Here is a 57671-nt window from a genome sequence, read left to right as displayed (position 1 = left end):
TCAGAAATACCTTCGATCCGTTTCACCCAAGAATAATGCAAAAGTCTGACGTCCTCAACAAGGACCCGGATTATAGTTTTGAGCACCTCAAACTAAAAGACCTGGCTAAGTACACCGAAGATTTTAGACAGGTATACAATGTAGCCTGGGCCAATCACGATGGCGTAGCCGAAATGTCTAAGGAACAATCACGGGCGATCATGAAACAAATGAAGCCCATCATAGATGAAAAAATCATCTGGTTTGCCTACTACAAAGGAGAGCCAGTGGCATTCTATTTAAATCTTCCCGAAGTCAATCAGATCTTCAAATATGTGAATGGGAAACTGGATTGGTTAGGCAAACTCAAATTCGTCTGGCACAAGTGGCGCAAATCCAATAAAAAAATGCTAGGATTAGTGTTTGGGGTGGCTCCCGCACATCAGGGCAAAGGTCTTGACGGAGCGCTGGTCATGGCCACCGCGCAAATGGTGCAAAAAGATTATAAAAGATATCCGATTCTTGAAATGAACTGGATTGGTGATTTCAATAGAAAAATGATTCTTGTGGTTAAACAGGTAGGGGGTGAGGTCGGCAAAACTCATCATACCTATCGATATCTATTTGATAGGAATAAACCATTTGAGCGGATGCCAATTAAATAATAAAGATATCTGTAATAAAACCGAACTTTTACTAACCTATACACTTGAAATCAGTCGTATATGAAGTCAGACTTTCAGGGTTTCTTAGACAACAACCATCGTATCATCGCGAAGGTTTGCAGGATATACACAGATTCAACAGACGATTTCAACGATTACTATCAGGAGTGCATTGTACAGCTTTGGCGGTCGTTTGATTCCTTTAGAGGAGCATCTAAGCTTTCTACCTGGACCTATAGGGTTTGCTTAAACGTTTGCCTTTCTCAACTGCGCAGTAAAAAGCGTACAGTGCCCACAGAAAACAGGGAGATACCTGATGTGGTAGATGAGGATAGTGCGCTACAAGAAGAACAGATACAGCACCTATACAAGGCCATCAAACTACTCAGAGAATCAGACCGGGCGATCATTCTACTGTATTTGGAAGAAAAGAGCTATAAGGAAATGGCGGAAATATTGGGTATCACTGTTACCAATGTAGGTGCCAAAGTAAATAGAGTAAAAGCACAGCTTAAAAAAATCATCGATGAAAGATTTGGACATTAAGGATATTTGGAAAGGTGCTGATTCAATGGACGCCGATGCCTATGCTAAGCCAGAAATTGATAAAATGATCCAAAGTGGATCCCATAGCTTGATACACAAATTTGTGAGGACACTTGTATGGGAACAATGGATCAATCTCTTGGTACTGACATCGCTAGTCGTGGAACTGTTTTGGGCCGGCGAGTGGATTATTGGTACAGGATCGCTTGTGGTCAATGTTGCCTTTTATGTGTATTATCAAAAATTGAAAACCAATCTACGCAATGAAGAAATAGATACACATGTCCTAGCCTATTTGTATCGGGTGCAGGATATTATTAGACAGTTCATAAGACATTATAAAATTGCGGCCATAGTATTAGGCGTGCTGGCGATGATAGCTATTTACTATCTAAACGAACATAATTTTTATGAAGAAAGAATGGACAATGAATCAGTCATGTATGGTTTGATATTGGGAGTGATGGCCGCTCTTCCTATGACTTTTTATCTGATTCATCTGCTCTATGGTAAGAAAGCTATCAAGCTCAAGGCAATGATTCGTTCCCTGGAAGCCGAAGAAAGCGAATAAGTAGGCCTGAGAATTACCCTTCCATAACCATTTGATGAAAACCAGGGTCAGATTGCATCCGTGATTTCATCTCTGCTATGGTAAACTTCGGAGTAATGTGCTGAGGGCAATTCCAATCAAACGCTTTGACTCGAAAGATCATTAGCCTTTCTATTTTGGCCTGATAGTCAGGCAGCGCCAGTTGATGTCTAAGCTCAGGATGCTCTTCTGGGTCGAGTATCGAAGCTTCTGCCCAAATTTTTAGTCTTGTTTTGGTGGTATAATCTAAGAAGATCATGGCTGCTTTGTTACTCGCTGTCAGATTTCCGGTACTTATATATTGCTTGTTACCCCGAAAATCCGCATAGCCGATTGTTTCGTTGTCCAGTACCCTGACGAATCCTTTAGGGCCGCCTCTGAACTGCACGTATGGCCACCCGTTGTCACCCACTGTGGATAGATAGAATCCATCCATTTTTTCTATATGGGCAGTTTCTCGCTGGAAAAGCTGATATTGATCCGGCCCGTTGGTGTCCATTCGGGCATATAAATCTCTGGATCCATATTTCTCTTGTGCTTTTTTCACACTTTCAGTGAATGCGTAATTGGTGAAGTTCTGTCTCATGTCGATGTATTTTTTTGGAAATTAATTTTATGAGGAGAGAGGATTTTGAAGTTGAGCAAAAGGAATTCAACTTCCTTTTGCTCAAAACTCAACTCAATACTTTGAAGTCATATTGAATAAATAGAATTAGTGGTAGTGCATAGCCGAGATGTCTCACCATAGTAATGACTGGCATCGTCGGTGACATATCCAGGCCAGCCACGCCGGCACCTAGCAAAGGCAGCATAAAGAGCCAAACCAGAGCCACGGTTTCAGCTGATACAAAAAGCAGCGGTCTAAACCATTTCGGTCCCCATAGCGATGGAGCAATTCCAGCGAATAAGATCGCTAACAATACCCCATTTGAATAGTGTCCTATCACACCATAAGCCAGACCAAGGCCTGTTTTAGCTCCTAGCAAGGCTGGGATGTCCCACCAGGTACCCATAATAAGCAGTCCCAGTAGATCAAAAATCAAAGTACCCATCGCTCCAGCGATGATTGCGTTTTTCCAATTGATTGTTTTCATGATAATATTAATTTGATTGTTTTCTTAAAAATTTTCTGATGTTGTCAGGGATTGCCGACCTACTTCTCACAATACAATGTGGCCAATTTTGAGTCTGTGAATTTTCAGTTGCTTCAGATCGCACTTATCATTCACTAGGCTATTATTTGGTTCCTTATCCAGTGTTCTATTGGCACTGGCCTTTGCCAAAGCGAATGATGGTTTTGATTGTTGAGTCATAATTGTAAGTATTTTTATCCCGAACGATCGGTCGGTATTAGTATAAAAAAATATATTTTATTCGAATGTGCTTTGAATCTCTTTCAATGCATTTTTAAATACGTTCGTGTTTTTTTGGGCATTTGCCAATATTAAACTGCCCTGTATTTTTATGAGAACGCCTTCTGCTATTTTTTGGCTTTCCTTCTTACTGTAATCATAATCTCTGGCCAGCTTGGCAAAGCCCCTTATAATATCATCAAATATGGTGATGATCACATTAGAAAATAGGCCGAGCCCAGATTCCATAGAAAGAGTCCGAAGCACGCAGGCGTTTTTGCCACTGGCGTACAATTCATCAATATTTTTCAAGGCAGTTTTCAGGCGCTTGGATCGGTCAGTGTCTTGCATCAATACCTGTGTTACATTTTGTCTGATCAAACTCCCGATAAAATCCAATACCTCTTTTGCCATTTGCTGTTTTCCGCCAGGAAACCTATGGTATAAGCTGGATTTCTTTAGTCCGGAGGCCTGAGCCAGCTCGTTCATACTTGCGCCGTCATAGCCCATTTTCCTAAATACATTTAGGAATCCAATCATTAACTCTTCCTGACTTACTTTGACTTCTGCCATTTTATTTTATTTATTATACAGAACGTTCGTTCGGAATATTGGTTGACAAAAACGCATTTTTTTTCTAACCAGCAATTACGCAGCAGTCAGACTTTCAAAAACACGTTTGATTTCGTGGTATGCTATACCCATATGAGAATTGTGATAGATGCAAGCACCGTCAAAAATAATTAATACCTGAGGTGACTCATGCGGGATATTAAAAACCTGTGCGATGTGATCGGACAGTCCGCGATGCCGAATGAGGTCCAGATGATAGACATCCATAGAAGAAATCTCTTGCTCCACCCACGATCTCTCCAGCCTGTTTTCAGCCATGGCACTGATGCTGCATCTAGTACTATGTTTGAATATAAGTGCAGGTTTGTTTGCTGAGCCTGTTTTGATCTGATCTATCTGATCTTTTGAAGTTAAATGATTCCAGTTCATTATTAATTATTCCAAATTTCAATTTCGTCCTTGTCGAACTTAGCTTTTTTACTTTTTTTCTTAACAGCGTCAGGTTGAATTTTGTTCCCATGCATGCGTACCCATACCACATTGAACTTTCGTTTGACATCCCTGACCGTCCGACTTTTATAATATTTGGCAGACAAATAATTGGCACTTGGGTGCATATCGCGGCCCTTTCTCATTTTTTTTGTTTTGGATTGGTAGTTGGCCATTTGAGCGCTTGGAGAGAAGAGTACAGGCCTATTGGTGTATTTTTTATAACTCTTTATATTTTGGTTGTGATTTCCCACGTGAAATGGCTTTTGTACCTTCTTTTTCATATTGCCAGCATATTCAGAATTTGGTCCCGGTTTATGTTTGGGTGGTTTTCTGTATAGCTCTAGGCTGGGTAAGAATCCTTTTTTCCTATTTCCAGGAGGTTTGGTTTTACTATAAGTCGGAGGAGTAGAAAATCTTGGGTTGACCACCACCACTTTGCCGGCTTGTTTCCATTGAGAATACCGCGGATTTATACTTTTGCCTTTTACCTCGCCGGCATTCGTTTTTGTATAGCGCGGATTTACTTTCTTCACAGCGACATTGCCGGCATTATTTTGAGTGTAACGAGGATTTACTTTTTTTGAAGATACGTTGCCCGCGTTGTCTTTTGAGTAGCGTGGATTGATCTTTTTTGAGGCGACGTTGCCTGCGTTATTTTTAGTAAACCGTGGATTTATTTTTCTTCCTTTGACCTGACCAGCTGTGACCACAGAGAATTTTGGATTTACTCTTCGACTCGAGCCCACCTTAGACTGACTTTTGCTATATCTGACACTTCCAGCAGCTATAGTTTTATGTTTGCCACTAGGGCCTTTAATTTTGGCTTTCTTCTTAGACTGTAGAAACCCACTTGCTCTTCTAGCAGTCTTGAGTTTATTTCTATCCTGCAGAAGTTGGGCGTGCGAGGATTGGCTGGAGGCAATAATCACACCCGCTAATACCGAAAAAATAAGCAGCCACTTGTTTAACATAAATCCTCTCTACGGAATATAAACGGGAAGTTAACAAATATATTGAACTCAATAACCGAGCTTACAAAGTACGGATATTGTCATCACATTGCGCATGTCTATCTGGCAAAGATTTGAATAATAAGTTTCAACCTTGTGTTAAAATTCTAGCAGTGTCTTTAGTTTGGCCCTAAATCGTTCTTTGGGTAGAAAATTCTGCTCAAGATTCGCAGCGAATGGTATTGGCGTATCCAAACTGCCTTCTCGCATTACGGGAGCGTCTAAATCCTGAAAATGATGCTCGCTAATCCACGCTGCCAACTCAGCACCTATACCTCCGGTGAGACAATCTTCATGTAGAATGATGACCTTATTGGTTTTTCTTACGGTCGAGCTGACTGCCTCTTTATCCCAAGGCAATAGAGTTCTTAAATCCAGAATATCTGCGTTGATCCCTTCTTGTTCTATGATTGTTTTTGCCCAGTGCACCCCCATTCCATAGGTAATAATGGAGACATCATGACCTTCACTGACCAATTTGGCCTTTCCCACTTCTATGGTGTAGTGATCATCAGGAATTTCTTCGGCTATGGCACGATACAGTGCCTTGTGCTCAAAGAATAGATAAGGGTTTGGGTCTTCTATCGCAGCATTCAGTAATCCTTTAGCGTCATATGGATTGGAAGGATATACTATTTTTAATCCTGGTGTATGGAAAAACCAAGCCTCATTGGACTGTGAATGAAATGGTCCTGCAGCTACTCCCGCACCAGTTGGCATTCTTACTACAACGTCAGCATTCTGACCCCATCTCCAATGTATCTTAGCCAGATTATTTATGATTTGGTTGAATCCGCAAGTTACAAAGTCAGCAAACTGCATTTCTACCATTGACTTGATCCCTTGTATAGACAATCCTAAAGCACTACCTAAGATGGCAGATTCACACAAGGGTGTATTACGCACGCGTTCTTCACCAAATTGAGAAACAAAACCTTCGGTAATTTTAAATACTCCACCATAGTCCCCAATGTCCTGTCCCATCAGTACCATCTCAGGGTATTTTTCCATGCTCTGTCTCAGGCCGTCTGAGATGGCATCAATAAATCGTTTTTCTTTCTTCTTCGACGACTTCGGAGCAATTACTTTTTGCTCAAACGGCGAAAACAGATCGCTAAATTCCTTCTCTGTTGATACGGTGACTTGTTCTTCGGCACTGGCTATTTTGAGCCCTTCTTCTATTTCGGCCTTGATTTCATTATAAATACTTTCCTTATCCGATTTATTGAGCACTCTCTCTTTCAAAAGGTATTTTTCAAAATTCACTACCGGGTCTTTTTTAGCCCATTTGTCTTGCAGACCTTCTGGATAATATTTTGTTCCACTAGCCTCTTCATGCCCACGCATCCTAAAGGTCATGCACTCAATCAGAAAAGGTTCATTTTTTTTCTTTATTGAATTAGAAATATCATTTATTGCGTGATATACCTCCAGGATATTGTTGCCATCGATTTGTTTGGTTTTCATACCATACCCTGGTCCTTTTTGGGTGAAAGATTCGAAGTTGAATTGCTGACGGCTAGGCGTAGACAGTCCCCAGCAGTTGTTCTCCACGACAAAGATCACAGGCAGCTGCCATACAGAAGCGACATTTAATGCTTCATGAAAATCCCCTTCACTGGCTCCTCCGTCTCCTGAGAAGACGAGAGTGGTTTTTTTGTTTTTTCTTAGTTTGTGCCCTAAAGCAATACCATCCGCGATGCCTAGCTGTGGTCCCAGATGTGAGATCATTCCTACGAGATTGTGTTCCTTGGATCCAAAATGGAATGAGCGGTCTCGACCGTTGGTAAAGCCGCTTTCTTTGCCTTGAAACTGAGCAAATAACCGGTAGAGCGGAATCTCACGTGAGGTAAAAATGCCAAGGTTTCTGTGCATGGGTAGAATATACTCGTCCTTCTCCATAGCTATAGCAGCTCCGACAGAGATCGCTTCTTGTCCCATTCCGGAAAACCACTTGCTGATTTTCCCTTGCCGTAGGAGGATTAGCATTTTCTCTTCTATCAGCCGTGGCAACAATATTTTTCTGTATAAAGAAAGAAGTTCTTGGTCGGTTAGTTTCTTTCGGTCAAATTTCATTGGGTATGAATTGGGTTGCTTAATACTTGCATTTTGATGTGCTAGTCACAAAACTAACAGTTTGCACGAGTTGCGCGATGTGTCTGATGGAAATTTTATCTAATCTATCAATATAGTACAGATTGACACTATTGCATCCTATTTTTGTCATGTCTAAAAACCAATATGCAATACGAAAAATTTACCCTAGATAATGGACTACAGGTGGTAGTGCATGAAGATCATTCTACAAAGGTCGCTGTGCTCAACGTGCTCTACAACGTTGGCTCCAAAGATGAAGACGAGAACAAAACCGGATTCGCTCACCTGTTTGAGCATTTAATGTTTGGCGGTTCGGCCAACATCCCATCATATGATGAACCCTTGCAGAAGGTCGGTGGAGAAAACAATGCATTCACTACACCGGACTACACCAATTATTATATTTCAGTGCCATCCAATAATCTTGAAACTGCCTTCTGGCTTGAGTCAGACCGGATGTTGAGTTTGGCGTTCGACCCTGAGTCACTCGAAGTCCAGCGCAAAGTGGTTATCGAAGAATTTAAGCAACGCTACCTGGACCAGCCGTATGGTGATGCGTGGTTGCACATGAAGCCTTTGGCATATAAAACCCACCCCTATCGATGGAATACCATAGGCAAGGAAATTTCTCACATCGAGAATGCCACTATGGACGACGTAAAGGCTTTCTTTCGAAAGTTCTACTTGCCTAACAATGCTATTTTGGTTGTAGCAGGAGATGTTAAGGTTGCGGAAATAAAAGAACTGGCGAAAAAATGGTTCGGTGAGATTCCTGGTGGTGCAGATTATGTCAGAGACTTACCACAAGAGAAAGCCCAGCTAGAGTCACAAGAAAAAACAATTCAAGGCAAGGTTCCTATGGATGCTTTTTACAGAGCTTACCACATGCCTGATCGATTGGACCCAAACTACCACACCATAGATTTGCTAAGCGATATTTTCGGAAGAGGAAAGTCTTCCAGACTTTATTCATCACTTGTGAAAGACCAAAACCTGCTACAGTCAGTGAGTGCAAGTATCACCGGCTCCATAGACGCTGGATTGCTCGTAATATCTGGCAAACTCAAAGAGGGCACTTCTTTTGATCAGGTTGATCTTGCCTTAGATAAAGAGATCTCTCGCTTGCTCATCGATGGATTGGAAAAAGGAGAATTGGACAAAGTGAAAATGAAAGCTGAATCTTCTCATGTGTTCTCCGAAGTAGAACTTTTGAATCGGGCTATGAGTCTGGCCTATTATACACTTCTTGGAAATACTGACTTGGTCAATAAGGAGGTAGACGCGTTGCAGGTGGTAACCGAGACAGGGCTCATGGAACAGGCAAAAAAAATGTTGAACAAATCAAATTGCTCAACATTGTATTATCGTCGGACTGAATAGTCTTAGGCGTCTTTCCATTTAATGGTACATCCGATGGCTTTTGTAAAGGTGGTCTTCACTGGCTTGCCATCAATTAAATTATCCACCGCGGCTTCTACATATTTTTTGGTGACAGCTGCGGCATCTTTATGATTATCATCAATCGCCCCAATATACGAAACCACCAAGTCATCTGAATTTTTGGTTACCACATATACGTGAGGTGTTCTGGTAGCTCCGTAGGTAGTAGCGACCAATTGGCTTTCATCATATAAGTATGGAAATGAGAACGATTTATCTTTCGCTCGTTTTATCATTTCCTCATAAGAGTCTCCAGGTTGCTTAGTCTTATCGTTGGAGTTGATAGCGATCACTGGATAACCTTTCGATTGATATTTTTGATTGAGCAAGTCAATTCTTTTTTCATACATCTTCGAGAAAGGGCAAGTGTTGCAGGTGAAGACTACTATAAAGCCTTTTGCATCTTTATAATCTGCCATGGAGAGTGATTGACCATCGATATTCTTCAGTTTGAAATCTGTGACTTTGTCTCCGACGTCATAACCCACTTTAGGGTTCACAAGTTCTTCTTTGTTCTCGCTGGCGAATAGCACCACTGCGACAGCAACCAGTCCAATAGCTAAGAGTACATTTTTTCTCATTTCTTTGATGTTATTTAATAAAATTCAAATAGACTTTTTCTAATTCGTTTTCAGCAAATTCTTTTTCGACAAATAATCGTCTTTCATTTCCTTTTGACAGCATAAGTGTAGCTGGTATAGCTCCACTCCAGGTTGGATCCACTTTATCAATAAAGGCATTGTAATCAGTCTCATCCAGCAAGTAGATTTTGACCTTAATATTTTTCTTGTTTATAAATGGTTTGACCTTAGTCTCCAGGTCTTCGACAAAATCAAAACTGATCAGACTCAATTCCAATTGATCATTATTGTATTTTTCGTATAAATCGAGAAATTGTGGGAGTTCCTTGACACAAGGTCTGCACCAGGTAGCCCAGAAATTGATCACTTTGTTATTGTCAGATTTGTCCGAAATGATTTTAGCAAGTTCTGAATACTTTATCACTTCTACGCTCTGTGCTTTTGCACTTTCTGTCGAAAGTATCAGAAAGGAAACTAAACAAAAGGAAATGACATTTCTCATGCTTTATTGATCTTTGAGCATTAGTAAAAATATGATAACGTACTCAAAAATAGATAGTTGCAATTTTTTATCAAAGACCTGAAATTTTTCATAAAATAGTACTATTTTAAGAAATGAAAATACTTATCCACAAAATTCAGAGTTATCCACATCATTTAAATAAAAGCATGTAAACAGCACTATTACAGATGGTTATGAAAACTAGCAGTTCTTCTAATTGTGGAAAAACAAGATGTATGTCATGATATTGAGCCCAAAAATCAGGTAATAGTGCAAAGAAATAAAAAATGAAGATTATTCCTTATCCTGATTAATTAGCTTCTTCCGATAGGCATTAAAGATTCTGGACTTGGACAAAAAGCCAATATATTGACCCTGATCAATTACAGGCAGGTTCCAGGCCTGAGTCACCTCAAATTTATTCATGACCGTCTGCATGGAATCATCGGGATGCACTTCCGCTGGAGGCAGCTGCATGACCTCTTTCACAACAATATTTTTTCTGGCTTCTTCGTCAAACATTTTTTCACGGATATCATCCAGTGTAATAATGCCTTCGAGCCCGCCGTCATAATTCAGAACCGGAAAAATGTTTCTTTTTGACTTTTTCACCAGCTTGACCATATCGTCGAGTTTGGCGTCATACTTAATGGTCAGTAGATCGGATTCAATAATTTTGTTGAGCTTCATTAGACTAAGCACCTGGCGGTCCTTATCATGCTGGATCAAATCTCCTTTCTCGATCAGACTCTTGGTGTAGAGTGAATGCTTTTCAAAATAATTGATTGTGGTAAAAGAAATTGCGCTCACCAGCATAAGCGGGACGAAAAGCTCATAACCTCCTGTTATTTCTGCAATCAAAAAGATTGCGGTGAGAGGAGCATGTAGCACCCCACTCATCACTCCACACATCGCGACGAGAGTGAAGTTACTAGTACTGATTGTCACGGGAAGGGCAAAATTTACTGTCTTTGCAAAAAGGTATCCAGCTATACCTCCCATAAACAAAGATGGAGCAAAAATACCTCCGCTGCCACCTGAGCCGATAGTAAGGGCCGATGCGACAGGTTTGATGACCAGGATGGCAAATAACAAGAAAATGATGACCAGAGTCTTGTCAGTGCCTTCATAGATCAGACTGTTATTGAACAATATGTCATCCTTGCCGTCGAGGAGCTGTTTGATCGTATCATATCCTTCACCATAGATGGGAGGAAACGTAAGGACGATTAAGGCGACACCAATGCCGCCAACCACCGCCCGACTCCAGTCGTTCGTTACCTTCTTGATCAGCCGTTCTATCAGGTAGGTGAGCCGTGTAAAGTGTACCGACACTATACCACAGGCAATGCCCAGAAAAATAAAGTAATGGACATGTTCGGCCAGAAAAGGATCTTTCAATTTGAATGAGAAAAGCAAATCATCCCCTAAGAGCGATAGAGAAATCAGGGACCCCGTAACTGATGAGAGAAGTATAGGAATAAACTTGTTGATTGTGACGTCTGTCAGAATTACCTCAATGGCAAAAATTACACCAGCGATCGGCGAGTTAAAAATTGCTGAGATAGCCCCAGAAGCACCACACGCAATAAGTAATGTCCTTTTCTTGTAGTTGAGATGTGTCAGTTGGGCCAAATTCGATCCTATGGCAGATCCTGTCACCACAATCGGTGCCTCTAGTCCCACAGAACCGCCAAAGCCTACGGTGATGGCACTAGTGATCATTCTAGAATACATCATTGATCTTTTTACGATGCTTGATCTTTTAGAAATCACCAACAAAATCTGAGTAATGCCATGACCAAGCTTTTCCTTGAGTATATACCGGGCTACGACCATGGTAAGTACAATTCCCACCAGTGGGTAGAATAGATAAAGAAAATCGAAGCCAGAAGTGTATATATATTCATTAAGAATGGCCTGGATGAAGTGGACGGACTCTTTGAGTGTCACCGCTGCTATACCTGCTACCAGACCCACGATACCACTAAGTATCAGCGTGAAGTTGTTGTTGCTGATATGCTTAAGTCGCCATACCAGAAATTTGACTAGCCACGCATTTGCTTTCATTTCAGAGCTAATATTTTCGATAATCTCATAGGAGTAAGCAAAAGTAAGTTTTTAGGGTTGGCGCAAAAATTTATTCCCTATTAATTCCTAGCCAGTGAGACAAATTTTCTCGTTGGATAGCAGTGGTCTTAGGAGATAGGCTGATCTCATAACTATCATAGTAACGCTGCTCAACGGTTGCAATGTTCATCACTATTGATTTAGAGCCTCTTTTGATTTCAAACTCATTGTTGTTTTTCAATTTGACACCCAAATTGGAATAATTTTCGCCATTGATTTTTATTATGGAATCTCCTACAGAGAGATACTCCTCAGCAATACTTCCAGGAGCGATTTCAACAATTTCAGCCCCGTTAGCTTTAATACCGAGCTTACTGGTGCACTCCTCTGGATGACATATTTTGGAGAATTCACAACCTACATAGGCAAGCGCATCACCTAGAAGGGTGCTAAGACAAACTGTACTCTCGTATAGAGTGGCTAGGAGAGCATTGACTGATTCACCTCCAATCGTAGAGATTATGGCGTAAACCTGCTCCCGGCTATAGCCTCCTTTCTGATAAGTGTGATTTTCGTAGAGAGATTTTAAAACATCGATGAGCCTTGACTGATTGTTAGTGGCTTCACTTATTTTCAGGTCGAGTATCAAAGCGCATAAAGCCCCCTTTACATATATAGAAACTTTTTTTGACGGAAATAAATTTTTGTAGCCATCCACCCAAAGATTTGCACTAGCCTGAATCAATGAGCTTTCGTGCCTGCCATAATTTTCAAAATGCCTTTTAAATAGCGCGTTTAGCTCCTTAAAGTATCCGTTTTGCGTAAGCACTCCTGATTGAGCTAAAAACAAATCGCCGTAATAAGTGGTGAATCCTTCGGTGACAAATCCACTCTCTGTCATGGTCTCTTCATCGAATCGATAAGGCGACATTTCCATGGGTCTAATTCTGGTGACGTTCCAGGTATGAAAAAGCTCATGCGACGCCACTCCCATCAACTTATGGAAATATTCCGAACTACTGGATTCATCATTTGGACCCAGAACCAGAACTGTTGAATTTTGATGCTCCACTCCATGATAATGTGCGTAGTCAAGAGATTGGACTATAAAATCATAAATACGTGTAGGAAAGCCACCCATCGCAGCGATCTGACAGGCAGTAAACTTTTTGAAATCTTTCAGGATTTGGGATTCATCCAGTGGAAACTCACCGTTAAAAACGATATTGAATCGATACTTGTCAATGGAATAGGTTAGGGTTTTGAGATTGGGACTGGCAAGCAATGGTGAATCTGCGAGTTGTTGATAGTTTTCGGCTAGTAAGAGACCTTCATCTGTTTTGAGCATACTACAAGACGTTAGGTAGCCCTTCGGCAGGTCGACTTGAAGACTGATTTGTTGGTTGTCGTGCAGTGCTGTGTAGAATATGCAGTTTATAAAATTGATGTACACTTGACTGTCGTCCAAGACAGAGTTGCCGGCATCCATTTTATTGGCATAATACTGATATCGAACCACCAATAGATCGATACCCGCGGTATCAATCAGCCACTTGTTAGGTCTTGATTTTCTCCAGGTCAATGCTGAGCCATTGCGATCTGTGGCAGAAAAACGCTGAATATTCTCTGCAAACGGGGCAAGCTCGTAGCGCCCAGGCCTCCAGGTAGGCAGGATCAATTCCAGAGTCGGTAAGCTTTTCACCTTGAGTTTGAGCTCTATGTGAAGCAGATGTGTCAATGGGTTTGGTGAAGAGATGTGACAATTTATCATGAACAAGGCTTTATTTTTGTACAAATATTGGCGATTTAGAGCGTATTAATAATAATCAAAAGGTATTATTCTGGATTCTTCATTAAACTATCTGATTTAGACTTTGTTATTGTTTAAAAGCTCTCTATTTTTGCACTCCATTTTTTCAAGCTGCGTCAGGATAGTAGTTAGGGGCAATTGGAAATCTAGAGATAAAAAATAAGACATAAGATGAAAAGAACATTTCAACCTTCTCAGAGAAAAAGAAGAAATAAGCACGGGTTTAGAGCCAGAATGGAAGATCAAGGAGGCAAAGCAGTGCTTAAAAGAAGAAGAGCCAAGGGTAGAAAAAAACTAACGGTATCTGACGAAAGAAAGCATAAGAAATAAGATTCTTGCTTAGCTTTATTCCTTCTTACAATCTTGATGGAAGGAAACGAACCTACATATAGAAAATACACCTTCCCTAAGCAGGAAAGGCTGAATAGTAAAAAACTAATTGATGCTCTTTTTACCGAAGGAGCATCTTTTTATTTTTATCCCTTCTCCGTACGTTTTCTTCAGCTCCCGGACGCAGAGACAAACCATCAGTTCATGGTGTCGGTGTCCAAAAGAAACTTCAAACGAGCTGTCGACAGAAATCGTATCAAAAGATTGGTACGCGAATCATATCGCTTACACAAGCATGAATTATGTGCATCTGGCACGCAGCACAAATATTTTGCGATTGCTTATATTTACACAGCCAAAGAAATTCATCCATTTGATTTTGTCGAATCCAAACTAATGGACTCTTTCGGACGTTTAAAAAAGTCACTTAAAATAGAATTAGAGGGGAATTAATCAGGTCAGTTGAATATGAAAAGAACAATAATAGGAATTGCCGGCACTGTCTTATTAATAGGCCTGTTTTCTTTTACCTGGTTAGGTGGAGACAACAGCTTCGAAATCTCTCGAAATCTCAATATTTTCACTACCCTCTATCGCGAGCTGAATACACACTATGTAGATGAGTTATCCAGTGATAAAGTCATAGGAGATGGAATAGAAGCTATGCTGAGATCTCTCGATCCATATGCTGCCTACATTTCAGAGAATCAAATAGAAGAATACAGGACGTCTACTACAGGTGAATATGGAGGCATAGGCGCTATAGTAGGTAAGAGGAATAAGCTCAACACGGTCATAATGCCTTATGTCGGATACCCGGCGCATAAAGCTGGATTGCTAATCGGCGATGCCATACTGGAGATAGATGGCAATGATCTGGCTGATAAGTCATCTACGGAAATCAGCGAACTTCTAAAAGGTCAGCCTGGATCGAATATCATATTAAAAATCAAAAGGTATGGAAACGACAATCCATTTGACGTGACCCTGACCAGATCTAAAATCACGATCAACAATGTCATGTACTACGGTATGTACAATGAAACCACTGGTTTTATTAAGCTAAGTGATTTCACCACCAATGCGGGCAGCGAGGTGAAAAATGCATTGGATAGCCTAAAGCGTGTAGGAGCCACAAAGATTATTCTAGACCTCAGAGACAATCCAGGCGGACTATTGGGAGAAGCGGTCAATGTGGCTAACGTGTTTATAGGACAAGGGAAAGAAGTGGTAAGCACAAAAGGCAAAATGTCTTCGTGGAATAAAACCTACTCGACACCCTATGCCACATCAGATGGAGACATTCCATTAGCCGTACTCACAAGTAGAGCTACCGCATCGGCAGCGGAGATTGTTTCAGGTGTGGTTCAGGACTACGACAGAGGCGTCCTGGTTGGTGCCAGAACATTTGGCAAGGGGCTCGTTCAAGCCACAAGACCGTTGCCATATAATGCTCAGCTAAAAATCACGACGGCCAAATATTACATTCCCAGTGGGAGATGCATCCAGGCCATCGACTATTCTAATAAAAACGAAGATGGAAGTGTGGGTAAAATCCCTGACTCACTCAAGGTGGCATTCAAAACCAGTAAAGGAAGAGTGGTCTACGACGGCGGCGGGATCGAGCCAGATATAAATGTAGAACCCAAAACTATTTCGAACTTGCTCTATAATATGGTCAGTCAAAATCTGATTTTTGACTACGCCACAGCCTATGCATTTTTAAATAAAGAGATTTCAGCTCCAAGAGAGTTTGAATTGTCAGATGAAGAGTATTTAGAATTTGTAAACTGGGTTGATGATAAAGAATTTAACCTTTCTTCTCAAATGGATGAGGCTATCACGGCTCTGGAAGAAATGGCAAAAAAGGAAAAATATTATGAGGGCATGGAGGCCACTATAGAAAACCTTAAGATCAAGGTAGAGGCCTTGAAAAAAGATTATATGATGACCTTCAAAGCAGATATCAAATACATGCTTGAAGAAGAAATTGTGAGTAGATATTACTTTCACCATGGCATGATGGAGTCTAGCCTGGATCATGACCCAACCGTGCTGGAAGCAGCCAATATTCTGAACGACTCAGAAGCCTATTCTAAAATATTGAACAAATAATTTTTTCTGTGTCACTAATACTTGCACTTGATACCTCTACATCTAGCGGCTCTGTGGCTTTGGTCAAAGACGGTAAATTGATTGCCTCACATATTTATTCTATAGATAAATCTCACTCTTCTCTACTTCATGTCATGATCGAGCAGATGATGGCGAATGCCTCATTTGCAATGAGCGAATTGAAAGGCATAGCTGTAGCCGAAGGCCCTGGATCTTATACCGGTCTCAGAATCGGTGTCTCAGCAGCCAAGGGGCTTTGTCTAGCGCTAGATATTCCATTGATGGCGATTAATACATTAGAAGCCATGGCTTATCAGTTGGCAAGACGCTCCTCTGACAACTGCATGTATTGCCCGATGATAGACGCTCGGCGGATGGAGGTATATGCCGCGTTGTATCTTCATGACATGAAAGAAGTAAAACCAACAGCACCAGTTCTACTCGAGGAATATGCCTACGAAGATGTCTTGCCGACATCGAAAATATTATTTTTTGGAGATGGGTCTCAAAAGGCCAGTGAGGTGGTCAAACATGAAAACGCTTATTTCGCAAGCGATATAGTCCCTTCCGCAGAGGAGGTGGCACTATTGGCAGTCAAAAAGTTCGAAAACAAGAATTTTGAAAACGTTGTGGCTTTCGAGCCGTTTTATTTAAAGGAATTTAGAACAGCATCCTCATTTAAGTAATGGAAGGAGAAATCGTAAACAGAGTTGCCAATAGCAAGCTGATCAATTTTGATCTGGAAGAGTATTATGACCAATCGGAAAGACTACTCATAGACATCAAGGATCAATTGTACAATGGATTCGTCCTGAGAGAAGGTGAATTCAGAGCCTATGTAAAAGAGCATGACTGGAGTGCCTATTCAGGAAAAAATGTGGCCGTATACTGTAGTCAGGATGCAATTGTGCCGACCTGGGCATATATGCTACTCGCATCCGCTCTGGAACCACATGCAAAAAATCTTGTCTTTGGTGAATTGTCACACTTGGAAAATCACCTTTTTCAAAAAGCCTTGGCAAAAATCAATCTAGAAGATTTCAAAGATCAAAAAGTGATCATCAAGGGTTGCGGTAGATATCCCGTACCAGAATATGCTTATGTAGAAATCACCAGATTATTAAACCCTGTAGTTTCTAGTCTCATGTACGGCGAGGCTTGCAGTGCTGTACCTATTTACAAAAAGCCCAAATCAAAATAAAAACTCCCTTTTGCATGTCGAGTATTCATGATACCTTTGAAACTGACATAATAATCGCCTCTTGAAATTTGAAGTAAAATTACCGCTGTTTGAAGGTCCCTTCGACCTACTGCTCTTTTTCATACAAAGAGACGAGTTGGATATTTATGATATTCCGATTTCTCAAATTACAGATGATTTTCTCGATTATATAAAGCACCTGGAAAAAATGAATGTAGAGGTGGCAAGTGAGTTCATTCTAGTGGCTTCTACCTTGATGAGGATCAAAGCAAAGATGTTGCTGCCACGACCTGTGCTGGATGAAGAAGGCAATGAAATCGATCCAAGAGAAGAACTAGTCCGTCACCTGCTGGAATACAAAAGGTACAAATCTGTCATTGCAGAATTGGTGCAGCTGGAGTCAAATCGACTGGATCGGGAAAAAAGAGGTAATCTGGCTCGGGAGATTAGGGCTTTATCCGAAGTCAGCAATGTGGAAGCAGAGTTGCAAAACCTCGATCTGTTTAAGATTCTGAAAGTCTATAAAAAGGTGCTTCAGCGATATGAAACTGAACAAAACAAGGTGGATCATAAGGTGGTACAATATCCCTATACTATCTCTGGTCAGAAAACCCATATCCTTACCTCACTTGATCGTACCCCACGTATGGCGTTTACAGACGTAATGGCTGAAAAACCAGAGAAGATAGTCGTGATCTTCAATTTTCTAGCTATTCTGGAACTGTTACAAATGCAATTAGTGCAGATTACCATAGGGGAAGGGTTTAATAATTTTTGGATTGAAAAGACGGAAACTGTCGCCGCCGATTAATGGAAATTAGCAGAAAGAGCGCCTTTAAAGTCCTAAATCCCAACAATATATGGGTCCCCATTCTGGTGGGACTAGGCATTGTATTTTTGCTGTTCTATTTCGACGAGAGCATCACTGCGGACAATCTGAAACTAATCTTCGATGCTAAATTTTCTTCAATTCTGGTTGCCATATTGGTCCTGCTAGCACGTGATGCGGGCTACGCCTATAGAATCCGTACGCTTACAGATCAAAAACTAAGCTGGAAGCGCAGCATAGTCGTCATTATACTTTGGGAATTTGCTTCGGCAGTCACCCCATCAGTGGTTGGGGGTACTGCAGTCGCAGTATTTATTCTTACCTATGAAGGAATCAACTTTGGAAAATCGCTAGCCTATGTGATGCTCACAGCGATATTAGACAATCTATTTTTTGTGGTTGCAGCCCCTGTGGTGATGCTACTCACTAATGGAGTCATCTTTCCGAAAGTAGCAACCTTCGACTTGCAAATAGGAAGCAGTCTGCAGTTCTTCTTCTTCGTGAGTTATGGGCTAATTGCTATTTATACTCTAGTCATGTCCTATGGCTTGTTCGTCAAGCCGAGAGCTTTCAAATGGTTTTTGCTAAAGGTAACAGCGATCAAATTTCTTAGGAAATGGAGAGTCAAAGCCAATCAGTACGGTGATGAAATCATGATTGCTTCTATCGAAATTAAGGGAAAATTAGCAGCTTATTGGATCAAGATAAGTCTGGCTACCCTGTTCATCTGGTGTGCTCGATATTTGATGCTGAATAGCTTGGTATCAGCGTATACAGAAATCACTGTACCTGAGCACATGGTAATTTTCAGTAGGCAAATTATTATGTGGATTGTGATGCTGATTTCCCCTACACCGGGCAGTTCGGGTACGGCAGAATTTTTCTTCAATCAATTTTTTAACGAATATTTAGGTAATTACACCTTTGTTTCCAGCATCTTCTGGAGGCTTATGTCATACTACCCTTACCTATTGCTGGGAGCTATCTTTCTGCCCCGATGGATCAGAAGCAAATTCTTTAAGAAATAAAAAATCCCGCCAGAAGCGGGATTCAAATCTTTCAAATTGAGATTCAATTAAATCTTTTCCAATTCTGAAAAGAAGAATGAACCTTCAATAGCTGCGTTCTCATCTGAGTCAGAGCCATGTACGGCATTTGCTTCAATAGATTTAGCAAATATCTTTCTAATTGTACCCTCAGCAGCGTCTGCAGGATTAGTAGCGCCAATTAGTTTTCTGAAATCCTCTACAGCATTGTCTTTTTCCAGAATCATCGCTATGATAGGTCCTGAAGACATATAAGCACAAAGATCGTTGTAAAAAGGTCTTTCGCTATGTACTGCGTAAAACTTCCCTGCAGTCTCTCCAGTAAGTTTAGTCAATTTCATTGCCTTGATTGAGAAGCCTGCTTCTTCTATCATTTTAGTGATTGCACCCGCGTTGCCAGCACCGAAGGCGTCAGGCTTGATCATGGTGAATGTCTTGTTATTAGCCATTTAAATCTTAAGTCTTATTTGTTCTAAAAATCCCGCAAAATTAGGGCTATTTTTTGATGATAAAAAGAATTCATTGCATATCGTAATTTCTAGTAGCTCGTCGCTTTTGCATTTCGAATAAATTTCACCACTTTTGCACCTTCTTTTTACATCATCGATGCAAAACATAGCAGCATTTAAAGAATTACTCGAGCTTCCTAAGCGAATCGTAATCACCACCCATATAAAGCCAGATGCAGATGCATTAGGTTCTTCCTTGGGACTTGCCGGATATTTGTTGAAGCAGGGACATCAAGTCTGTGTGATCACACCTACCGACTATCCAAAATTCTTGAATTGGATGGAAGGCAACGATGACGTACTGATCTTTGATGGAAATGAAGAAAAATCTAAGTATCTGGTCGAAAATGCTGATTTAATATTTTGCCTTGATTTTTCAAGCCTTAATAGAATCGGTGAACTGGGTAAATTGGTAGCTGAATCTGATGCAGAAAAAGTCCTAATAGATCATCACCTCAATCCAGAAACCTTTGCCAAGTATGTTCTTTGGAGTACTGAGGCCGCGGCTACTGCGGAGCTCGTTTATGACCTGATCGAAATGCTAGGCGATACAGAAACCCTTACCAAGGGGATGGCTGAGGCCTTGTATGCCGGACTAATGACTGATACGGGCAGTTTTAAACACCCATCCACTACGCCTCATGTGCATAATATAGTGGCTAATCTCATGGAACTAGGAGCTGATTGCTCCAAGGTCAGCCATAAGATATACGACAGCAACTCGCTTGATCGAATGAGGCTTCTGGGCTTTGCCTTGTACGAAAGGTTAGAAATTATAGAAGGCAGTAACGTAGCCTATTTCTATCTGACCCTTGAAGATAAGAAAAGATTCAAATATCAAACCGGTGATACAGAAGGGCTTGTAAATTATGGCCTCGGAATAGATGGAGTAAATGTTTCGGCGATCTTCATTGAGGATCCGGACAAAGTAAAAATTTCATTCAGATCATATGGCGATATCCCAGTGAATGAATTATCGAGAAAATATTTTAATGGTGGTGGGCATAAAAATGCTGCTGGGGGAGCATCTGACGATGACCTGCAAACTACCATAAACAAATTTAGAGAACTTGTACAAAACCAGACGAAGGAATTAAATTATGAAGTATAACACTTTATTAGCCATTTTGGCTATCTCTGTTCTAACCATTGCATGCAGTGAAGAAAGAACTACTAAATCAGGAGTGAAGGTGAAAATTGTTGAGAAGGGTGAATCCACTCCTCTAAAGGATAGCACAATTCTGCAGCTCAATATGAAATATGTGAATTCCAATGGAAACGACATGTGGAATTCAAAAGAAGTAGGCGGCCCTGTAGCTATTCAATACCTTAAATCTGTATGGAGCACCAGAGGTACTATGTATGAAGCCTTTGAGGTAATGAACGTAGGCGATAGTGCGATATTCGAAATCGATGCTAAGGATCTTTATGAGAAATCATTTAATTCAGGAGTGCCTGATTCACTGGATTCTGCTAGTAATATCACCTTCTATGCCAAAATCATTGCTATGATGACGACTGAAGAATTTCAAGAGTATCAAAAAGCAGAGTATGAAAAAGCGCAGGAAGAAGCGAGAATAAAAAGAGAAGAAGAGCAAGCCGAGAGATTGGAAGCAGCAGCCGAAACGATCAGAAAGGATGGCGAAGCTATTGATCAATACCTTGCAGATAATGGAATCACAGCGCAAACCACAGAATCTGGACTCAGGTATGTGATCACACAACCAGGACAGGGTGAAAATGCAGCCTCTGGCAACAGAGTATCAGTTCACTACAATGGGACACTGCTCGACGGAACCAAATTTGATTCATCCTATGATAGGGGTCAGCCATTTGGATTTGTTCTAGGACAAGGAAGAGTAATTTTAGGCTGGGATGAAGGTATAGCCTTGTTGAACAAAGGAGCTAAGGCAACGCTTTATATCCCAAGCTCATTAGCTTATGGAGAAAGAGATACAGAAAGGATTCCAGCTAACTCTATCCTCAAGTTTGATGTAGAATTGGTAGATTTTCAATAAAACATGAAGTTTTCAGTAATTATTTTACTAGCTCTCAGTGGGCTGGGTTTGATCTCTTGTGATGAAGAGTCACAAACAGACTATCCCAGTCTTGAGGAATATCTCGAGAGAAAAAGCATTACTGACTTTACTAGAACAGCTTCAGGGTTGATTTATACAGTAGACCAAGAAGGCACTGGAGATTTCCCTGAAGTAGGTCAAACCGTCACCGTACACTATACAGGTTATCATTTGGACGATACCAAGTTTGACTCCTCCTATGATAGAAATGTAGCGCTTACAGTTGAGCTTGGTGCGGGTATGGTGATAGATGGATGGGAAGAAGGGCTGAGGTACTTTAAAAAAGGTGGTTCTGGGTCGTTGTATATTCCATATGAACTGGCTTATGGTACTTCTGGCAGCCCGAGTGGAACAATTGGGCCAAGAGAAGATATAAAATTTGATATTAATTTGATTGCTATAGATTAGGAATAATGAGAATGAATATTGTGAAGAATAGTTTTCTGGTTATAGTATTTTTAGCTGTGGGGATTGTGAGCTGTGTGGACCATGCCGCTGACAATGAAGCAGAAATAGAGCAGGCAAGGATTGATTCGCTTGCTCAGGCTGAAATCGAAGTCGAGTTATTTGATGACTACATAGCCGATGCTGATAACGGTATCAACGAGGATGATGTAGTGGAAGGTGATTTTGGTGTTCGACACGTAGTTTGGAATCCAATAACAAGTGTAAGAACCCCAGAGTATAATGAATTGGTATCAGTACACTATGCAGGACAGTTTTTGACCAATGAAATTTTTGATACTACGAACCCTTCCTGGGCTCAGGATTCAGATAGTTTGAACTACGTTGAGGAGGGTATCTCATTTGATGACTTACTAGAGGCATCCAGCAAATCCTATTTAGAGTTGTTAGACTCATTGAACTCTTCTGATGGGGCTATACTTAATCCACTCTATGATGCCGACAGGTTATATGTCCCTATTGTATTTAACCATACGGAAGATGGATCTGGCATCGGCAACACTTTCATTATAGGCTTTAGAATTGGACTCAGAGATGCTATGATCAAAATGGAGCTAAATTCTGAAGCACTAATCATGATTCCATCTGCTGTAGCATATGGAACCTTTGGTACATTCAATAGCGATGGGACAGAATCGATTCCTCCGGATACCCCATTGATTTTCAAGTTTTCTTTAGTGAATATTCGACCGTAACGAAGGTGGAAATCTGCTTTGCCACTCACAATGAAAATAAGCTTGAAGAACTCAGGCAGATGCTTCCTCAGTATCAAATTGTAGGGCTTACAGATATAGGCTGCAATGAAGAAATCCCTGAAACAGGGGCCACGCTATCCGAAAATTCACGAATAAAAGCAACTCATGTCTCCAGTCACTATTCAATCAACTGCTTTGCAGATGATACTGGGCTAGAAGTGCATGCACTGGATGGTGAACCTGGTGTCTACTCAGCACGATACGCAGGAGACGACCGTGATAATCTAGCGAATATCAATCTTCTGCTGAGTAAGCTAGAGACATGCACGGATAGATCTGCGAGATTCAGAACGGTCATCACCCTAATAATTGATGGTGAAGAACATCAATTTGAAGGGATTGTAAATGGCACTATTATCGAAGAACTCAGAGGAAGTCAAGGGTTTGGCTACGATCCGGTTTTTATTCCGGATGGTTATGAAGAGACCTTCGCGGAAATGTCTTCAGAGTCAAAAAACGCAATCTCTCATAGAGGCCGGGCAGTGGCAAAGCTTGTGGAGTTTCTAGAAAAAAGAGCATAAAAAAAAGCTGCACTCAATGAATGCAGCTTTCCTTCCTAGTTACTCAAAATAATTTTTACTTTTCTTCCATAAACGGATATCTATAATCCTTAGGAGGATTAAATGTCTCTTTAATTGTTCTTGGAGATATCCACCGAAGCAGATTTAGCATAGATCCAGCTTTGTCGTTGGTGCCTGATGCTCTGGCTCCACCAAATGGCTGTTGGCCTACAACCGCACCGGTTGGTTTATCATTGATATAGAAATTACCTGCAGCGTTGACCAATCTTTTGGTTGCCAGCTCGATGGCATATCTATCCTGAGAGAATACAGCTCCGGTCAAAGCATATGGAGAAGTGCTGTCCACTAGCTCTAGTGCCTCTTCAAATCTTTCAGCCTGATAGACATAGATCGTGATTACCGGGCCGAAGATTTCTTCACACATCGTTGTAAACATTGGATCTTTAGCTACGATGATTGTTGGCTGAATGAAGTAGCCTTCTGATTTATCGTAGTTACCACCAGCAATGATCTCGGCCATATCACTTTCTTTCGCTTGGTCGATGAACCCTGAAATTTTATCAAATGCCTTCTCATCAATCACTGCATTGAAGAAATTCGTGAAATCTTCTGGCGAGCCCATTTTGATGCTTTTATGATCTTCGAGCAAGTATTTTTTTACTTCATCCCAAATATTATCTGGAATGTAGGCTCTGGATGCTGCACTGCACTTTTGACCTTGAAATTCGAAGGCGCCTCGTGTTATCCCAGTGGCCAGTGCTTTGGCATCTGCCGACTTATGTGCAATAATAAAATCCTTACCCCCGGTTTCTCCTACTATTCTTGGGTATGACTTGTATTTGCTGATATTCTCTCCGATGGTTTTCCATAGGTGCTGGAATACGCCAGTACTTCCAGTAAAGTGTAATCCGCCGAAATCAGCGTGATTGAATATCACTTCTCCAGTCGTAGGACCGTCGACGTATACCATATTGATGACCCCGTCAGGTACTCCTGCTTCTCTAAATATTTCCATGAGTATTTGTGCAGAGTATACTTGCGACTCAGCTGGCTTCCACACCACAGTATTGCCCATCATGGCAGGCGCTGCTGGCAGGTTGCCCGCAATAGAGGTGAAATTGAAAGGAGTCAGAGCAAAAACAAATCCTTCGAGCGGTCGGTGTTCCAGCCTGTTCCACATACCAGGAGCGGACTCAGGTTGCTCAGCATAAATCTGCGTCATGAAGTCGACGTTGAATTTCAAAAAGTCTATGTATTCGCATGCGGCATCAATTTCTGCCTGATAAGGGCTCTTGGACTGAGCCAGCATTGTAGAAGCATTGATTTTAGCTCTATAGGGCCCAGCTACTAATTCGGCAGCTTTCAGGAAGATACTTGCTCTGTGCTCCCAAGACATGGCAGCCCAGGCCTCCTTGGCACCTATTGCAGCATTGATGGCTTGCTCTACATGCGAGGCATCTCCATAGTTGTAGTGACCCAGCGTATGCTTATGATCATGGGGAGGAGCCATTCTTACTTTTTTGTCAGTAGTGACCAATTCACTACCGATATACATCGGAATGTCAATTTCTTTGCCCCGCATTGCCTTTAATTCGGCTTTTAGAGCAATTTTTTCTGGACTTCCAGGTGCATATGACAGCACTGGTTCATTTTCAGGGACAGGCACTGAATATATTCCTTTGGGCATAGTGTTTTATCTTTTATTCAATGAATTTGTGCAAATGTAAGAAAGACAGATATAATGAGGATTGGATAAATACATATTATTTTAGCCAAAAAACATCGTAACCATCCTGATTGGGTTAAAAAAGTATGAGATGAAAAGATGGAAAGAATTTTATGAAAAATATCAGGAGTATTTCAGAACTGATTTGCTCTTTTATGTCTTTATGCTTTTTTTCCTGCTTTTTTTATTCGTGGTGATTGGTGCTGATTAGTGCACGTAGCTGGCGGCATTCATATCAATTGTGCTGCCTGTAGCATGATCCGCCATGCCACTCGCCAAAAATGTGACCATGGGAGCAATATCTTTAGGCTCTGTCATACGCTCTAGTGAGATGTCTGATGTGGCGTGCTCAGTTCCATATTTCTCCATAGCCTCCTTAGCCATATCTGTCCTTACAAATCCTGGTGCTATATTAAATGCTTTGATTCCATTCTTGCCATAAGCTCTGGCGATGGTCTGAGTCAGTGATACCAAGCCAGCTTTTGAGGCTGCATAGGCCATGTATTCTGCCGTATCACCTCTATAAGCTGCCCGTGAGGTAATATTGATTATTCTGCCCGCACTGTTACGTTTTAGAAAATGTTCAATTACTTTTTTGCAAAGGATCCCTGCAGAAGTGAGGTTGACTTGTATGGTCTCGTTCCAGGATTTCATCCATTCAGATTCCTTACCGTCTATATCTACGGCCTTGGCAATACCAGCATTATTCACAAGTATCTCCACGCTGCCCATCTCAAGTACTACCCGATCAAACAAATTCGCGGCCTCATCTTTTTTTGATAAATCTGCTTGAAAGGCACGTGATTCATTGCCTAAGACATGAGCTAAATTTTCAGCCTCACGCATATTTTTGTTGTAATGAACCGCTACTGTTGCTCCAGCTTCTGCCAGTTTGGATGCGATAGATTTCCCTATTCCTTTGCTGGCCCCGGTCACTAGAATGTTTAATCCTGATAGGTTGATGTACATCTTTCTCTCTTATTCGAGGGGTTAAATTAACACTCAACGAACTAAATTAAAATTCAGATGGCAATTATATTAATCACCTGGTACATGCAATCAAAAAATTAAGGCTCGTAAATATCAACCGTGGTATAAAAAGATGACCATGGAAACCAGTAACCTATTATTCCATTGGTAGGTGTCAGTTCAGTGCCACTGTCGGGCCCACTTACTGCCATGCCAAGTACATTCCATTCGTTGCCAAATTGGTCAGTCATTAGTACTGCTGAGGTAAGTTTCCCCTCCTTGTACAATTCTCCTTCTGGCAGAGAGAATGTGAGCCATTCATCATTGATTTTAATATTGTAAAAGGAGATAATGAAGTTTTGAATCTGACTACCAATGATTACAGTATTTTGTCCTTCTACTTCATCAGATATGATTCCAACCTCATCTTTTGGAAAGCTACCAAACCGATAGGCTTTTGCATAGTCCTCTCTTATGACTGTATGCACCCGCTCTTTGGTATGCAATCGATCGTCTGGATCCTTCACCTGAAAAATCAATCCATCCACAGATCTATAATCACCATATGGATAAGCTGCATAATTACGCGCGTGACCTGTTTCAGTTGAAAGCACCACTGTATTTGGAAAAAAAGTTTGCCAGGTCGACCAAGACGTTTCTATGAGTTGCACCATAGTAGGCTTTGTGCCGATCAGCTCGCCATTGACACATTCTAGCGTCAATTGGCTCCAGTTGCTTTCAGAGTTTCTGTCGTAGGGGATGACGTTGGCGTTGTACAACAGTCCCGATACTCCGAAGGTTGTAATCAAATCGCCAAACTTCCTATGCCAGCCGGTGGCCGTGCCCGTCAAAGGACAGTAGATCACAGCTATAGGCTCCTTATTATACCAGTCGTTGGCGATTTCATGCCAATTCATGACCAAATGCGAATAAGCTTTGGTTTCCTGCCCATCAGAATACCCAATGACCAATTCATGATCCTCAAGATAGGTGGCTTCTGATGGAGTAATAAAATTGGGCTCATCTAGCGCCGGGATACCATCCTTACCAGGCCCACCATCGAGTATTCTGGTAAAAGGGATGGACCATTCGCCCTCAGCGATATATCCTGTACGAGCTTTTGGCTCATCTTTCTCCTCAGAGCAGGATGAGCCATAGAAAATGACAAGTACTAGTAGTAGAATTGAAAACTTTTTCATAATCATAATTTTAAGTTGATCAAGAGTGCGGTATTCCATCTAAAAGTAGGGGTGATTTGAGTGCCTTCGAGATTCGCATAGATCGGTAGATCTATCGTGCTCATCAAGTGTATATTGGGTGTGACAAGATAGGACAGGCCTGGCCGAATAAAAAGCCATTTGCCACCAGTGCTGGGTACATCGAATCCATCGTTTACGTCTTCTGAAACCCTCCTGTATTTAAACCCTAGAGACGGGCTGAGTACTTGGTTGAAAAACAAAAATTGATCCGCAACACCTACCTGAATCTGGCTTTCATTTCCAAATTTGTAGGTTTGATCAATCAGATAGCTGCTGTTTTCTCCGGTATATCTGAAAGTGAGGGTAGTATAGATGGAAAGAGAACTTCTGACTTTGAAGTTGTGCTCGCTGCTAAAAAAGGCTATGGCGTCCATAGCGCCACTTCCTGGTTGCATGTCTGCATTCAGAAGTATACCCCTTTTGGTGGTTTCATCAGAAGAGCCAGTTGGAAATTTCACCCCGATGCCGACCTGATAGTGATTCAGAAAACGATATTTGGATAAAAGCACAATATCTCCAATTCCATTGGTGCTTTCTATTGTGGTATTGAACCCTACAGGAGATACGATTCGTTCTTGCTTCACATATGGGAGGAGTACTTCAAAACTCCAATGCTCATTCAAATTATAGCCGGCTTGGAAAAGCGCAGTATAGGTAGATCTGGTACGTGTATTGTCATCAAGCGTCTCGGTCCCATTTTTCAGGGTGTTTAGCTTATTTAGGTCATAGGAAATGGAAAACTGGAGTTGTTTTTCATCAGCGAAAGGGAGTCCCAAATTGCCGCTCAGTGGTGCTCCACCAGAACAGCATGATTGACCAAAACTGAGATGCGGGACAACACATATCAGAGCCATCATATATAGGTGCATGTTTTCTAAACCAATAATTCATAAATAAAATTCATCGGATAGAATAATATTTGAAAGGGAACATTTATGTTCGGTTTTGAGTTGACCTATAGAAATCCCTCGATTATGACAAAAAAGACAATCTCTGTACTGTATGCTTTGCTAATATTATTGTTCTTTCATCTAAGCCCTACTGCTGGTTTTAGCCAGATCGTTTGGCGTGATCTAGCATCAGCGCAAAGCCTGAATAAGGATACGCCAAAACCGATATTTATAGAGTTTACAGCTAAGTGGTGTGGGTGGTGCAAGAAAATGGAGAAAACTACTTTTATAGATAGTAATGTGGTAGATATGTTGAATGAACAATTTTATGCTGTTAAAATTGATTTTGATAGCGATCAGGCGATTGACTATCTGGGCAACCAATATACAGGGAAGCAACTGGCAAAGGAGTTTGGCATCGAGGGACTTCCAACTATGATCTACCTACCGGCCAACTTGGATGGGAGTAAAAAAATTGTAGGATACAAAACATCAAAACAGCTAATCAAAGTGCTCAGGCAAATGGATAATTCCTAATTTGTAACCAGCCAGCCATTGTTGTAGTCTAATGGTGACAACTCAAAATAACCATTATGCTTTACAACTATTTTAAAATCTCGATTAGAAACATTCGAAAACATAAGCTGTTTTCCTTTATCAATGTTTTCGGACTCTCATTTAGCCTTTCTATTTGCCTAATAATTATTATGCTTCTGGCAGATCAGTTTAGTTATGACCGATTCAATACAGACGCAGATCGCATTTATAGAGTCAACCACTCTCGCAGCGACCTAGACGCTGTCATAGAAGGTATGGCCACTTCTCCCATGCCTGTGGGTGAGGAGCTGAGCTCCAAATATCCAGGAATAGAGAGCTATACCCGGCTTAGCCGAGGGTTTGGTAACGGCTGGGTTAAACTCATGCAAGACATCAATATCCCGCTCTCTGGTTTTTTTGCAGACCCATCGTTTGTAGAGATGTTTCAATATGAATTCGAGTATGGCGATTCGAAGACGGCGCTACTTGAGCCTTATTCAGTGATTCTATCCAAGGAGACAGCAGAAAAACTCTTCAATAAGGAGAATCCGGTAGGAGAAGTGATAAAGGTAGGAGAGCTTGGAAGCTATAAAGTGACAGGTGTTCTCAAAAGAGTAGAAGGCAAATCACACATTAAATTTGATGGTGTGGCCTCTATGTCAACCCTTGAATCACTAATCAAAAAGGAAATCTTACCCGAAAGTATGATGACCTGGACTAATAGATCAAGAACCTGGACCTATATCAAACTGAAGAAAGGCACTTCAGTGGAAAGCGTAGAGCAAAATCTTGCAAAAATTAGTGAAGAGCAATATGCTAATATGGAAGATATGGATACGGATTTTTACCTTCAAAATATTAGAGCAATCAGCCCTGGCCCACTGGTAGGCAATCAGATAGGCCCCGGTATTCCCATGATTTTTGTCTATTTCCTTTTTGGAATGGCGTTGGTGATTATCATATCGTCCTGCTTCAATTATACCAATTTGTCGATTGCGAGATCATTGAATCGAGCCAAAGAAGTAGGAATAAGAAAAGTATTCGGCGCAGTACGTTATCAGATATTAATGCAGTTTCTCACCGAATCCGTGATTATATCCATGCTTGCTTTTCTTTTCTCAATGGCTATTGTACAGCTCATGGAGCCCATCTTTTTAGAGCTTAATTTCAGCCAGCTACTTGATTGGAATCTGCAGCAATCCACGGAAGTCTATCTGATTTGTCTTGCCTTCTCTGTTATGGTTGGGCTAATCGCCGGGATTGTCCCTGCCATGTTTCATTCATCCGTGAAAGCACTGCAAGCACTCAAAAACCTCTCCGGTGTAAAGGTGTTCTCTAAATTGGGCCTTAGAAATGCGCTCATCGTAGGGCAGTTTGGACTATCACTTTTTCTGGTCATTACAGTCAAGCTGATCTACAATCAAATGAATTTTATGATTGAATCTGATTATGGTTTTGATGCTGACAATATCGTAATTGTTCAACTCAACAACTCTGATCCAGACAAGCTAAAAAATGAGTTGCTGACCTACCCTGAAATCAGTAGTGTCGCAGGGGCGAGGTTTGCCCCTGCAGCCGGGACAAGCAGTTCTCTAACCGTCCTCATAGATGAAGCCGAACAAGAGTTGCAGTATTTCGATGTGGATGAAGACTACGTCGAAAATATGGGCCTTACCATTTTAGCCGGTAAGTCTTTTACCAAAGAAATTAAGGAAAAAAAGTTAGTCATCAATGAAGAAGCTTCTAAGAGTTTTGGATACCCGCATCCGTTGGATGCAATTGGCCAGGTTGTGGTTATCAATGATTCGGTCAACTACGAAGTGATCGGAGTAATGGAGAACTATAACCATGAGACCCTCGTGTCCTCCATCAAGCCCATGGCGCTCATCTATAGCAAAGAAGACCTCGGCATACTTCAAGTGCGTGTCAATTCTGCGAATTATGAACAGGCCATTGGCAGTATCAATGCTGCCTGGAATAAGGTAAATCCAGATCTAAAAATCGAGTACAAACTCATGAGCGATGAAATCGCCTTCTTCGCCGACATCATGTTCGGAGATTTGACTAAAATCATCTCGTTTATTTCGTTACTTGCCATTATTATCGCCTGCCTTGGACTGATGGGAATGGTTGTCTTCAGTACTCAGTCTCGATTAAAAGAAGTTTCGATTCGGAAGGTATTAGGTGCCAGCAATCAGGCTTTGATTTATATTCTATCTAAGGGTTTTGCCAAGCTTCTACTTTTGGCCATACTCCTGAGCGTGCCGTTGACTTGGTTTATCAATAATCTATGGATGGACTTTATCGCATTTAGAGTAGAAATCGGCGCTGGAGTGATAGTTTTTGGAGTTGCCATTGTTGCTCTACTGGGGCTGCTGGTAGTGGGTTCTCAAACGTGGCAAGCCGCCAACACCAACCCCTCAGATATTTTACGAGATGAGTAGTCGCTTGTCGATCGATGGATTGATTAGTTATTCTAATAAGATTGTATTACATTTGTATTACACATGAATGACAAAATGCTAAATGTAAGACTCGATAAGGATACTGAGAAGACACTCAAGCAGTATAGCGAGCAAAACAATATGTCTAAGACCGCAGTAGTAAAGGAGGCCTTAGCCCTGTATTTCACCAAAGAGACAGAGAGCAAATCTCCCTACGAGCTTGGGGGAGATCTTTTCGGGATTGAGGGTAGTGGCCAGGCTGATCGTTCTACCACCTACAAAGCCAAACTTAGAGAAAAGCTGCATGCAAAGCATTCTCATTGATGCCGGCCCGCTGATAGCGTTGTTTGATAAATCTGACAGATACCATACCAGAGCGATTACTTTTATCAAAGGGTATCAGGGGCATCTTTGGTCCACTTGGCCTGTGGTGACAGAAGTCTGTCACATGCTGGACTTTAGTACAAAAGCACAATATTCATTTTTGGAATGGATTAGACGTGGAGGACTAAAAATATTTGATTTAAACGAGAGTCATCTGGAGAGAATACTGGAGTTGACCGAAAAGTTCGATGATGTACCTATGGATTTGGCTGATGCCTCCTTGTTGCTAGTATCCGAAGAGCGCCGACACAACAAAATTGCTACAATTGACTCTGATTTTTATATCTATCGTGATATCAGAAATCAGTATTTAACAAACATATTTATGTAAACAAAGAGAAGAATTAGGCCTACGCCTAATTCTTCTCTTTTGATGAGGCCTGGTTTTCTTATTTTAACCAAGCTCTGTACATCCAGAGTGTTTTTTCTTGCTCCTCTATCAGTGCGGACATCTGATCTTCTGTACCTCCATCATTGGCTTCTCCAGCCAGCCCCTTTAGTTCTTTCTCTTGTGTTACGATTTGTTCGAGATTGCCTACTATTGTTTGCACTGCAGTCTCCCCATCATGAACATTTTTGACTGGTTTTATCTTGGCTGTAGCCAGATAATCGTCGAACCCGTGAATAGGGGTTCCTCCTATGGTTAAAATACGCTCTGCAATTTCGTCCACCTTCATGGCTGCATCGGTATAGAGCTCTTCGAACTTGACATGGAGTTCAAAAAAATTCTTTCCCTGAATGTTCCAGTGAAACCCTCTTAGATTTTGGTAATAAATCTGGAAATCTGCTAGTAGCTCATTGAGCTTATCGATTATTATTTTATTTTCTTTCATATCTATTCGTTGTTTAGCTATATCGTAAATAACGGCAGAATTCAGACCTGAGGTTCGTGATTAAAATCACAATTTGTGATCCGTCAATAAAGAATGTTGATATGTTTTCTAAGCCGGAATATATTTCTTGAATAGACTCTTCACTTTCATCTGAATCACACCAAATACGGCTTCCTTGAAGATGCCTCGAGACATTTTGGATTGCCCTTTGGTACGGTCAGTGAAGATGATGGGCACCTCTTTTATTTTGAATCCATATTTCCAAGCTAGAAACTTCATTTCGATCTGAAAGGCGTAGCCAACAAAATGTACATTATCTGGATGAATCGTTTCCAGCACTTTTCGAGTATAGCACTTAAACCCTGCCGTAGTATCTTTGATTGGGATGCCAGTGACAAACTGGACATAGATGCTGGCACAGTACGACATCAGTACCCGATTCATTGGCCAGTTGACCACATTGACACCAGATATATACCTGGACCCAATAGCCAAATCATAGCCTTCTTGCTCACAGGCAGCCCTAAGATGAATAAGATCCAACGGATTGTGCGAGAAATCTGCATCCATCTCAAAGATATACTCATAGCCATGATCCAAGGAAAAATGAAACCCAGCTATATATGCGGTACCAAGACCTGCTTTTCCGCTCCTTTCAATTATATGCAGTGAATCAAACTCACTTTGGAGTTTTTTTACAATGGAGGCGGTGCCGTCAGGAGAGTTGTCATCGACAACCAGAATATCAAAATTGGCATCGAGATCAAAAACGGTTCTGATGATATCTTCAATGTTTTCTTTCTCATTGAAAGTGGGTATGATGACGAGACTTGTATTCAAGTGTTGAATTTAATTAATGATACGATTCTATAACAGCAAAATTGAATCTTCCTTCTCAAAATGCTGATGTAATAGCAGAATTGGCCTTATCTACCTATAGCCCAAAAGCTGCATCATCTGCTCGCTGGATTGTTCTTCAGCAAATACGCGCGATGTAACCTTGCCGTTGTCATCTTTTGAAATTAAAATATGTTTTGGCGCAGGAATCAGGCAGTGCTGAATCCCTCCATAACCCCCAAGGGACTCCTGGTAGGCTCCCGTATGGAAAAAACCGAAGTACATGGTTTGATCTTTTTCTATTATTGGCAAAAACACCTCTGAGATGTGTGCTTCCGAATCATAATAATCCATGCTATCACAAGTCAAACCACCAATATTCACCCTGTGAAAGTGTTTGTCCCATAGGTTTATCGGGAGCATAATGAATTTTGAGTTGAGCCCCCAGACATCAGGTAGATGAGTGATAAACGAGCCGTCCATCATATACCAGAGTTCCTTATCATTTTGTAGCTTTTGGTCTAGCACGGAGTATATAGTAGCACCACTTTCCGCCACGGTATAGCTACCAAACTCAGTATAGATGTTTGGTTCATCGATACTATTCTTCTTGCAAATCCACTGAATGTTTTCAATGATTTGCTCGGCCATGTATTCATAGTCATATTCAAAATGCAAAGAGTTCTTTACGGGAAACCCTCCACCAATATCAACCGAATTCAAATCTGGACACACCTTCTTTAGTTCGCAATATTTATATATAAATCGGCTCAATTCACTCCAGTAGTATGCAGAATCCTTGATGCCAGTATTGATAAAGTAGTGCAGCATTTTCAATTTCCCCTTCGACTTACCCTTGATTCTATTTTGATAGTAACCAAGAATATCACTGTAGCGTATCCCTAATCTTGAAGTATAAAACTCAAAATTGGGCTCCTCATCAGCAGCCAGTCTCATGCCCATGTTAAACGGTTTATCTACGTGCTCATCATAGTAGTCAAGCTCCATAAGATTATCCAGAATGGGAAGGCAATTTGTAAATCCTGCATTGAGCAGCTCAACTATTTTTTTGAGGTAGTGAGGTCGCTTGTAGCCATTGCATATGATGTATGTGTCCTTGGTGATCAGTCCTTTTTCATACAGGGTCTCGATGATAGAGATATCATAAGCAGAAGAAGTTTCAAGATGAATGTCATTTTTCAACGCCTCCTCGAGTACAAAGGAGAAATGGTTAGACTTCGTGCAATAGCAGTAGGTATAAGAGCCTTTGTAGTTTTTCTTTTTTATAGCCTGGTTGAAGTACCCTTTTGCTAACTGTATTTTTTCGGAAATCTTAGGTAGGTAAGTGAGCTTGAGCGGAGTCCCATGCTCTTCTATCATATCCATGAGATCGACCCCGTTAAAATTCAAATGGTTGTTTTTGACACCAAATTCTGCATTTGGAAAATCAAAGGTCTGGTCGATTAAATCATGATATTTTTTCATGGAATGGTATTAGTGTTTAAAAGGCCTCAAAAAACCGACAAATATCTGCAAATTTATGTTGAATTTGCACCATCATAATTGGTAAAAATCCTATTAAATTTGCCAGCCTGTAAATAAACAGATACTCCCAAAACCCAAATTTGATGATTGATATTTTAATTAAAGATGAAACTGCGCCACTCAGGTCTGTAATACTAGGTACTGCAGAGAGTTTTGGTGGAGTGCCAGACATCGAAGACGCCTACGACCCTAAGTCCAGGCAGCATATTCTGGATGGATCCTTCCCTAAGGAGGAAGATATAATAAATGAAATGACAGCAGTCGAGAAAGCACTGACAAAACATGGAGTAAAGGTCTATCGACCAAAAGTATTGCCTGATACCAATCAGGTATTTGCTCGTGATATTGGCTTTGTGATCGGAGATAAATTCGTCATGCCGAATATCATAGATGAGCGTGCAGCAGAAAAAGAAGGGATCGACCATCTTATTGCACAGATAAATCCAAGTCAAATACTGAAGATGCCCAAAGGAGCATACGCGGAAGGAGGCGATGTAATGCCATGGAAAGAAAAACTTTTCATAGGGTACTCAGAAGATGATGACTACAACAACTACAAAGTGAGTCGTACAAATAGTGCCGGAGTCAAATTTCTAAGAGAGCAGTTTCCCAATTGTGATTTTTATGCCTTCGAACTAAAAAAATCTGATACAGATCCAAGAGAGAATGCTTTACATCTTGATTGCTGTTTTCAGCCTATAGGTGATAATCAATGCATCATTTATAAAGGAGGATTCAAAAAGGAAAAAGATTACGAATTGCTCGTGAGCCTCTTCGGAGCAGAAAATTGTATCGAAATCACGAAAGAAGAGATGTACGATATGAATTCGAATGTATTTTCTATCTCACCAAAAGTAATCATCAGCGAACAGGGATTTACCAGACTCAATGATGAATTGGAAAAAAGAGGATTTGAAGTAGAACGCGTGCCATATAGTGAGACCGCAAAAATGGAAGGACTGCTCAGATGTTCAACCTTACCCCTTGAAAGAACCTATTGACTATGGGAATAAATACGACTTCCAGAATCATGATGATCAGACCCGTTCAGTTTAGGATGAACGAACAAACGGCTGTTAATAATTACTACCAAAAGGCATTGGAAAATATCACTCCTGAAAATATTCAGGTCAGAGCCCTAGCGGAATTTGATGGTTTTGTGGATAAACTCCGCTCCAATGGAATTGAGGTCATCGTGATCAACGACACACCTGATCCAAGTACTCCAGACTCCATTTTTCCCAATAACTGGATCAGTTTTCATGCTGATGGCACCATTGGTCTATATCCAATGTACGCCGAAAACAGAAGGTTGGAAAGACGTTCCGAAATTATTGAGGAACTCAAGAAATATGGTTTGATAGTGAATAAAAAAATAGACCTGTCAAAATCAGAAAACGACGGCAAGTTTCTCGAAGGCACAGGGAGCCTGATCTTTGATCGTACAAATAAAATAGCCTATGCTGCTATATCTGAGAGAACGCATCCTGATGTCATTGAATCTTTCGAAAAAGCCTTCGGGTATAAAGTAGTTTCGTTTACTGCAAACCAAACAGTGGGAGATACGCGCTTACCAATCTATCATACTAATGTGATGATGGCCCTGGGCCACGATTTCGCTGTGATATGTTTGGATACAATAGACGACAAGGCGGAAAGAAAAATGGTTGTAGATTCGCTGGAGCAATCGGGCAAGGAAGTGATCGATATTACTGAAGATCAGAAAGCACATTTCGCTGGCAACATGTTGCAGGTGGAGAATGCAAACGGAGATAAGTTTATGGTCATGTCGGAAGCGGCATTCACGTCCTTAGAAGAATCACAAAAAAATAAGATTTTAAAGTATAACAAAGACATTATTCACAGCTCACTCGATACCATAGAGGCATTAGGTGGCGGAAGTGCACGATGCATGATGGCAGAAGTGTTTTTGCCTAAGAAATAACAAAAAATGAACATTGTATCTCAACTACAAATCGGAATAGCCGAAGGTCTCAAATCTCTCTACGATCATGACGTAGCTGCACCCTCCTTGAGCTTGCAGCCCACCAGAAAGGAATTTGAAGGCACTTATACCTTTGTGACTTTTCCGTATGGGAAAATTTCTAAGAAAAACCCTGCAGAAACAGGCGAAGAGTTGGGATCTTATCTCAAGGACCATTGCGAGATTGTATCTGGATACAATGTGGTCAAAGGTTTTTTGAATGTAGAACTGGCAAGTGCAGTCTGGGTCAACCTGTTCAATGAAATATCCGGTACCGAGGAATTTGGTAAGCACCCTAGAAAAAGTGAAAAAGTGATGGTAGAATATGCTTCTCCCAACACCAACAAGCCCCTTCATTTAGGACACTTGCGAAATATCTTTCTAGGCTATTCTGTTGCCAGGATATATGATGCCTATGGTTATGATGTAGTCAAAGTCCAAATCATCAATGATAGAGGGATCCATATTTGTAAATCTATGGTGGCCTGGAAAAAATTTGGTGCAGGTGAGACCCCAGAGTCGGCAGGCTTGAAAGGAGACAAGCTGGTAGGGAAGTACTATGTTGAATTTGATAAGGTATACAAGGCCGAAATAAAGGAATTAGTGGCAAGTGGGAAGTCGCAAGAAGAGGCCGAAAAAATGGCGCCCATATTATTGGAAGCCCAGGAGGAGCTAAGAAAATGGGAGGCCAAAGAACCGGAGACTTATGCCCTTTGGCAAAAAATGAACGGCTGGGTATATACAGGATTCGATGCCACCTATGAGCAAATGGGGGTATCTTTTGATAAACTTTACTATGAGTCAGATACTTATTTGCTAGGAAAGGAACAAGTAGCTGAAGGGCTAAAAAACGGTCACTTTATCAAAAAGGATGACGGTTCAGTCTGGGTAGATTTGACAGATGAAGGACTCGATCAAAAAATTGTACAGCGTTCGGACGGCACGGCAGTATATATGACGCAGGATATCGGAACGGCGATTCAACGCTTCGAGGAATATCCGGGTCTGATCAAGCAGGTCTATACCGTAGGCAATGAGCAAGACTATCATTTCAAGGTGCTTTTTCTGATCTTGAAAAAGCTTGGATACAAGTGGGCAGAGGAGTGCTACCATCTCTCCTATGGCATGGTGGATTTGCCTTCCGGCAAAATGAAGTCACGAGAAGGGACTGTAGTAGATGCTGATGATCTAATGGATGAAATGATAGCTACTGCGGCACATCACACCAAAGAATTGGGAAAAATAGATGGTTTTACCCAAGAGCAGGCAGAAAAGCTCTACGATACTATTGGATTAGGTGCGCTGAAGTATTTTCTACTAAAGGTAGATCCAAAAAAACGCATGCTATTTGACCCGCAGGAGTCGATAGAATTTCATGGCAATACAGGTCCGTTTATCCAATATACGCACGCCAGAATTTCTGCTATTCTCAGAAGAGCCGAAGAGCTGGGTATTACGAGCAGTGCTACTCAAATATCAAGAGATATCAAACTCAGTACGACCGAAAGCGATCTGATCTTTCTACTTTCAGAATTACCAAATCGGATAAAAGCCGCCGCAGAAGACTATCTACCATCCGTGATAGCGCAGTACGTATATGACCTGGCTAAAGAATACAATAAATTCTATGCAGAGTTCTCCATTTTTGGTGAGCAAGAAGCATCTGTCACAGCGGCCAGAGTAGCACTCTCAGCTCAGGTGGCGAAAAACATCAAGTATGGTATGTCTCTTCTGGGTATTCATGTACCGGATAGAATGTAATACATGAGCAATTCTATAATCAAACATTGGCTAAAAGCCTTTCGGCTCAGAACATTGCCGCTGGCTCTGTCTAGTATTTTTATGGGCAACTTCCTCGCCAGTTGGCAGGGACAATTTGATTGGATTATCCTATTGCTATCTGTAACCACGACCATTTTCTTACAAATACTATCTAATCTGGCCAATGACTACGGCGACACCATTCATGGAGCGGATAGCGCTGAGCGGGAGGGCCCTGCCAGAGCCGTACAGAGTGGGGTAATTACAAAAAGCCAAATGAAAACAGCCATATATATATTAGCCGGCCTTTCATTGAGCTCGGGACTACTTTTGTTGAACATGGCGTTTGCCGATCACTGGCTGTTGATAATCATATTTCTTGTGTTGGGCCTGGCTGCCATATATGCAGCCATCACCTATACGGCAGGGAGTAATCCATATGGCTATAGAGGGTTGGGCGACATTTCTGTGCTTATTTTCTTTGGATTTGTAGGCGTATTTGGAGCGTATTATTTACAAACCAAACAGCTAGATTGGCAGATAGTAATGCCTGCACTTAGTTGCGGTCTACTGTCCACCGGAGTCCTTAATGTCAACAATATTCGGGACATAGAATCTGATCAAAAGGCCGGCAAGATATCTATACCTGTGCGCCTCGGTAGAGAAGGTGCCGTCATCTATCATTATGTTTTGCTTGGCCTGGCCATGATCAGCAGCCTGGCATTTGCGGTCTATTATGTGCTGGACTGGAACTCCTATCTATTTTTGCTCTCTTTCCCATTGATCATTAGAAATGCCTGGGCAGTGAAGACTCGATTGACTCCTGCGGACCTGGATCCATATTTAAAACAATTAGCGCTCACCACACTGTTGTTTGTAGTGCTCTTCGGCATTGGACTCATCTGGTAGTAGTCTGTCTATATGAGGCTATTTAAGTCCACTACTGCACAGGCACTGTCCGATAGTTGGACACATTGTAAACTACATATTTCCATAAGTTATTGATAATCAATAATATAGATTATTGGCACACTGTTGGCTGATGGTAATTTGTCAAAAACTCAAAAATTACGTTTATATCGTGAGACTGCTTCAGAAGGAAGCAGTCTCTTTTTTTGATAGAAGTATTAGGATGAGTTACTTTTGTAAAAAGAAATAATCATGTCGAAAAAGGATAAATTCAAAAATCGTGTAGGAGTGGTTTATTCTACTGATACCAGCTATGATTATGTAGAAGATCAGGAATTAGAAGAAGAGACATTGGCACCAAAAGATCAGAAGCTCAGAGTAGAGCTAGACAAGAAAAATCGAAAGGGCAAGCAGGTCACCCTGGTAACTGGGTTTACTGGTATGACTGGGGATCTTAAAGAACTCGGTAAAATGCTCAAAACCAAGTGTGGAGTAGGAGGGAATGTGAAGGATCGAGAAATTATTATTCAAGGTGATTTACGTGATAAAGTGGTTGAAATCCTCCAAAAGGAGGGATATCAAGCCAGGAAAATATAATTTTTAATGAAAATGGAAATATTTGCTATTTATTTCAAATGGAGCTTCCGCAAATGATAAAGTTTTCTCTATATTTGCACTCCGATTTTTTAGGATAGCATAAAAGACTAAGAAAATGTCGAAAGTTTGTCAAATAACTGGTAAGAGACCACAAGTAGGAAACAACGTTTCTCACGCGAATAATAAAACTAAGAGAAGGTTTTATCCAAATCTATTCAAGAAGAGATTTTATCTCCCTGAAGAAGATAGATGGATTACTTTGAAAGTATCTTCAACTGCATTGAAAACAATCAACAAAAATGGATTGGCTTCAGTGTTGAAAAAGGCTAAAGCAAAAGGAACCCTTTCATTATAATAATTTAGAACAATGGCTAAGAAAGGCAATAGAGTTCAAGTAATCCTAGAATGCACTGAGCACAAGGCGACAGGTCAGCCAGGCACGTCTAGGTACATTACTACTAAAAACAGGAAAAATACTCCTGATAGAATGGAATTGAGGAAATTCAATCCAGTTCTTAAGAAATATACTGTACACAAAGAAATTAAATAACCATGGCTAAGAAGGTAGTTGCAACCCTGAAGAAAAAGGATGGTGTAAAATATGCTAAGGTGATTAAAGCGGTGAAAACCAAATCAGGAGCATATTCATTCAGAGAAGAAATTGTCACTGAAGACAGAGTGAAAGAAGTATTGGCAGCGAAGTAATTCGTCCATTTAAAAATATTTCCGAAAGTCTCCTGATGCAATCAGGAGACTTTTTCTATTTTTAACCTATCCGTTTGATTGATTATGGGATTATTCAATATTTTTTCTAAGGAGAAGAAAGAAAGCCTGAACAAAGGCCTGGAGAAATCCAAAGAAAATTTCTTTTCAAAACTTGGTAAGGCGGTCGCCGGTAAGTCCACTGTAGACGATGAATTGCTAGACGAGCTTGAAGAAGTATTGATCACATCCGATGTCGGGGTGGACACCACCGTAAGAATCATTGAGCGCATAGAGGAGCGAGTTGCTAAAGATAAGTACCTAAACACTGCTGAGCTCAATGTAATCCTAAGAGAAGAAATAGCTGGATTGTTAGAAGAAAACAATTCTGTTGATCAAGAGGACTTTTCACTACCTGCCGACAAGAAGCCCTACGTGATTTTAGTAGTCGGAGTGAATGGTGTAGGCAAAACCACAACTATAGGAAAGCTAGCATCCCAGTTTCAACGCAGAGGTAAATCTGTCGTCCTGGGTGCAGCAGACACTTTTAGAGCTGCCGCCGTCGACCAGCTAAAGCTTTGGGGAGAGCGCGTGGGGGTACCGGTGGTTTCACATGGAATGAACACTGACCCGTCGGCAGTGGCATACGACGCTGTCAAACATGCGATGGATCACAAAGCAGATGTAGTCATCATAGATACTGCCGGAAGACTGCACACCAAAGTCAACCTCATGAATGAGCTGACCAAGATCAAAAGAGTAATCCAAAAGTTTGTAAGTGACGCACCGCATGAGATTATGCTTGTGTTGGACGGAAGCACTGGGCAGAATGCTTTTATTCAAGCTCGAGAGTTTACGAAAGCGACAGATGTGAGCTCCCTCGCTATTACCAAACTCGACGGTACCGCCAAGGGTGGAGTAGTCATAGGTATTTCAGATCAATTCAAAATACCTGTCAAATACATTGGAGTAGGCGAGGGGATTGAAGATCTGCAAGTGTTCAACAAACACGAGTTCGTAGACTCATTCTTTAATTAAATCGTCATATTTTCAATTCTAGGCTGGGCTTATTGAGAATTATGTAATAATGCATGATTTCTGAGTTAAAAAATCACATTAGTCAGTACCACTTTCTATATTGAGTCAACGTTCATTGGAAAACGACATTAATGGCTGATAACAAACTTCAATCCTTAACAGAGATATTTAACGAGAAATTTTTTAGAATCCCAGACTTTCAAAGGGGTTATTCTTGGGAAACAAACCAACTCGAAGACTTTTGGGAAGACCTTATAAACCTAAAAGAAGACAAAATTCATTACACAGGGCTTTTAACAGTTGAGTTAATTTCAAAATCAAGCGTTGAGAACATTGAAACTTGGCAAGACGACTTGTGGCTTTTTGAAAGAGAACTTGGTGCGTATTATCTAATTGACGGACAACAAAGACTTACAACCTCAATTATCCTAATTAACGAAATCTTAAATCAATTTGACGATAATGAAGGAATCAACTTTAAAGACAAGACCTATTGGACAAACAAGTTTCTTTTCCAAGCATATGGAGAAAATTACAAATCGTACCTGTTTGGTTATGAGCGCGACAATCCAAGTGATGAGTATTTCAAAACCAAAATTTTAGAACAAGAATCTTCAACTGCCGACAAAGTTCCTGAGCAGACTTTGTACACTTCCAACCTAAAAACAGCTAAAGATTTTTTTTGGAGAAAATTAGAGAGAATAGAAAAACAAGAACTTCAAGAAATATTCAAAAAAGTTACAGCCAAGTTTAAATTCAACTTCTATGAAATAGACGATGAACTTGATGTTTATGTAACTTTTGAAACAATGAACAACAGGGGAAAATCATTGTCAAATTTAGAACGCTTAAAAAACAGATTGATATATCTGTCTACTCTTTTAGATGTTGACAACCAAACAAGAGATAGGCTAAGAAAAGACATAAACGAAACTTGGAAAACAATCTATGAGTATTTAGGCAAAAACAAAGACAACGCAATGGACGATGATGAGTTTTTGCGTAATCATTGGATTATGTACTTCAAGTACGACAGAAAAGAGTCTGCTTCTTATGCTAAATTCTTACTCAATAAAAAATTTAGTGTTAAGAATGTAATTAAGGGAGAAGTTAAATTAACGGACGTCAAGGAGTACATAGATAGTCTTTCAAAATGCGTTAAATCTTGGTTTTACCTATTTAACCCACAGTTCTCAGATTACCGAGACGAAACAAAAGAATGGATACAAAAACTGAATCGCCTAGGAATGAGTGCCTTTCCTCCTTTGTTCATGGCTGCAATGGCTAAGAGTACTGAAAAAGAATTTTTGCCCCTATTCAAATCAGCAGAGCGTTTCATATTCCTGGTTTTTAGACTTTCACAAAGACCGTCAAACACCAAAAACAGTCATTTCTATAAACTCGCAAATGTGTACTACTTCGGGTTAGACTATTATTGGGGGCAAGGAGAAACTACAATTGAAAACGTAATTGGAGACATTGATTGGGTGACACAAGGAGAATCAGGCGAAGGAGACGACTATGCTTATCACGGTTGGTTTGACCTTGTAAAATTCGACAACTACGTTAAAGACCAATTCGACAAAGGAGAAGGCTTTTACACCTGGAATGGTTTACGATACTTTCTTTTTGAATATGAACTTTACCTACAAGAAAAAGCCAATGGAAACCAAAAAGTAAGTTGGGCAGATTTTAACAAGCGAAAAAAGGAAGATACAATTGAGCATATCTATCCTCAAACCCCAAAAGCTGATTGTTGGACTTCAGTCTTTAATGAACCCTCCAAAAAGGAAAGGAAAATACTGCTCCACACTTTAGGAAACTTAGTATTACTTGGTAAATCAAAAAACTCTGAGTTCCAGAACAAATGCTTTGACTTTAAGAAAAAGCATACAAACAAGAACGGAGACGAAGTCGGTTTTTTCAATGGATCATACAGCGAAATTCAAGTTTCCAGTTATGATAATTGGACGCCAACGGAAATTGAAAGTCGGGGGAAAAAAATACTCTCTTTTTTGGAAGAACGATGGAATATTGACTTTGAAGAATGGGAAATAGACAAGGAAGATTTACTGAAATTGGACTTCTTAAGAAAGGAAGCAATTGAATAAAAATAAAAAACGAAATACCCTGCGTTACCTGGCCAGGAAGGTATTAGGATTCTTATGATGGAAACAATCAAAATTCAACTTATTGAAGATGATCCGTGGTTAGCTCCCTATCAAAATGAACTCGCCGAACGCATCTCAATTTTCAAGGAAAAACTCGCCTCCCTGATCTCGACTAATGGCTCATTATACGAATTTGCGGGAGCACACCTTCATCTGGGATTCAATTATGATAAAAAACTCAAAGGATGGTGGTATCGGGAATGGGCTCCCAGTGCAGATCGGCTCTCACTGATTGGTGAGTTTAATGATTGGAAACCCAATCTACATACCTTGACGCGTCATGAGGATGGAATATGGCAGATTTTCATCGGTGATGACAGTCCACACCCACTGACCACTCCTAGTCTGGTGAAAGTCAAAGTTCAAAATGGACTTAATGATCGCGATAGACTGCCTGCTTACATTCGATCTGCCATACAGAACGATAAAACCTATGATTTCAGCGGAGAAGTGTTGGGTACCAGCTCATATAAATGGAAAGATTCTAAATTCAAGCTGGAATCTGGCCTGGCTCCAATTATTTATGAATGTCATGTCGGAATGGCTCAGGAAAAGGAAGGAGTAGGAACCTTTCGAGAGTTTGCAGATAATATTCTGCCAAGGATAGCAAAACAAGGATACAATTGTATCCAGGTAATGGCTATTCAGGAGCACCCCTACTATGGTTCTTTTGGTTATCATGTGTCCAATTTTTTTGCACCCTCTTCCAGGTTTGGTACACCTGACGATCTTAGGTATATGGTAGAGGAGGCGCACAAACTAGGCTTGGCAGTAGTGATGGACGCCGTCTATTCGCATGCGGTCAAGAATATTGCAGAAGGTCTCAACGATTTCGATGGCTCGGACAATCAATATTTTCACAAAGGTGGGCGAGGATATCACACGGGATGGGATTCTAAGCTATTTGACTATGGCAGACCGGAAGTGCTGCAATTTCTGTTGTCAAACATTAGGTACTGGATGGAAGATTTTCATATTGACGGATTTAGATTCGATGGAGTCACCTCCATGCTATATCATCATCATGGCGAAGGAGAGGCATTCGATCATTATGATAAATATTTTAAAAACGGTGTAGACAAAGACGCCATATGTTTTCTGCAGCTAGCCAATGAACTTATGCATCAGATCAAACCCAATGCGATTTCCATTGCAGAAGACATGAGTGGCATGCCTGGAGTATGCAGACCCATCGAAGAAGGAGGTGTCGGATTCGACTATAGATTGGGCATGGGGATACCAGACTATTGGATCAAATTACTGAAGCACACTCCTGATGAAGACTGGCAAGTCAATGCCCTCTGGGATGTAATGGCAAACAGAAGGTATAAGGAAAAAACGATCGCTTATGCCGAATCTCATGACCAGGCACTGGTGGGAGACAAGACCTTGGCCTTTTGGCTCATGGACAAAGAGATGTATTGGCACATGAGCCTTGGTGATGAGAACTTAGTCATAAATCGCGGAATTGCCATGCACAAAATGATTCGCCTTTTTACAGCAAGTCTGGGCGGAGAGGGTTATCTCAATTTTATTGGCAATGAGTTTGGCCATCCGGAGTGGGTGGATTTTCCTCGTGAAGGCAACGATTGGAGCTATAAGCACGCTCGACGTCAGTGGTCTCTGACTGATAACAAAGAACTGAAATACCAATGGTTGAACGAATTCGATAAGGCCATGATCGGATTACTAAAAGAGGGTGAGGTATTGGGCGCTGCTTCAGCTCAGCAACTCAACATGGATGAAGAGAATAAAGTTGTAATTTTCGAACGCAATAACTTGATCTTTGTATTCAATTTTCATCCAGATAGATCCATTTCAGACTATAGATTTCACCTGCCATCAGCTGGAGTCTATGGTATATTGCTTAGCAGTGATGATTCTCGGTTTGGAGGGCACGATAGAGTAAATACTAAAATTGATTATAAATCCATTGCCTACGAGCATGGAGACCAATTGTCTCTTTATTCTCCCTGCAGAACTGCTGTTGTGCTAGAGCTCAAAGGCCCAATTGTAGATCGCTGAGCATGTTAATTAAGCTTTGGTAGGTGTCATAGCTGGCATTGTTGTCTACCGAATTAAAATTTGGATTTAGCCTTTTGAGATACGCGATAGACGACAATTCTGACCACCTCTTTTGAATTTTCTCTGGCCTGGTGCTGAATAAAGATTCGAGCCCATAGAGTTGTTTGAGCCAACTCTGCTGCAACGGGTTTGCGTTTAAATCCTCTAAGTTGTATGAGTTATAGCTGCCGCTGATAGGTTGTCTGATGTTATAGACGGGTTCAGATGAGCTCTCCTCCAGCAATGAACGGATAGACCTGAATGAAGCTTTGCCCTTAGCCTTTCTGGCAATATTATCCAGACCACCTAAATCTAGTAAGCGCTGATAATCGACCTGAACGAAATGGTTTTGAATTTCGCTCATCTCTTCCTGAAAGATTGACATTCCCTGATCTGGAGAAATCAACATCAATTTGAAGTCATTATTTGATCTGGAGCAGAGGATTCTTTCAGATTGCGTTGGGGTCAAATACCAATCAATGGCCCCAGTAAAAGTAGCCTTATATCCCATTGGTTTTAGGTGAGCTACCAATTCATTATAATAGATATTTTGAGTATTAAAGAAAACCTCTGGCTGGTAACCAAAGGTTTTCTTCATCAATTTTTTATGCCATTCGGCCTCGCGTATAAAATGGTTGATATTGTATAGTGAAGACAAACTGTGGTGAAAAGTGCCACCCAATATTTCAATTTGCTTGTTTTTTATTGCTGATTTTATTTCCAGCACGATCTTAGAGTCTTCTGCAACGAGCAGCTCAATGAACGTTCCGGAGAAATAAATAGATGTTGGCACTTTGCTCGATAGCACCTGGCTTAGCATTGTTTTCCCGTTCTTTGAGTACCAGACACTAAAAGCTGATGACTCACCTTCTGCGAAGTAGGATTTATTCGCACCTATATCAAAAAAGGTAAAGTCAGATAGTTGTTTTTCCCAATCTAATACAAGAGTAAGAGCTAGAGATTTATTCATATTATGGATTCCAGCACGGCTAGTATTTTTGAAGCAGATCGCTCCCAGGTTAGATTTTTAATTTGTTCTTGATTTACCGCAACAGCATGCATACTTAGTTTTGGGTTTTGCAATATAGATACAATTTTGCTTGCAAACATGTCCGTATCTTCTGGTGATACAAGTGTAGCCTCCGGGAGTATCTCTGCTGCACCACAGCGATCAGACAGTACCATAGGCACACCTGCTGAGGCAGCTTCTAAGGCCGTTAATCCAAAAGGCTCAGAGAAGGAAGGCATGCAATAAACGTCAGCTATAGCGTACAACTTTTTTAGATCATCCTGATCCAAATGTCCCGTGATATGAAATCTGCTGGCAATCGCACTTCCGGCGCCTGCTTCAATCAATCGTTTGTATAGCTCTCCATCTCCTGACATCACAAATCTGGTTTCTGGATATTCTTGAGCTATTTTCTCTGCAATTTCAAGGAACTGCATAGGGCCTTTTTGCCCTGCCAGCCTGCCGACGAAAAGGACTATTTTCTCTTCAAATGGACTCTTGACTTTTATTGGCGTTTCGGGGTGATGTCCATGATATATCACATGTATCTTGTCCTCAGCGATGCCGTATTGTTCGATGATTACACTTTTGGAGTAGTGACTGACGGCAATCACCGCATCTGCTTGCTGCATGGCATTTTGCTCTAAATCAAATATCCACGAGCCGTGCTGTCCGAAATTGCGATCGACGTCCAGCGAGTGTACATGTAGTAGCAGTGGTTTAGCAAACTTCTCTTTTAGTTCTAGTGCCGCTTTGAAGGTAATCCAGTCATGCGCATAGATTGCATCAAAATCTATCTCTTGACCTTCAAGGACCAGCTCATTAGAGAATTCAACCAATTGTTGGTGCAGCCTATGGCTTTCTATTTTTTCTTGTGTATTGGAGTGCGTCACCTCCTGATAGTGATAGGCAGAAAGTTGAGATTCGATACTTACTGTGGCCATTTCCTTTAGGACAGAGAGGTCAGAAAAATTTGAGGTCTCAGCGACCTTTTGCTTTACATTCAGCTCTTCTATCTTGCTCGGTTCGACCAAGGTCAAGCTGATTTTTTTTGATAATTCTTCTGCAATGTGATGCGCAGCTTTTCCTAGTCCGCTTGTGTTGCGATCTGGAGCGCCAGGGCCAAGTATTAATAATTTAAAACTCATAGTTTTTAGGTATTAGGTTTTATTGGCAAGTGCCATTTCTAAGGTTGGTTCAGGTTCATTCTAAATCATCATAGTGCAACAACACTATTCAGCTCATCAGAAATCTGGTTATCCACAAAGCCATCAGCCTCATCATCGTTCATCCACACTTGTCCGTCGATTAGATATCTGAACTGATAGTGCCTGCCTTTTGGCAGTTCGACCACACACTTAAAGGATCCATTTTTCAAAGCTGTAAACTCTGCCTTGTTCTCGTTCCATTCGTTAAAATCGCCTACCAGATTAATTTTCTTAGCCTGATCCGCTTTTTCTTTTTCTACAGTCCAGACCACCTTGTAGAGGTCTTTTGATTTTAGATATTGTTTTTTGATACTCATTTTTTCTTTGATTAAGAGATTTCGATTTTTTCAAAATTTTTGGATATAGTTAATGTAGGCAGACTATTCGTCAATTCTATTTGACCCGAGAGATCAACACCATCCACAAAAATTGATACTGGAGACTGTTTCAGTCCATGCAGTTTTAGTTGATAAGATTGATAAGTTGGATCAAACAAACCATCCTTTTTCTGTGTGATGACCCATTGCTCATTCTCCTGACTGGATTCAAAGATTTTCTCCACGCAACCCTCAGTATTCATATAGTTGTATCCATCACCTTCATCCTCATAGAGCATGGATTGTGTAGCTTCTGTCGGTCGGTAACAATCCAGAGTAAGTGTCTCGAACACAAACTCGTCCACAAACTGCATTTTAGGCTGTTTTGGAATGATTGCTCCCTGTCGAATAAATATTGGGATTTGATCCAATGGTGTGTCTACTGTAATCTCCAGACCTCCATCGAGGAGTTCATCAGTCCAGTAGTTGTACCATTGTCCGGAAGTGAGATACATCTTTCTGGTTTTTAATCCAGGTTCTGAAACCGGACAAATCATAATATGGTGACCAAGAAAAAATTCCTCCTCTCGATAGAATGTTTCAGGATCAATATGGCCTTCCAGATGCAAGGATCTCACCATTGGTGTGCCTGTCTGTGTGTTGTAGTAGAAAACGGTATACAAATATGGCAACAGCTCATACCTCATTTCAATAAATCTGCGAACGATATCCACATATTTCTTTTCAAATTTCCAAGGTTCTTTGTCTCCGTGATCGCCAGAAGAATGAGTTCTGAAAAATGGATGAAAAATTGCCATTTGAATCCATCGCGTGTATAGCTCGCCGTCAGGGGAGCCAATAAATCCACCAACATCAGAGCCAGCGAATGAAATACCGGAAGCTGCCAGTCTTTGGCATTGAATGTTGGCGATTTTCAAATGCTCCCAAGAAGCTACATTGTCTCCTGTCCAGACAGAAGCATGCCGCTGAACCCCGGCATAGGCAGACCGTGATATCGTGAATGGTCGCTTTTTGTTCTGCATAAATCTCTTTTGACCCTCGAAGGTGGATTGAGCCATCAGAGAGCCATAGACATTGTGTCCTTTGCGATGACTTGCCGGTTCGCCGTCAAAATCGTGTCGCACATCGTTGGGAAATGTACCATCTTCAAACGTAGCCGGTTCGTTCATATCATTCCAAACTCCATCCACGCCATCTTTGATCAACCCGTCGAACAAAGTTGCCCACCATTCACGTGTAGATTTTTTTGTGAAATCGGGGAAATGACATAATCCAGGCCAAACGCTAGCCTTGAGCAGGTCACCGTCCATTCTCTTGCAAAAATGGTCGCCTGCTATACCCTGTCGATAGACTTCATAATTCTTGTCGATTTTAATTCCTGGATCGATGATAACGACAGTTTTGAATCCCTGCTTCTTTAAATCCTCAATCATTTCAGCCGGTTTTGGAAATTTTTCACTATCCCAAGTGAAGCACCTGAATTCGTCCATATAATCAATATCAAGATGGATCACATCGCAAGGAATCTTTCTACTGCGAAACTCCTCTCCTAGTTTTCTCACAACGGATTCAGGATAGTAACTCCACTTACTTTGATGATAGCCCAGCGCCCACTTTGGAGGTAGCTGCGGAGTACCGGTAAGTTTGGCATATTTTCTCACCACATCTATAAGTTTCGGACCATGGATATAGTAGTATTTCATTTGACCACCCTGCGACCAAAAACTACAAACTGATCGACGTTCGAACCCGAAATCAAAGAAACTTCTAAAGGTGTTGTCCATAAATATTCCATAGCCTATTTGACTATGCTGGCCCATATAAAATGGAATGTTTTTATAAACAGGTTCGGAGTCGTTGCCATACCCATAACAATCCGTGCCCCATAGCTCACGTTTGGTACCGATAAGATTTAGGCGGCCTGTTTTATCCCCCAGGCCATAAAATTTCTCATCCTTGTGGAGCACCTTTGTACAGATATTGATATGACCACCATAGTGTTTGTGGTCTTGCCAGTGATACCCTTTTTCATCCTCAAACACCGGGCTACCTTCTAGAGTGGTAATTTTGGAGGATAGATTTCGTTTGTTAATATGACATTTTAAGACATCCGTAGTAATTATTACTTCAGAGTCCAGGTCCTCGTGTACTACAGCTGCCGATTCAGTGCCATACTCCGGATCTAAAGCATAGGAAAAGTCACGCTCAAAGTACCCGTCATTGGCAAATCGGAATTTCAGAATATCTGAAGATTCTACAGTGACTTCTAAAGAGGCGTGTTCACCATGAAAAATATAAACGTTTTTCGAATGTTCCCAGGACAGGAGACTACCAGCAAAAAACTCTTCCGCATTTTTGTCTTGAAATTTATCTATATAGTTTCCAGAGAAATCAGAGTTCTCAGTTTTTTGTTCTTCTTCTTTAATAATGTCCATATCTTGTTTTACTTATGGAATGCTTTTGAGTAGAGCAGAGCCAATTCATTGACTTGTTTTAAGATAGTCGATTGTATGGTCTCACTCAAATGTTGTTTAATCAGAGTGCAATTTAATTAGGATTATCAATAAAATGTCAATTTTATAGCATGCATTTTAACAGAAAACAATATTTTTGATTTTATTTTCAATGAAGTGTAGTAATAATTAGATTATTCATAATTAACATAGGTTCAGAATTAAGATACTTTTTTGAATAAAATCAGAACCGGGAGTCGTGAATGAGTTATACCTCAAACAAAACTAATACGATGGCAAATAAGGAAAAGGCAAAGAAGGTTTCAAATGGAAAAACCAGTTTGGTGGAAGTTGCCTGGGAGGTTTGCAATCAGGTGGGCGGTATATATACCGTTATCCGCTCCAAAGTACCTACCATGGTTAGAGATTGGGGAGAAAACTATATGCTTCTGGGTCCCAATGTCCATTCCAATGTTCATTCAGATTTCGAACCAGACCCCAATTCTCCAATATCAGGTGTGGTGCATGAGCTACAAGAAATGGGCTGGGATGTACAAGCCGGCTCATGGTTAGTTTCCGGGCGACCCACTACCGTTCTATTCAACCCGCACAGTGTGATGGATCGTCTGGCAGATATTAAATATTATTACTGGCAAAATCATCACATTGCATTTGATCAGCACGACCCACTTATGGATCAGGTACTGGCCTTTGGGTATATGGTCAAAGAGTTTTTGAGTAGGTACGCTCGTGTCTGTCTGGATCAAGACAAGGATGTCATTGTGCACTTTCATGAATGGATGGCAGGCACAGCCATACCGGATCTGAGAAAAGAGCAAATTCCAGTGCAGACAGTATTTACGACACATGCCACGCTGCTGGGACGGTATTTAGCCATGAATGATCCCTTCTTTTATGACCACCTACCATTTTTGGATTGGGAGTCAGAAGCTAAAAAGTTCAACATTGAGCCCACAGTTAAATTGGAACGGGCCTGCGCTCACGGTGCCAATGTATTCACTACGGTGAGCGAAGTGACAGCAAAAGAGTGCGTACATCTCCTGGGAAGAAATCCTGATACCATACTACCCAATGGTCTAAACATAGAAAGGTTCTCAGTGTTGCACGAAGTGCAAAACCTGCATCATACATATAAAGAACAAATTGAGCACTTTATGATGGGGCACTTCTTTCAGTCCTACACATTCGATTTGAAAAACACACTTTATTTTTTCACGTCAGGAAGATTTGAGTATAAAAACAAAGGATATGATTTGACCCTGGAGGCATTGGCGCAGTTGAATCATTTAATGAAAGAAAAGAATATAGATAAAACGGTGGTCATGTTTTTTGTCACCAAACAACCATATTCCAGTATCAACCAAGACGTCCTCACCTCCCGTGCCGTGATGGAAGAAATTGATCACAATTGCGATGCGATAATGAAACAGGTGAAGGAACGTCTTTTTCAAGCAGCAGCTACTGACACTAATCATCGCCTTCCAGAGCTAAACACCATGGTAGATGACTATTGGAAGCTCAGGTATAGAAGAACCATCCAATCCTGGAAGTCAGATCGATTGCCAAGCGTGGTTACTCATAATCTGGTAAATGATGCAGGAGATCCAGTGTTGAATTTTCTGAGAAGCTCTAATCTTCTAAATCACGAGAGTGATAAAGTCAAAATCGTGTATCACCCAGATTTTATCACTTCCACCAATCCACTTTTTGGAATGGACTATGGTCAATTTGTTAGAGGCTGTCATCTCGGTATATTTCCAAGCTATTACGAACCATGGGGATATACGCCTGTAGAGTGCCTTGCACGCGGAGTATCTGCTGTGACTTCGGATTTGTCTGGATTCGGTGACTATGTTAAGAACATCAAAAAGGGTAATGAGGCACATGGTATGTATCTGGTGGAAAGGGAAAATAAAGATTTTCATTCTTCCGCAGCACAATTAGCCAATATGATGCTCCAGTTTGTGAATACAACCTCCAAGCACAGAATTCAAAGCCGAAATAAGGCAGAAGACCTATCCGAAGAATTCGACTGGAAGAACCTAATCAAACACTATAATAGCGCATACGAAAGAGCACTCAATATCTATCAGATTAATAATTAAACCTTAATTATCAAAAACCGATGTTTACAGCTGAGCAAAAAGAATTTATTCAATCAAGAGGAAGTGATATAAAAACAGTAGAGCGCCAAATGGCAGATTTCAAAGTCGGGTTTCCTTATTTGAATCTTGCTCGACCAGCTACAATCGGTGATGGCATTATTCAACTATCCGAACAGCAGGTCACCGCGTATAGCTCTGAATATGAATCTCTGGTGTCTAATAAAGAGCTCTTAAAATTTGTGCCAGCATCTGGTGCCGCTACCAGAATGTTTAAAGAACTTTTTGAATTTTTGGACACAAATGAAATCAACAGCGGAGTTGAGAAATTTATAGATGGGCTAGAGAATTTTGCATTCTACACCGAACTGACTGAGTGCTTGATCAACCAAGGGACGCCAATCACAGAGCTACTCGAAGCTCGCAATTATAAACCGATTGTACATACGCTGCTGGACTCATCTGGATTAAACTATGGAAGCTTACCCAAGGGATTGTTACTTTTTCATATCGAAGAAGATATTGCCAAGACTCCGTTGGAAGAACATTTAACAGAGGGGGCGAAATATGCAGTTCAAAAAGATGGACGAGCCAAATTGCATTTTACAGTGTCGCCAGAGCATCAGGAAAAGTTTGAAGAAAAGCTGGCAGGTATAAAGGCAATCTATGAGAAAAAATTTGGGATACAATACGAGGTGACATTCTCGCAACAGAAAAAGTCAACCGACACCATAGCGGTGGATCTTGCAGATGAACCATTCATGGAAAATGGAAAACTGTTGTTCAGGCCTGCAGGACATGGTGCGTTGCTTGAAAATCTTAATGATTTGGACGCAGATGTGATTTTTGTAAAAAATATAGATAATGTGGTACCTGATCACTTGAAAACTGACACTCTGACTTATAAAAAGGCTTTGGCCAGCTTACTATTGGAATTTCAGCAAGATTCCTTTGACTGGCAGATGAGAGCGTCAGCTGGAGAAGATTGCATGGACGAGGCTTTGGTGAAACTGAAATCCAAATACTCCCTCACGCCCGAATTGACAGGAGATAAAGCCTTAACTAATTTCCTAAATCGACCAGTTCGCGTCTGTGGGATGGTAGAAAATACCGGCGAACCAGGAGGAGGACCGTTTTGGGTAGATGACGAAAGCGGTTTATCCCTACAAATTGCTGAAACAGCCCAGATTGATCTCGATAAGACTGATCAGGCAGAAATCCTCAAAGGATCATCACATTTTAACCCTGTGGATCTGGTATGTGGTGTAAGGGACTACAAAGGAAAAAAATTCGACCTATTACAATACAGAAATGACAAGACTGGATTTATCACACAAAAATCAAGAAGTGGCAAGGATCTGAAAGCCATGGAGCTTCCCGGGCTATGGAATGGAGCCATGGCCAACTGGATTACGATTTTTGTTGAGGTTCCTATTTCGACATTTAATCCAGTTAAAACGGTTAATGACCTGCTAAAATCAAATCATCAGTAAGGCTTAACAATTTTTAACAGCAACATCTGACCGTTAAACCATATTCGGCTTTAAAACTTACAGAAGTTGATATAGTTTTGTTTGAAATAGCAAAGTCAATCTTCGAATATGGAAGCAACAGCAAGTGTAGAAAACAAAAAACTGCATCAGGAAAAAATCAAACAGATTTATACTGAGGTAAACAAAGTAGTGGTAGGGCAGAGATATATGATCAACCGATTGATGGTAGGTCTATTTACCCAGGGACATATTCTCCTGGAAGGTGTCCCTGGTCTTGCAAAAACCCTTACCGTTAATACCTTGGCGAATGTATTGCACCTGGATTTCAAAAGAATACAGTTTACTCCGGATCTACTTCCGGCAGACTTGCTAGGTACCATGATTTACAACCAAAAGGCCTCTAATTTCGAAGTGAAAAAAGGGCCAATCTTTGCAAACCTGATCCTCGCGGATGAGGTCAACCGATCTCCAGCTAAGGTGCAATCGGCCTTGCTAGAGTCTATGCAAGAGAAGCAGGTTACGATAGGAGAAACAACCTTTCAACTTGACCGGCCTTTCCTAGTATTGGCGACACAAAACCCCGTAGATCAGGAAGGAACTTATCCGCTCCCTGAAGCCCAGGTAGATAGGTTTATGATGAAAGTGCATGTCGGCTACCCATCCAAGGATGAAGAGCTGGAAATCATGCGTAGAATGTCTAACATGACCTTCGATAGCAAGGTAGATACGATACTTACTAAAGAAGATATTTTTGCTATCCGCAGCGAAATTAATAGTGTCAATCTTTCTGAATCCCTCGAGCGATATATAATAGAGCTTGTATTTGCTACCAGAGACCCTGAAGCTTATGGTATGAAGGAAGAAGCGCACTATATACAGTTTGGCGCCTCGCCAAGAGCGTCTATCAACTTGAATCTGGCGGCAAAAGCCATTGCATTCCTGGAGGGTCGTGATTTTGTATTGCCCGAAGATATAAAAGAGATCGCACCAGATGTACTCAACCATAGAATCCTACTCAACTATGAGGCTGAGGCCGACGGCATCACCACCCATGATATTATCAACACCTTACTAAATAAGGTCAATATTAGTATGGTGAAGTGATCTATTCTGAAATTAACAAAAAAGGCAATCTCTAATCAGAGATTGCCTTTTTTGTTTAATGGCTTCACACACACTTAACATTGATAAAATAGTAATAACATTTTATTCCTTGCATTTAACAGAATGGTAACCGCCGCTTGTGCGCTTGGTAATATGACTTGATCAGATTTGCAGTACAAATTTTGAAAAACATAATCAGAATATTTAAAAGCAAAAAAATGAAAAAGTTATTGACGCTACTATTTGTGTTGGGAACCATGGGAATGATGGTTTCATGTGATGATGATCCAACAGAGGAGATTGAGAAAACAGTTGAGGAATTACAGCAAGAAGCAATAGATGCGGCTCAAGTAGCTGTTGACGGCGTGGCCTCATCAGATAACACAGCCACTGGAGCCTCTGATGAAACTGTATTTGAGGATTGGACATTGGCTTTCAACGCTGATCAAATTGGGTCAAGAGTAAAAGCCGACGCTACCGAAGTGGATGTGACTTCCAACATCGAGGACGATACCGAGTGGACCAAGGACAATATTTATGTATTGAAAACCAGAGTAACAGTAATCGACGGTGCTACATTGACTATTGAAGCCGGAACTGTTGTAAAAGGGGACGCATCATTGACAGGCGTCAATGCGGCAGTATTAATGATTGCTAAGGGTGGCAAACTGATGGCTGAAGGTACAGCTGCCGAACCTATAATCATGACTTCTACCGATGACGATATCCAGCCAGGTGAATTGGTAGGAACTACTTTGGATCAGGATGGAAAAGGAAAATGGGGTGGCCTGGTAATCCTAGGGAACGCTCCTGTAAGTGCGAAGACCGAAGATCCTCAAATCGAAGGTGTAGATGCAGAAGATAGCAACGGCCAATATGGTGGAGATGTATCTGACGACAACTCAGGATCAATCAAGTATGTATCCATTAGACATGGTGGTGCCGAAATCGCCGAAGGAAGCGAAATCAATGGATTGACTTTGGGCGGTGTTGGATCTGGAACGACAATTGAAAATATAGAAGTATATGCTAACTCTGATGATGGTGTAGAATTTTTCGGTGGATCTGTAAACGTGACTAATCTATTGGTATACGCAGTAGGAGATGATGCTATCGATATCGATCAGTCCTACACTGGTGAGGTGAAAAACTTCGCAGTTTACGTTGATGAGAATTCTGACGAAGGACTTGAAGTGGACGGTAGAGAAGGCTCTCTAGATGCAAGCTTTAAATTGACAAACGGCGCAATCTATTCAATTGACGGGACTGATACCAACGCAGATTTTAAATCTAAAGCTAAAGGAACTGTAACGAACGTGACCTTCGAAAGCGGCAAGGTGAAATTGTCAGCTACTTTCGATGCAGAGACCTATGAAGAGTCAGAAGATGCTGCTTCAAATGTGGTCGACGGAACTTTGATTTTCTCTAAAGTAATGGCCAGCGAATTCGAAGTGTACACAGATAGCTTCGACGAAGAATAAATAAGGAATTTTAAGATTCATTTTCTGAATATAAGGGCTCCGGCAGAAGTGTTGGGGCCTTTTTTGTTTTTAACCTGGATTATGCATTAGGAATCGTGATGAAAGCTATAAAGCGCAAAGAAAGAGGCACTTATATTGAAGAGGCATAGCACCGCTATGGTGATTCAATAAATATATGTTAAGTGTCTATTTCAAAGTGTTTTATGATTGGAATAGATTATCTAATGCATATTTCAGGTTTAAGGCAGCAGGCGCTA

57 protein-coding genes (1 of these 57 running past the window's edge) are annotated in these 57671 nt (G+C 41.0%); 35 read left to right on the top strand and 22 right to left on the bottom strand.

What is annotated here, in order from left to right; genetic code table 11:
- The 3 genes in view from ABJF11_RS20220 to ABJF11_RS20210 are tightly spaced (at most 60 nt apart) and all read left to right on the top strand, a layout consistent with a single transcriptional unit that may run on beyond the window.
- Positions 1-644, top strand: the 3' portion of a protein-coding gene (locus tag ABJF11_RS20220; protein WP_348122090.1) for a hypothetical protein. Its footprint begins 520 nt before the window's first position; the window shows 644 of its 1164 coding nt (coding positions 521-1164); its start codon lies beyond the left edge, outside the window; it ends in the stop codon at positions 642-644.
- Between the two features lie 60 nt (positions 645-704).
- Entirely contained in the window at positions 705-1190 is a 486-nt protein-coding gene (locus ABJF11_RS20215) for an RNA polymerase sigma factor (RefSeq protein ID WP_348122089.1), read from the top strand.
- Positions 1171-1761: a hypothetical protein gene (locus tag ABJF11_RS20210; RefSeq protein WP_348122088.1), complete on the top strand. Its 591-nt coding sequence runs from the start codon at positions 1171-1173 to the stop codon at positions 1759-1761. Before ABJF11_RS20215 ends, ABJF11_RS20210 begins: the two co-directional genes overlap by 20 nt.
- Before the next feature lie 13 nt (positions 1762-1774).
- Here the strand turns inward: ABJF11_RS20210 and ABJF11_RS20205 are convergent, their stop codons facing one another.
- From ABJF11_RS20205 to ABJF11_RS20180, 6 genes are all read right to left on the bottom strand, one after another.
- Positions 1775-2365: a pyridoxamine 5'-phosphate oxidase family protein gene (locus ABJF11_RS20205; RefSeq protein WP_348122087.1), complete on the bottom strand. Its 591-nt coding sequence runs from the start codon at positions 2363-2365 to the stop codon at positions 1775-1777.
- An 88-nt stretch (positions 2366-2453) separates the two neighbouring features.
- Positions 2454-2873, bottom strand: coding sequence for a hypothetical protein (locus tag ABJF11_RS20200; RefSeq protein ID WP_348122085.1), 420 nt, complete (start codon positions 2871-2873; stop codon positions 2454-2456).
- Between the two features lie 276 nt (positions 2874-3149).
- A complete protein-coding gene (locus ABJF11_RS20195) occupies positions 3150-3704 on the bottom strand; it encodes a TetR/AcrR family transcriptional regulator (RefSeq protein ID WP_348122084.1) in 555 nt (184 codons plus the stop codon).
- Between the two features lie 75 nt (positions 3705-3779).
- On the bottom strand, positions 3780-4133 hold the full coding sequence (gene ytxJ, locus ABJF11_RS20190) for a bacillithiol system redox-active protein YtxJ (RefSeq protein ID WP_348122083.1): 354 nt from the start codon (positions 4131-4133) through the stop codon (positions 3780-3782).
- A gap of 2 nt (positions 4134-4135) precedes the next feature.
- Positions 4136-5167: a hypothetical protein gene (locus ABJF11_RS20185; RefSeq protein ID WP_348122081.1), complete on the bottom strand. Its 1032-nt coding sequence runs from the start codon at positions 5165-5167 to the stop codon at positions 4136-4138.
- Positions 5168-5305: 138 nt separating this feature from the next.
- Positions 5306-7282 carry a dehydrogenase E1 component subunit alpha/beta gene (locus ABJF11_RS20180; RefSeq protein ID WP_348122079.1) on the bottom strand — a complete coding sequence of 659 codons (1977 nt, stop codon included), beginning with the start codon at positions 7280-7282 and terminating at the stop codon, positions 5306-5308.
- Positions 7283-7447: 165 nt separating this feature from the next.
- Between ABJF11_RS20180 and ABJF11_RS20175 the strand changes: the two genes are divergently transcribed.
- Positions 7448-8683, top strand: a complete 1236-nt coding sequence (locus ABJF11_RS20175) for a pitrilysin family protein (RefSeq protein ID WP_348122077.1) — start codon at positions 7448-7450, stop codon at positions 8681-8683.
- A gap of 2 nt (positions 8684-8685) precedes the next feature.
- On the opposite strand, the gene ABJF11_RS20170 is transcribed toward ABJF11_RS20175, so the two are convergent.
- The 4 genes from ABJF11_RS20170 to ABJF11_RS20155 form a co-directional block, all read right to left on the bottom strand.
- Entirely contained in the window at positions 8686-9324 is a 639-nt protein-coding gene (locus ABJF11_RS20170; RefSeq protein ID WP_348122076.1) for a thioredoxin family protein, read from the bottom strand.
- A 10-nt stretch (positions 9325-9334) separates the two neighbouring features.
- On the bottom strand, positions 9335-9826 hold the full coding sequence (locus ABJF11_RS20165; protein ID WP_348122075.1) for a TlpA disulfide reductase family protein: 492 nt from the start codon (positions 9824-9826) through the stop codon (positions 9335-9337).
- A gap of 294 nt (positions 9827-10120) precedes the next feature.
- On the bottom strand, positions 10121-11896 hold the full coding sequence (locus tag ABJF11_RS20160; protein ID WP_348122074.1) for a chloride channel protein: 1776 nt from the start codon (positions 11894-11896) through the stop codon (positions 10121-10123).
- 70 nt (positions 11897-11966) lie between these two features.
- Complete coding sequence (locus ABJF11_RS20155) at positions 11967-13667, bottom strand: PDZ domain-containing protein (RefSeq protein WP_348122073.1); 1701 nt, start codon at positions 13665-13667, stop codon at positions 11967-11969.
- 210 nt (positions 13668-13877) lie between these two features.
- Here ABJF11_RS20155 and rpmH point away from each other — a divergent pair, with 210 nt between their 5' ends.
- From rpmH to ABJF11_RS20120, 7 genes are all read left to right on the top strand, one after another.
- The gene (gene rpmH, locus ABJF11_RS20150; RefSeq protein WP_348122072.1) at positions 13878-14036 is read left to right on the top strand and encodes a 50S ribosomal protein L34; all 159 of its coding nucleotides are present in this window, start codon (positions 13878-13880) and stop codon (positions 14034-14036) included.
- A 36-nt stretch (positions 14037-14072) separates the two neighbouring features.
- Entirely contained in the window at positions 14073-14489 is a 417-nt protein-coding gene (rnpA, locus tag ABJF11_RS20145) for a ribonuclease P protein component (RefSeq protein WP_348122071.1), read from the top strand.
- Positions 14490-14504: 15 nt separating this feature from the next.
- The gene (locus ABJF11_RS20140; protein ID WP_348122070.1) at positions 14505-16151 is read left to right on the top strand and encodes a S41 family peptidase; all 1647 of its coding nucleotides are present in this window, start codon (positions 14505-14507) and stop codon (positions 16149-16151) included.
- Between the two features lie 8 nt (positions 16152-16159).
- Positions 16160-16837: a tRNA (adenosine(37)-N6)-threonylcarbamoyltransferase complex dimerization subunit type 1 TsaB gene (tsaB, locus tag ABJF11_RS20135; RefSeq protein ID WP_348122068.1), complete on the top strand. Its 678-nt coding sequence runs from the start codon at positions 16160-16162 to the stop codon at positions 16835-16837.
- Positions 16837-17352, top strand: a complete 516-nt coding sequence (locus ABJF11_RS20130; RefSeq protein WP_348122067.1) for a DUF2480 family protein — start codon at positions 16837-16839, stop codon at positions 17350-17352. Before tsaB ends, ABJF11_RS20130 begins: the two co-directional genes overlap by 1 nt.
- 61 nt (positions 17353-17413) lie before the next feature.
- Positions 17414-18163 carry a segregation/condensation protein A gene (locus ABJF11_RS20125; protein WP_348122066.1) on the top strand — a complete coding sequence of 250 codons (750 nt, stop codon included), beginning with the start codon at positions 17414-17416 and terminating at the stop codon, positions 18161-18163.
- Positions 18163-19209 carry a lysylphosphatidylglycerol synthase transmembrane domain-containing protein gene (locus tag ABJF11_RS20120; protein WP_348122065.1) on the top strand — a complete coding sequence of 349 codons (1047 nt, stop codon included), beginning with the start codon at positions 18163-18165 and terminating at the stop codon, positions 19207-19209. The genes ABJF11_RS20125 and ABJF11_RS20120 overlap by 1 nt, the downstream gene beginning before the upstream one ends.
- A 47-nt stretch (positions 19210-19256) precedes the next feature.
- On the opposite strand, the gene ABJF11_RS20115 is transcribed toward ABJF11_RS20120, so the two are convergent.
- On the bottom strand, positions 19257-19676 hold the full coding sequence (locus tag ABJF11_RS20115) for a nucleoside-diphosphate kinase (RefSeq protein WP_348122063.1): 420 nt from the start codon (positions 19674-19676) through the stop codon (positions 19257-19259).
- A 157-nt stretch (positions 19677-19833) separates the two neighbouring features.
- Between ABJF11_RS20115 and ABJF11_RS20110 the strand changes: the two genes are divergently transcribed.
- Genes ABJF11_RS20110 through ABJF11_RS20090 form a run of 5 tightly spaced genes read left to right on the top strand, consistent with a single transcriptional unit; the run spans position 19834 to position 23555 of the window.
- Positions 19834-20847, top strand: coding sequence for a bifunctional oligoribonuclease/PAP phosphatase NrnA (locus ABJF11_RS20110; RefSeq protein ID WP_348122062.1), 1014 nt, complete (start codon positions 19834-19836; stop codon positions 20845-20847).
- The gene (locus tag ABJF11_RS20105; RefSeq protein ID WP_348122060.1) at positions 20837-21754 is read left to right on the top strand and encodes an FKBP-type peptidyl-prolyl cis-trans isomerase; all 918 of its coding nucleotides are present in this window, start codon (positions 20837-20839) and stop codon (positions 21752-21754) included. The genes ABJF11_RS20110 and ABJF11_RS20105 overlap by 11 nt, the downstream gene beginning before the upstream one ends.
- Before the next feature lie 3 nt (positions 21755-21757).
- Positions 21758-22222 (top strand): FKBP-type peptidyl-prolyl cis-trans isomerase, encoded by a 465-nt coding sequence (locus tag ABJF11_RS20100; protein WP_348122059.1) that lies wholly within the window; start codon positions 21758-21760, stop codon positions 22220-22222.
- A gap of 5 nt (positions 22223-22227) precedes the next feature.
- On the top strand, positions 22228-22974 hold the full coding sequence (locus ABJF11_RS20095; protein ID WP_348122058.1) for an FKBP-type peptidyl-prolyl cis-trans isomerase: 747 nt from the start codon (positions 22228-22230) through the stop codon (positions 22972-22974).
- A 5-nt stretch (positions 22975-22979) separates the two neighbouring features.
- Positions 22980-23555, top strand: coding sequence for a non-canonical purine NTP diphosphatase (locus ABJF11_RS20090; protein WP_348122057.1), 576 nt, complete (start codon positions 22980-22982; stop codon positions 23553-23555).
- A gap of 55 nt (positions 23556-23610) precedes the next feature.
- On the opposite strand, the gene pruA is transcribed toward ABJF11_RS20090, so the two are convergent.
- The 4 genes from pruA to ABJF11_RS20070 form a co-directional block, all read right to left on the bottom strand.
- Complete coding sequence (pruA, locus tag ABJF11_RS20085; RefSeq protein ID WP_348122055.1) at positions 23611-25242, bottom strand: L-glutamate gamma-semialdehyde dehydrogenase; 1632 nt, start codon at positions 25240-25242, stop codon at positions 23611-23613.
- Between the two features lie 246 nt (positions 25243-25488).
- Positions 25489-26250 (bottom strand): SDR family oxidoreductase, encoded by a 762-nt coding sequence (locus ABJF11_RS20080; protein ID WP_348122054.1) that lies wholly within the window; start codon positions 26248-26250, stop codon positions 25489-25491.
- Between the two features lie 98 nt (positions 26251-26348).
- Positions 26349-27449: a DUF3179 domain-containing protein gene (locus tag ABJF11_RS20075; RefSeq protein ID WP_348122053.1), complete on the bottom strand. Its 1101-nt coding sequence runs from the start codon at positions 27447-27449 to the stop codon at positions 26349-26351.
- A gap of 2 nt (positions 27450-27451) precedes the next feature.
- Positions 27452-28378 (bottom strand): transporter, encoded by a 927-nt coding sequence (locus ABJF11_RS20070; RefSeq protein ID WP_348122051.1) that lies wholly within the window; start codon positions 28376-28378, stop codon positions 27452-27454.
- Between the two features lie 105 nt (positions 28379-28483).
- Between ABJF11_RS20070 and ABJF11_RS20065 the strand changes: the two genes are divergently transcribed.
- From ABJF11_RS20065 to ABJF11_RS20050, 4 genes are all read left to right on the top strand, one after another.
- The gene (locus tag ABJF11_RS20065) at positions 28484-28936 is read left to right on the top strand and encodes a thioredoxin fold domain-containing protein (protein WP_348122050.1); all 453 of its coding nucleotides are present in this window, start codon (positions 28484-28486) and stop codon (positions 28934-28936) included.
- Positions 28937-28992: 56 nt separating this feature from the next.
- On the top strand, positions 28993-31380 hold the full coding sequence (locus ABJF11_RS20060; RefSeq protein WP_348122048.1) for an ABC transporter permease: 2388 nt from the start codon (positions 28993-28995) through the stop codon (positions 31378-31380).
- A gap of 63 nt (positions 31381-31443) precedes the next feature.
- Positions 31444-31704, top strand: coding sequence for a CopG family transcriptional regulator (locus tag ABJF11_RS20055; protein WP_348122046.1), 261 nt, complete (start codon positions 31444-31446; stop codon positions 31702-31704).
- Positions 31685-32095 carry a PIN domain-containing protein gene (locus ABJF11_RS20050; protein ID WP_348122045.1) on the top strand — a complete coding sequence of 137 codons (411 nt, stop codon included), beginning with the start codon at positions 31685-31687 and terminating at the stop codon, positions 32093-32095. The genes ABJF11_RS20055 and ABJF11_RS20050 overlap by 20 nt, the downstream gene beginning before the upstream one ends.
- A 58-nt stretch (positions 32096-32153) precedes the next feature.
- Here the strand turns inward: ABJF11_RS20050 and ABJF11_RS20045 are convergent, their stop codons facing one another.
- The 3 genes from ABJF11_RS20045 to ABJF11_RS20035 form a co-directional block, all read right to left on the bottom strand.
- Positions 32154-32597: a Dps family protein gene (locus ABJF11_RS20045; protein ID WP_348122043.1), complete on the bottom strand. Its 444-nt coding sequence runs from the start codon at positions 32595-32597 to the stop codon at positions 32154-32156.
- Between the two features lie 108 nt (positions 32598-32705).
- Positions 32706-33437 (bottom strand): polyprenol monophosphomannose synthase, encoded by a 732-nt coding sequence (locus ABJF11_RS20040; protein WP_348122041.1) that lies wholly within the window; start codon positions 33435-33437, stop codon positions 32706-32708.
- Between the two features lie 90 nt (positions 33438-33527).
- A complete protein-coding gene (locus ABJF11_RS20035) occupies positions 33528-34919 on the bottom strand; it encodes an arginine decarboxylase (protein WP_348122040.1) in 1392 nt (463 codons plus the stop codon).
- A 143-nt stretch (positions 34920-35062) separates the two neighbouring features.
- On the opposite strand from ABJF11_RS20035, the gene ABJF11_RS20030 reads away from it, so the two are divergent.
- The 11 genes from ABJF11_RS20030 (at position 35063) to ABJF11_RS19980 (ending at position 46166) form a co-directional block, all read left to right on the top strand.
- Positions 35063-35980, top strand: coding sequence for an arginine deiminase family protein (locus ABJF11_RS20030; protein ID WP_348122039.1), 918 nt, complete (start codon positions 35063-35065; stop codon positions 35978-35980).
- Positions 35981-35982: 2 nt separating this feature from the next.
- The gene (locus tag ABJF11_RS20025; RefSeq protein ID WP_348122038.1) at positions 35983-36924 is read left to right on the top strand and encodes an arginine deiminase-related protein; all 942 of its coding nucleotides are present in this window, start codon (positions 35983-35985) and stop codon (positions 36922-36924) included.
- A gap of 6 nt (positions 36925-36930) precedes the next feature.
- Positions 36931-38724, top strand: a complete 1794-nt coding sequence (gene argS, locus ABJF11_RS20020; RefSeq protein WP_348122037.1) for an arginine--tRNA ligase — start codon at positions 36931-36933, stop codon at positions 38722-38724.
- A 3-nt stretch (positions 38725-38727) separates the two neighbouring features.
- A complete protein-coding gene (locus ABJF11_RS20015; RefSeq protein ID WP_348122036.1) occupies positions 38728-39633 on the top strand; it encodes a 1,4-dihydroxy-2-naphthoate polyprenyltransferase in 906 nt (301 codons plus the stop codon).
- A 252-nt stretch (positions 39634-39885) separates the two neighbouring features.
- Positions 39886-40230, top strand: a complete 345-nt coding sequence (locus ABJF11_RS20010) for a translation initiation factor (protein ID WP_348122034.1) — start codon at positions 39886-39888, stop codon at positions 40228-40230.
- Positions 40231-40345: 115 nt separating this feature from the next.
- Positions 40346-40585 carry a 50S ribosomal protein L28 gene (gene rpmB, locus ABJF11_RS20005; protein ID WP_348122032.1) on the top strand — a complete coding sequence of 80 codons (240 nt, stop codon included), beginning with the start codon at positions 40346-40348 and terminating at the stop codon, positions 40583-40585.
- A gap of 12 nt (positions 40586-40597) precedes the next feature.
- Positions 40598-40780, top strand: coding sequence for a 50S ribosomal protein L33 (gene rpmG / locus ABJF11_RS20000; RefSeq protein WP_348122030.1), 183 nt, complete (start codon positions 40598-40600; stop codon positions 40778-40780).
- Between the two features lie 2 nt (positions 40781-40782).
- Complete coding sequence (locus ABJF11_RS19995) at positions 40783-40935, top strand: DUF4295 family protein (protein ID WP_348122028.1); 153 nt, start codon at positions 40783-40785, stop codon at positions 40933-40935.
- 84 nt (positions 40936-41019) lie between these two features.
- The gene (ftsY, locus tag ABJF11_RS19990; protein WP_348122027.1) at positions 41020-41970 is read left to right on the top strand and encodes a signal recognition particle-docking protein FtsY; all 951 of its coding nucleotides are present in this window, start codon (positions 41020-41022) and stop codon (positions 41968-41970) included.
- A gap of 131 nt (positions 41971-42101) precedes the next feature.
- The gene (locus ABJF11_RS19985; RefSeq protein ID WP_348122026.1) at positions 42102-44081 is read left to right on the top strand and encodes a DUF262 domain-containing HNH endonuclease family protein; all 1980 of its coding nucleotides are present in this window, start codon (positions 42102-42104) and stop codon (positions 44079-44081) included.
- Positions 44082-44135: 54 nt separating this feature from the next.
- On the top strand, positions 44136-46166 hold the full coding sequence (locus tag ABJF11_RS19980; RefSeq protein ID WP_348122024.1) for an alpha amylase C-terminal domain-containing protein: 2031 nt from the start codon (positions 44136-44138) through the stop codon (positions 46164-46166).
- Here the strand turns inward: ABJF11_RS19980 and ABJF11_RS19975 are convergent.
- From ABJF11_RS19975 to ABJF11_RS19960, 4 genes are all read right to left on the bottom strand, one after another.
- The gene (locus ABJF11_RS19975; protein WP_348122023.1) at positions 46141-47175 is read right to left on the bottom strand and encodes a hypothetical protein; all 1035 of its coding nucleotides are present in this window, start codon (positions 47173-47175) and stop codon (positions 46141-46143) included. The genes ABJF11_RS19980 and ABJF11_RS19975 overlap by 26 nt on opposite strands.
- Positions 47172-48362, bottom strand: a complete 1191-nt coding sequence (locus tag ABJF11_RS19970) for a glycosyltransferase family 4 protein (protein ID WP_348122022.1) — start codon at positions 48360-48362, stop codon at positions 47172-47174. The genes ABJF11_RS19975 and ABJF11_RS19970 overlap by 4 nt, the downstream gene beginning before the upstream one ends.
- Positions 48363-48430: 68 nt before the next feature.
- Positions 48431-48739, bottom strand: a complete 309-nt coding sequence (locus ABJF11_RS19965; protein WP_348122021.1) for an isoamylase early set domain-containing protein — start codon at positions 48737-48739, stop codon at positions 48431-48433.
- Between the two features lie 11 nt (positions 48740-48750).
- Positions 48751-51195 carry a glycoside hydrolase family 31 protein gene (locus ABJF11_RS19960; protein WP_348122020.1) on the bottom strand — a complete coding sequence of 815 codons (2445 nt, stop codon included), beginning with the start codon at positions 51193-51195 and terminating at the stop codon, positions 48751-48753.
- Between the two features lie 311 nt (positions 51196-51506).
- On the opposite strand from ABJF11_RS19960, the gene ABJF11_RS19955 reads away from it, so the two are divergent.
- From ABJF11_RS19955 to ABJF11_RS19940, 4 genes are all read left to right on the top strand, one after another.
- The gene (locus ABJF11_RS19955) at positions 51507-53339 is read left to right on the top strand and encodes a glycosyltransferase (RefSeq protein WP_348122018.1); all 1833 of its coding nucleotides are present in this window, start codon (positions 51507-51509) and stop codon (positions 53337-53339) included.
- 20 nt (positions 53340-53359) lie between these two features.
- Positions 53360-54829 carry a DUF4301 family protein gene (locus ABJF11_RS19950; protein WP_348122017.1) on the top strand — a complete coding sequence of 490 codons (1470 nt, stop codon included), beginning with the start codon at positions 53360-53362 and terminating at the stop codon, positions 54827-54829.
- Positions 54830-54970: 141 nt separating this feature from the next.
- Positions 54971-55933 carry a MoxR family ATPase gene (locus ABJF11_RS19945; protein ID WP_348122176.1) on the top strand — a complete coding sequence of 321 codons (963 nt, stop codon included), beginning with the start codon at positions 54971-54973 and terminating at the stop codon, positions 55931-55933.
- A gap of 218 nt (positions 55934-56151) precedes the next feature.
- Positions 56152-57414 (top strand): hypothetical protein, encoded by a 1263-nt coding sequence (locus tag ABJF11_RS19940; protein WP_348122016.1) that lies wholly within the window; start codon positions 56152-56154, stop codon positions 57412-57414.
- Positions 57415-57671: the final 257 nt, after the last annotated feature.

It is taken from the genome of Reichenbachiella sp. (assembly GCF_039941815.1).
Taxonomy (GTDB): Bacteria; Bacteroidota; Bacteroidia; order Cytophagales; family Cyclobacteriaceae; genus Reichenbachiella.
Note: the sequence above shows the minus strand (reverse complement) of the source record. Positions and strands in the feature narration are given on the sequence as shown.

What these genes read in the sequence shown, in the direction of transcription:
- ABJF11_RS19950 (WP_348122017.1), top strand. Translation starts at nt 53,360, where the DNA reads ATGTTTACAGCTGAGCAAAAAGAATTTATTCAATCAAGAGGAAGTGAT.
- ABJF11_RS20035 (WP_348122040.1), bottom strand. Translation starts at nt 34,919, where the DNA reads ATGAAAAAATATCATGATTTAATCGACCAGACCTTTGATTTTCCAAAT.
- ABJF11_RS20130 (WP_348122067.1), top strand. Translation starts at nt 16,837, where the DNA reads ATGGAAGGAGAAATCGTAAACAGAGTTGCCAATAGCAAGCTGATCAAT.
- ABJF11_RS20210 (WP_348122088.1), top strand. Translation starts at nt 1,171, where the DNA reads ATGAAAGATTTGGACATTAAGGATATTTGGAAAGGTGCTGATTCAATG.
- ABJF11_RS20065 (WP_348122050.1), top strand. Translation starts at nt 28,484, where the DNA reads ATGACAAAAAAGACAATCTCTGTACTGTATGCTTTGCTAATATTATTG.
- ABJF11_RS20155 (WP_348122073.1), bottom strand. Translation starts at nt 13,667, where the DNA reads ATGATAAATTGTCACATCTCTTCACCAAACCCATTGACACATCTGCTT.
- ABJF11_RS20180 (WP_348122079.1), bottom strand. Translation starts at nt 7,282, where the DNA reads ATGAAATTTGACCGAAAGAAACTAACCGACCAAGAACTTCTTTCTTTA.
- ABJF11_RS19985 (WP_348122026.1), top strand. Translation starts at nt 42,102, where the DNA reads ATGGCTGATAACAAACTTCAATCCTTAACAGAGATATTTAACGAGAAA.
- ABJF11_RS20060 (WP_348122048.1), top strand. Translation starts at nt 28,993, where the DNA reads ATGCTTTACAACTATTTTAAAATCTCGATTAGAAACATTCGAAAACAT.
- ABJF11_RS19960 (WP_348122020.1), bottom strand. Translation starts at nt 51,195, where the DNA reads ATGGACATTATTAAAGAAGAAGAACAAAAAACTGAGAACTCTGATTTC.
- ABJF11_RS20070 (WP_348122051.1), bottom strand. Translation starts at nt 28,378, where the DNA reads ATGCACCTATATATGATGGCTCTGATATGTGTTGTCCCGCATCTCAGT.
- ABJF11_RS20100 (WP_348122059.1), top strand. Translation starts at nt 21,758, where the DNA reads ATGAAGTTTTCAGTAATTATTTTACTAGCTCTCAGTGGGCTGGGTTTG.
- ABJF11_RS20095 (WP_348122058.1), top strand. Translation starts at nt 22,228, where the DNA reads ATGAGAATGAATATTGTGAAGAATAGTTTTCTGGTTATAGTATTTTTA.
- ftsY (WP_348122027.1), top strand. Translation starts at nt 41,020, where the DNA reads ATGGGATTATTCAATATTTTTTCTAAGGAGAAGAAAGAAAGCCTGAAC.
- ABJF11_RS20175 (WP_348122077.1), top strand. Translation starts at nt 7,448, where the DNA reads ATGCAATACGAAAAATTTACCCTAGATAATGGACTACAGGTGGTAGTG.
- ABJF11_RS20110 (WP_348122062.1), top strand. Translation starts at nt 19,834, where the DNA reads ATGCAAAACATAGCAGCATTTAAAGAATTACTCGAGCTTCCTAAGCGA.
- ABJF11_RS20030 (WP_348122039.1), top strand. Translation starts at nt 35,063, where the DNA reads ATGATTGATATTTTAATTAAAGATGAAACTGCGCCACTCAGGTCTGTA.
- ABJF11_RS20200 (WP_348122085.1), bottom strand. Translation starts at nt 2,873, where the DNA reads ATGAAAACAATCAATTGGAAAAACGCAATCATCGCTGGAGCGATGGGT.
- ABJF11_RS20160 (WP_348122074.1), bottom strand. Translation starts at nt 11,896, where the DNA reads ATGAAAGCAAATGCGTGGCTAGTCAAATTTCTGGTATGGCGACTTAAG.
- rpmG (WP_348122030.1), top strand. Translation starts at nt 40,598, where the DNA reads ATGGCTAAGAAAGGCAATAGAGTTCAAGTAATCCTAGAATGCACTGAG.
- ABJF11_RS19955 (WP_348122018.1), top strand. Translation starts at nt 51,507, where the DNA reads ATGGCAAATAAGGAAAAGGCAAAGAAGGTTTCAAATGGAAAAACCAGT.
- ABJF11_RS20025 (WP_348122038.1), top strand. Translation starts at nt 35,983, where the DNA reads ATGGGAATAAATACGACTTCCAGAATCATGATGATCAGACCCGTTCAG.
- rnpA (WP_348122071.1), top strand. Translation starts at nt 14,073, where the DNA reads ATGGAAGGAAACGAACCTACATATAGAAAATACACCTTCCCTAAGCAG.
- ABJF11_RS20045 (WP_348122043.1), bottom strand. Translation starts at nt 32,597, where the DNA reads ATGAAAGAAAATAAAATAATAATCGATAAGCTCAATGAGCTACTAGCA.
- rpmB (WP_348122032.1), top strand. Translation starts at nt 40,346, where the DNA reads ATGTCGAAAGTTTGTCAAATAACTGGTAAGAGACCACAAGTAGGAAAC.
- ABJF11_RS19980 (WP_348122024.1), top strand. Translation starts at nt 44,136, where the DNA reads ATGATGGAAACAATCAAAATTCAACTTATTGAAGATGATCCGTGGTTA.
- ABJF11_RS20010 (WP_348122034.1), top strand. Translation starts at nt 39,886, where the DNA reads ATGTCGAAAAAGGATAAATTCAAAAATCGTGTAGGAGTGGTTTATTCT.
- ABJF11_RS20015 (WP_348122036.1), top strand. Translation starts at nt 38,728, where the DNA reads ATGAGCAATTCTATAATCAAACATTGGCTAAAAGCCTTTCGGCTCAGA.
- ABJF11_RS20075 (WP_348122053.1), bottom strand. Translation starts at nt 27,449, where the DNA reads ATGAAAAAGTTTTCAATTCTACTACTAGTACTTGTCATTTTCTATGGC.
- ABJF11_RS19970 (WP_348122022.1), bottom strand. Translation starts at nt 48,362, where the DNA reads ATGAGTTTTAAATTATTAATACTTGGCCCTGGCGCTCCAGATCGCAAC.
- rpmH (WP_348122072.1), top strand. Translation starts at nt 13,878, where the DNA reads ATGAAAAGAACATTTCAACCTTCTCAGAGAAAAAGAAGAAATAAGCAC.
- ABJF11_RS19965 (WP_348122021.1), bottom strand. Translation starts at nt 48,739, where the DNA reads ATGAGTATCAAAAAACAATATCTAAAATCAAAAGACCTCTACAAGGTG.
- ABJF11_RS20120 (WP_348122065.1), top strand. Translation starts at nt 18,163, where the DNA reads ATGGAAATTAGCAGAAAGAGCGCCTTTAAAGTCCTAAATCCCAACAAT.
- ABJF11_RS19995 (WP_348122028.1), top strand. Translation starts at nt 40,783, where the DNA reads ATGGCTAAGAAGGTAGTTGCAACCCTGAAGAAAAAGGATGGTGTAAAA.
- ABJF11_RS20080 (WP_348122054.1), bottom strand. Translation starts at nt 26,250, where the DNA reads ATGTACATCAACCTATCAGGATTAAACATTCTAGTGACCGGGGCCAGC.
- ABJF11_RS19940 (WP_348122016.1), top strand. Translation starts at nt 56,152, where the DNA reads ATGAAAAAGTTATTGACGCTACTATTTGTGTTGGGAACCATGGGAATG.
- pruA (WP_348122055.1), bottom strand. Translation starts at nt 25,242, where the DNA reads ATGCCCAAAGGAATATATTCAGTGCCTGTCCCTGAAAATGAACCAGTG.
- ytxJ (WP_348122083.1), bottom strand. Translation starts at nt 4,133, where the DNA reads ATGAACTGGAATCATTTAACTTCAAAAGATCAGATAGATCAGATCAAA.
- ABJF11_RS20165 (WP_348122075.1), bottom strand. Translation starts at nt 9,826, where the DNA reads ATGAGAAATGTCATTTCCTTTTGTTTAGTTTCCTTTCTGATACTTTCG.
- ABJF11_RS20185 (WP_348122081.1), bottom strand. Translation starts at nt 5,167, where the DNA reads ATGTTAAACAAGTGGCTGCTTATTTTTTCGGTATTAGCGGGTGTGATT.
- ABJF11_RS20140 (WP_348122070.1), top strand. Translation starts at nt 14,505, where the DNA reads ATGAAAAGAACAATAATAGGAATTGCCGGCACTGTCTTATTAATAGGC.
- ABJF11_RS20215 (WP_348122089.1), top strand. Translation starts at nt 705, where the DNA reads ATGAAGTCAGACTTTCAGGGTTTCTTAGACAACAACCATCGTATCATC.
- ABJF11_RS20205 (WP_348122087.1), bottom strand. Translation starts at nt 2,365, where the DNA reads ATGAGACAGAACTTCACCAATTACGCATTCACTGAAAGTGTGAAAAAA.
- ABJF11_RS20170 (WP_348122076.1), bottom strand. Translation starts at nt 9,324, where the DNA reads ATGAGAAAAAATGTACTCTTAGCTATTGGACTGGTTGCTGTCGCAGTG.
- ABJF11_RS20050 (WP_348122045.1), top strand. Translation starts at nt 31,685, where the DNA reads ATGCAAAGCATTCTCATTGATGCCGGCCCGCTGATAGCGTTGTTTGAT.
- ABJF11_RS20055 (WP_348122046.1), top strand. Translation starts at nt 31,444, where the DNA reads ATGAATGACAAAATGCTAAATGTAAGACTCGATAAGGATACTGAGAAG.
- ABJF11_RS20105 (WP_348122060.1), top strand. Translation starts at nt 20,837, where the DNA reads ATGAAGTATAACACTTTATTAGCCATTTTGGCTATCTCTGTTCTAACC.
- argS (WP_348122037.1), top strand. Translation starts at nt 36,931, where the DNA reads ATGAACATTGTATCTCAACTACAAATCGGAATAGCCGAAGGTCTCAAA.
- ABJF11_RS20115 (WP_348122063.1), bottom strand. Translation starts at nt 19,676, where the DNA reads ATGGCTAATAACAAGACATTCACCATGATCAAGCCTGACGCCTTCGGT.
- ABJF11_RS19975 (WP_348122023.1), bottom strand. Translation starts at nt 47,175, where the DNA reads ATGAATAAATCTCTAGCTCTTACTCTTGTATTAGATTGGGAAAAACAA.
- ABJF11_RS20195 (WP_348122084.1), bottom strand. Translation starts at nt 3,704, where the DNA reads ATGGCAGAAGTCAAAGTAAGTCAGGAAGAGTTAATGATTGGATTCCTA.